The sequence below is a fragment of the Kitasatospora sp. NPDC088742 genome (assembly GCF_055584905.1).
The window spans coordinates 1-46,170 of the sequence record NZ_JBVJLD010000063.1 but is presented as its reverse complement, the minus strand read 5'-3'; the positions used below and the strand labels follow the sequence as shown (position 1 = coordinate 46,170).

Annotated in this window: 29 protein-coding genes and 6 pseudogenes; 24 read left to right on the top strand and 11 right to left on the bottom strand. The window is 69.6% G+C overall.

Features of this window, described 5'->3' with window-relative positions; translation table 11 throughout:
• The 7 genes and pseudogenes from ACZ6ZR_RS34320 to ACZ6ZR_RS34290 form a co-directional block, all read left to right on the top strand.
• A pseudogene (locus ACZ6ZR_RS34320) lies at positions 1–624 on the top strand (DNA-binding protein); the annotation flags it as partial.
• 330 nt (positions 625–954) lie between these two features.
• Positions 955–1,044 carry a K(+)-transporting ATPase subunit F gene (kdpF, locus tag ACZ6ZR_RS34315; RefSeq protein ID WP_097237446.1) on the top strand — a complete coding sequence of 30 codons (90 nt, stop codon included), beginning with the start codon at positions 955–957 and terminating at the stop codon, positions 1,042–1,044.
• A 2-nt stretch (positions 1,045–1,046) separates the two neighbouring features.
• Positions 1,047–2,708: a potassium-transporting ATPase subunit KdpA gene (gene kdpA, locus ACZ6ZR_RS34310; RefSeq protein ID WP_465649195.1), complete on the top strand. Its 1,662-nt coding sequence runs from the start codon at positions 1,047–1,049 to the stop codon at positions 2,706–2,708.
• The gene (kdpB, locus tag ACZ6ZR_RS34305) at positions 2,708–4,819 is read left to right on the top strand and encodes a potassium-transporting ATPase subunit KdpB (protein WP_465649193.1); all 2,112 of its coding nucleotides are present in this window, start codon (positions 2,708–2,710) and stop codon (positions 4,817–4,819) included. The genes kdpA and kdpB overlap by 1 nt, the downstream gene beginning before the upstream one ends.
• A 19-nt stretch (positions 4,820–4,838) precedes the next feature.
• Positions 4,839–5,468, top strand: coding sequence for a potassium-transporting ATPase subunit KdpC (gene kdpC, locus ACZ6ZR_RS34300; protein ID WP_465649191.1), 630 nt, complete (start codon positions 4,839–4,841; stop codon positions 5,466–5,468).
• 171 nt (positions 5,469–5,639) lie between these two features.
• Positions 5,640–8,192 (top strand): ATP-binding protein, encoded by a 2,553-nt coding sequence (locus tag ACZ6ZR_RS34295; RefSeq protein ID WP_465649189.1) that lies wholly within the window; start codon positions 5,640–5,642, stop codon positions 8,190–8,192.
• Positions 8,189–8,863 (top strand): response regulator, encoded by a 675-nt coding sequence (locus ACZ6ZR_RS34290; RefSeq protein WP_465649187.1) that lies wholly within the window; start codon positions 8,189–8,191, stop codon positions 8,861–8,863. Before ACZ6ZR_RS34295 ends, ACZ6ZR_RS34290 begins: the two co-directional genes overlap by 4 nt.
• 17 nt (positions 8,864–8,880) lie before the next feature.
• Here ACZ6ZR_RS34290 and ACZ6ZR_RS34285 read toward each other — a convergent pair whose 3' ends face one another.
• A complete protein-coding gene (locus tag ACZ6ZR_RS34285; RefSeq protein WP_465649185.1) occupies positions 8,881–10,833 on the bottom strand; it encodes a potassium channel family protein in 1,953 nt (650 codons plus the stop codon).
• Positions 10,834–11,018: 185 nt separating this feature from the next.
• On the opposite strand from ACZ6ZR_RS34285, the gene ACZ6ZR_RS34280 reads away from it, so the two are divergent.
• The 6 genes from ACZ6ZR_RS34280 to ACZ6ZR_RS34255 all read left to right on the top strand — a co-directional run bounded on the left by ACZ6ZR_RS34280 (position 11,019) and on the right by ACZ6ZR_RS34255 (position 15,262).
• Positions 11,019–11,315 carry a WXG100 family type VII secretion target gene (locus ACZ6ZR_RS34280; RefSeq protein WP_465649183.1) on the top strand — a complete coding sequence of 99 codons (297 nt, stop codon included), beginning with the start codon at positions 11,019–11,021 and terminating at the stop codon, positions 11,313–11,315.
• A complete protein-coding gene (locus ACZ6ZR_RS34275; protein WP_465649181.1) occupies positions 11,315–12,547 on the top strand; it encodes a hypothetical protein in 1,233 nt (410 codons plus the stop codon). Before ACZ6ZR_RS34280 ends, ACZ6ZR_RS34275 begins: the two co-directional genes overlap by 1 nt.
• Positions 12,548–12,550: 3 nt before the next feature.
• Entirely contained in the window at positions 12,551–13,189 is a 639-nt protein-coding gene (locus ACZ6ZR_RS34270; RefSeq protein ID WP_465649179.1) for a hypothetical protein, read from the top strand.
• Positions 13,186–13,869 carry a hypothetical protein gene (locus ACZ6ZR_RS34265; protein ID WP_465649178.1) on the top strand — a complete coding sequence of 228 codons (684 nt, stop codon included), beginning with the start codon at positions 13,186–13,188 and terminating at the stop codon, positions 13,867–13,869. The genes ACZ6ZR_RS34270 and ACZ6ZR_RS34265 overlap by 4 nt, the downstream gene beginning before the upstream one ends.
• Positions 13,870–14,099: 230 nt before the next feature.
• Positions 14,100–14,363, top strand: coding sequence for a hypothetical protein (locus ACZ6ZR_RS34260; protein ID WP_465649176.1), 264 nt, complete (start codon positions 14,100–14,102; stop codon positions 14,361–14,363).
• Complete coding sequence (locus ACZ6ZR_RS34255) at positions 14,360–15,262, top strand: hypothetical protein (protein ID WP_465649174.1); 903 nt, start codon at positions 14,360–14,362, stop codon at positions 15,260–15,262. The genes ACZ6ZR_RS34260 and ACZ6ZR_RS34255 overlap by 4 nt, the downstream gene beginning before the upstream one ends.
• Here the strand turns inward: ACZ6ZR_RS34255 and ACZ6ZR_RS34250 are convergent.
• Positions 15,205–16,521, bottom strand: a complete 1,317-nt coding sequence (locus tag ACZ6ZR_RS34250) for an XRE family transcriptional regulator (RefSeq protein ID WP_465649172.1) — start codon at positions 16,519–16,521, stop codon at positions 15,205–15,207. The two genes, ACZ6ZR_RS34255 and ACZ6ZR_RS34250, sit on opposite strands and share 58 nt — an antisense overlap.
• Before the next feature lie 170 nt (positions 16,522–16,691).
• Here ACZ6ZR_RS34250 and ACZ6ZR_RS34245 point away from each other — a divergent pair, with 170 nt between their 5' ends.
• From ACZ6ZR_RS34245 to ACZ6ZR_RS34220, 6 genes and pseudogenes are all read left to right on the top strand, one after another.
• Positions 16,692–18,581: a nucleotidyltransferase family protein gene (locus ACZ6ZR_RS34245; protein WP_465649171.1), complete on the top strand. Its 1,890-nt coding sequence runs from the start codon at positions 16,692–16,694 to the stop codon at positions 18,579–18,581.
• Positions 18,582–18,612: 31 nt separating this feature from the next.
• On the top strand, positions 18,613–19,683 hold the full coding sequence (locus tag ACZ6ZR_RS34240; protein ID WP_465649169.1) for a hypothetical protein: 1,071 nt from the start codon (positions 18,613–18,615) through the stop codon (positions 19,681–19,683).
• Entirely contained in the window at positions 19,680–20,471 is a 792-nt protein-coding gene (locus tag ACZ6ZR_RS34235; protein WP_465649167.1) for an SDR family NAD(P)-dependent oxidoreductase, read from the top strand. Before ACZ6ZR_RS34240 ends, ACZ6ZR_RS34235 begins: the two co-directional genes overlap by 4 nt.
• A gap of 29 nt (positions 20,472–20,500) precedes the next feature.
• Positions 20,501–20,938 carry an NUDIX domain-containing protein gene (locus ACZ6ZR_RS34230; RefSeq protein WP_465649165.1) on the top strand — a complete coding sequence of 146 codons (438 nt, stop codon included), beginning with the start codon at positions 20,501–20,503 and terminating at the stop codon, positions 20,936–20,938.
• 25 nt (positions 20,939–20,963) lie between these two features.
• On the top strand, positions 20,964–21,257 hold the full coding sequence (locus ACZ6ZR_RS34225) for a DUF6087 family protein (protein ID WP_465649163.1): 294 nt from the start codon (positions 20,964–20,966) through the stop codon (positions 21,255–21,257).
• Positions 21,258–21,390: 133 nt separating this feature from the next.
• A pseudogene (locus ACZ6ZR_RS34220) lies at positions 21,391–22,344 on the top strand (IS30 family transposase); the annotation flags it as partial.
• Between the two features lie 26 nt (positions 22,345–22,370).
• On the opposite strand, the pseudogene ACZ6ZR_RS34215 reads toward ACZ6ZR_RS34220, so the two are convergent.
• The 3 genes and pseudogenes from ACZ6ZR_RS34215 to ACZ6ZR_RS34205 form a co-directional block, all read right to left on the bottom strand.
• Positions 22,371–22,511 (bottom strand): annotated as a pseudogene (locus tag ACZ6ZR_RS34215) (IS5 family transposase); the annotation flags it as partial.
• Positions 22,512–22,622: 111 nt separating this feature from the next.
• Positions 22,623–24,404, bottom strand: coding sequence for a reverse transcriptase/maturase family protein (locus ACZ6ZR_RS34210; protein ID WP_465649161.1), 1,782 nt, complete (start codon positions 24,402–24,404; stop codon positions 22,623–22,625).
• Positions 24,405–24,940: 536 nt separating this feature from the next.
• A pseudogene (locus tag ACZ6ZR_RS34205) lies at positions 24,941–25,636 on the bottom strand (IS5 family transposase); the annotation flags it as partial.
• Between the two features lie 464 nt (positions 25,637–26,100).
• On the opposite strand from ACZ6ZR_RS34205, the pseudogene ACZ6ZR_RS34200 reads away from it, so the two are divergent.
• Both ACZ6ZR_RS34200 and ACZ6ZR_RS34195 read left to right on the top strand, forming a co-directional pair.
• Positions 26,101–26,924 (top strand): annotated as a pseudogene (locus ACZ6ZR_RS34200) (IS5 family transposase).
• Positions 26,925–27,351: 427 nt separating this feature from the next.
• Positions 27,352–28,017 carry a collagen-like triple helix repeat-containing protein gene (locus tag ACZ6ZR_RS34195; RefSeq protein ID WP_465649159.1) on the top strand — a complete coding sequence of 222 codons (666 nt, stop codon included), beginning with the start codon at positions 27,352–27,354 and terminating at the stop codon, positions 28,015–28,017.
• A 162-nt stretch (positions 28,018–28,179) separates the two neighbouring features.
• Here ACZ6ZR_RS34195 and ACZ6ZR_RS34190 read toward each other — a convergent pair whose 3' ends face one another.
• Both ACZ6ZR_RS34190 and ACZ6ZR_RS34185 read right to left on the bottom strand, forming a co-directional pair.
• On the bottom strand, positions 28,180–28,458 hold the full coding sequence (locus ACZ6ZR_RS34190; RefSeq protein ID WP_465649157.1) for a hypothetical protein: 279 nt from the start codon (positions 28,456–28,458) through the stop codon (positions 28,180–28,182).
• Positions 28,459–28,529: 71 nt separating this feature from the next.
• A pseudogene (locus tag ACZ6ZR_RS34185) lies at positions 28,530–29,785 on the bottom strand (IS3 family transposase).
• 343 nt (positions 29,786–30,128) lie between these two features.
• Between ACZ6ZR_RS34185 and ACZ6ZR_RS34180 the strand changes: the two are divergent.
• Positions 30,129–30,542 carry an SsgA family sporulation/cell division regulator gene (locus tag ACZ6ZR_RS34180; RefSeq protein WP_465649155.1) on the top strand — a complete coding sequence of 138 codons (414 nt, stop codon included), beginning with the start codon at positions 30,129–30,131 and terminating at the stop codon, positions 30,540–30,542.
• Between the two features lie 50 nt (positions 30,543–30,592).
• On the opposite strand, the gene ACZ6ZR_RS34175 is transcribed toward ACZ6ZR_RS34180, so the two are convergent.
• From ACZ6ZR_RS34175 to ACZ6ZR_RS34165, 3 genes are all read right to left on the bottom strand, one after another.
• A complete protein-coding gene (locus ACZ6ZR_RS34175) occupies positions 30,593–30,778 on the bottom strand; it encodes a hypothetical protein (protein WP_465649153.1) in 186 nt (61 codons plus the stop codon).
• A 221-nt stretch (positions 30,779–30,999) separates the two neighbouring features.
• The gene (locus ACZ6ZR_RS34170) at positions 31,000–31,635 is read right to left on the bottom strand and encodes a class F sortase (RefSeq protein ID WP_465649152.1); all 636 of its coding nucleotides are present in this window, start codon (positions 31,633–31,635) and stop codon (positions 31,000–31,002) included.
• A 28-nt stretch (positions 31,636–31,663) separates the two neighbouring features.
• The gene (locus ACZ6ZR_RS34165; RefSeq protein ID WP_465649150.1) at positions 31,664–32,077 is read right to left on the bottom strand and encodes a hypothetical protein; all 414 of its coding nucleotides are present in this window, start codon (positions 32,075–32,077) and stop codon (positions 31,664–31,666) included.
• A 954-nt stretch (positions 32,078–33,031) separates the two neighbouring features.
• Here ACZ6ZR_RS34165 and ACZ6ZR_RS34160 point away from each other — a divergent pair.
• Positions 33,032–34,807, top strand: coding sequence for a hypothetical protein (locus tag ACZ6ZR_RS34160; RefSeq protein WP_465649148.1), 1,776 nt, complete (start codon positions 33,032–33,034; stop codon positions 34,805–34,807).
• An 87-nt stretch (positions 34,808–34,894) separates the two neighbouring features.
• On the opposite strand, the gene ACZ6ZR_RS34155 is transcribed toward ACZ6ZR_RS34160, so the two are convergent.
• On the bottom strand, positions 34,895–35,098 hold the full coding sequence (locus tag ACZ6ZR_RS34155) for a hypothetical protein (RefSeq protein ID WP_465649146.1): 204 nt from the start codon (positions 35,096–35,098) through the stop codon (positions 34,895–34,897).
• Positions 35,099–35,481: 383 nt separating this feature from the next.
• Here ACZ6ZR_RS34155 and ACZ6ZR_RS34150 point away from each other — a divergent pair.
• Positions 35,482–46,170: isopeptide-forming domain-containing fimbrial protein (locus ACZ6ZR_RS34150; RefSeq protein ID WP_465649144.1), on the top strand; the 10,689-nt coding region annotated here is incomplete at its 3' end.

The following is a 46,170-nucleotide window of genomic DNA, read 5'->3' as shown; positions in this document are numbered from 1 at the left end:
GTGCTCGCGGCCGTCGCGCTCTGGGTGATGATGCGGGGCATCCGCCGGCACTACGACCGGGTCTCCGCGGAGCTCTCGGTGACGGACCCTCAGGACGAGTCGGTCCGCCCCGCCCGGGTGCACGGGATCGTGCTGGTCTCCAAGCTGCACAAGCCCACCCTGCGCGCCCTCGGCTACGCCGAGGCCTTCCGGCCGGACGAGCTGGAGGCCGTCACGGTGGCGGTCGAGCCGGACTCCACCGCCGAGCTGCGCGAGCAGTGGGACGCGGCCGGGCTGGACGTCCCGCTGAAGCAACTGGCCTCGCCCTACCGGGAGATCACCAAGCCGGTGACCGCCTACGTCCGCTCCGTGCGGCAGGCCCACCCCGGGGACGCCGTCGCGGTGTTCATCCCCGAGTACGTGGTCGGCCACTGGTGGGAGACCCTGCTGCACAACCAGTCCGCCCTCTGGCTCAAGAGCCGGCTGCTCTTCACCCCCGGCGTGATGGTCATCTCCGTCCCCTGGCAGCTCAACTCCTCGGCCAGGGCCGACCGTCCGGCCCGCCGGGCCCCGGGCGCCGTCCGCCGCGGCGAGCCGAAGCTGCCCGCCCGGACCCTGGAAGTCCCGGCGCCGGAAAAGATCTGACGCATCGTCGGGCCCCGGGACAGGCAGTGCCGTCCCGGGGCCCGACACGTTCCGGCCAAGCTCCGGTCTCAGGTGTATGAAGCCGACATCAAGGCCGCGTCAAAGTTGCCGATTCACCCGTATGGAGGGCGTCAGGGCGTCTTAACACGCGCTGACCGGCTGGTTTGCTGTGCACGCCGGTCTGCCACCGGCGCCGTGCGAGGCCCGTTGAGGGCCTGCGGCCAAGTCCTGAACCACTCTGGTGGAGCCAATGTCCGATCTGCTCTTCGTCGGGATCACGGTCGCCGTGTTCGCCGTCATCGCCCTGATCGCACGGGGGGTGGAGAAGCTGTGAGCGCCGAGAACATCGCAGGTCTCATCGTCGCCGTCGCGCTCGTCGGCTACCTCGTCGTGGCGTTGATCTACCCGGAGAAGTTCTGACCATGAGCTCCACTCTCGCGGGCTGGTTGCAGGCCCTCGCTCTCGTCGGCGCGCTGGCCCTGTGCTACCGCCCTCTTGGCGACTACATCGCCAAGCTCCTCACCACCGCGAAGCACCTGAGAGTCGAACGCGGTATCTACAAGGTGATCGGTGTCGACCCGGAGGCGGACCAGCGCTGGCCCGTCTACCTGCGCTCGGTGCTGGCCTTCTCGGCCGTCTCGGTGCTCTTCCTCTACGCGCTGATCCGGCTCCAGACCCACCTGCTGCTGAGCCTCGGGGTCCCCGAGATGGAGGCGCACCAGGCCTGGAACACCGCGATCTCCTTCGTCACCAACACCAACTGGCAGTCCTACAGCGGCGAGGCCGCGATGGGCCACCTGGTGCAGATGGCCGGCCTGGCGGTGCAGAACTTCGTCTCGGCCGCCGTCGGCATCGCGGTCGTCGCCACCCTGATCCGGGGCTTCACCCGCAACCGGACCGACCGGGTCGGCAACTTCTGGGTGGACCTCGTCCGGATCACCCTGCGTCTGCTGCTGCCGCTGGCCTTCGTGTTCGCGCTGGTCCTGGTGGCCAGTGGCGTGGTGCAGAACTTCCACGGCTTCCACGAGGTGGCCACCCTCGCGGGTGACCCGCAGTCGATTCCGGGCGGTCCGGTGGCCTCGCAGGAGGTCATCAAGGAGCTGGGCACCAACGGCGGCGGGTTCTTCAACGCCAACTCCGCCCACCCGTTCGAGAATCCGAACGGCTTCAGCAACCTGCTGGAGATCTTCCTGCTGCTGGTGATCCCCTTCGCGCTGCCGCGCACCTTCGGGAAGATGGTCGGCGACCACCGCCAGGGCTACGCGATCGTCGCGGTGATGGGCCTGTTCTGGATCGCCTCGGCCGCGCTGATCACCTTCTTCGAGTTCCAGCACGCCGGCACCGCCTCGCAGGCCGCCGGCGCCGGGATGGAGGGCAAGGAGCAGCGCTTCGGGATCGCCGCGTCGAGTCTGTTCGCCGCCTCCACCACGCTCACCTCCACGGGTGCGGTGAACTCCTTCCACGACTCGTACTCGCCGTTCGGCGGCGGTCTGACCGTCTTCAACATGATGCTCGGTGAGATCGCGCCCGGCGGTACCGGCTCCGGCCTGTACGGGATGCTGATCCTCGCGGTGGTGGCGGTCTTCGTGGCCGGGCTGATGGTCGGCCGCACCCCCGAGTACCTGGGCAAGAAGCTCGGCGGGCGGGAGATGAAGTTCGCCTCCCTCTACATCCTCACCACCCCGACCCTGGTACTGGTCGGCACCGGCGTCGCGATGGCGCTCCCGGACCAGCGGGCCGGGATGCTCAACTCGGGTGCGCACGGCTTCTCCGAGGTGCTCTACGCCTTCACCTCCGCCTCCAACAACAACGGGTCCGCGTTCGCCGGGATCACCGTCAACACCGCCTGGTACGACACCGCGCTCGGCCTGTGCATGGTCCTCGGACGGTTCCTGCCGATGGTCTTCGTGCTGGCGCTGGCCGGCGCCCTCGCGCAGCAGCAGCCCGTCCCCGCCACCCCGGGCACCCTGCCCACCCACCAGCCGCTGTTCGTGGGCCTGCTGTCGGGCGTCGTCCTGATCGTCGTCGGCCTCACCTACTTCCCGGCCCTCGCCCTCGGGCCGATCGCGGAAGGTCTCCACTGATGTCGTCCACCCTTACCCCGACTCCCGTCCCTGCCGGGCAGCCGCAGGCTCCGCACAGAGTCTCCAGCGGTCTGCTGGACCCGAAGCTGATCGCGGCCTCGCTGCCGGACGCGGTGAAGAAGCTCGACCCGCGCGTGATGATCAAGAACCCGGTGATGTTCGTGGTCGAGGTCGGCTCGGTGGTCACCACCGTCGCCGCGATCGCCGACCCGTCCGTGTTCGCCTGGGCCATCACCGTCTGGCTCTGGCTCACCACGATCTTCGCCAACCTGGCCGAGGCCGTCGCCGAGGGCCGCGGCAAGGCCCAGGCCGACACCCTGCGCCGCACCAAGACCGAGACCATGGCCCGACGCCTCGTCAACTGGCCCAAGAGCCGGACCGAGGAAGAAGTCCCCGGTACCGCGCTCCAGCTGGGCGACCACGTGGTGGTCGAGGCCGGCCAGGTGATCCCCGGTGACGGCGACGTGGTCGAGGGCGTCGCCTCCGTGGACGAGTCGGCCATCACCGGCGAGTCCGCCCCCGTCATCCGCGAGTCCGGCGGTGACCGCTCCGCCGTCACCGGCGGCACCAAGGTGCTCTCCGACCGGATCGTCGTCAAGATCGCCTCGGAGCCCGGCAAGTCCTTCATCGACCGGATGATCGCCCTGGTCGAGGGCGCCGCCCGGCAGAAGACGCCGAACGAGATTGCCCTCAACATCCTGCTGGCCTCGCTGACCATCGTCTTCCTGATCGCGGTGGTCACCCTCCAGCCGATGGCCACCTACGCGGGCGCCCCCCAGTCGATGATCGTGCTGGTGGCCCTGGTGGTCGCCCTCATCCCGACCACCATCGGCGCGCTGCTCTCGGCGATCGGCATCGCCGGCATGGACCGCCTGGTCCAGCGCAACGTGCTGGCCATGTCCGGCCGGGCCGTCGAGGCCGCCGGCGACGTCAACACCCTGCTGCTCGACAAGACCGGCACCATCACCCTCGGCAACCGCCAGGCCGCCGAGTTCCTCTCCGCCACCGGCGTCTCCACCGACGAGCTGGCCGACGCCGCCCAGCTCTCCTCGCTGGCCGACGAGACCCCCGAGGGCCGCTCCATCGTCGTCCTCGCCAAGACCGACTACGGCCTGCGGGCCCGCGCCCAGGGCGAGTTGACCCACGCCACCTGGGTCCCGTTCACCGCCCAGACCCGGATGTCCGGCGTCGACCTCGACGAGGCCGACGGCGTCCACTCGGTGCGCAAGGGCGCCTCCGGCTCGGTCGCCCAGTGGGTGACCGACAACGGCGGCACCGTCGGCACCGACGTCACCGACCTCGTCCAGCAGATCTCCGCCGCCGGCGGAACCCCGCTCCTGGTGGCCTCGAAGACCGGTACCGCCCCCGCCCGCGCCCTCGGTGTCATCCACCTCAAGGACGTGGTCAAGGAGGGCATGCGCGAGCGCTTCGACGAGCTGCGCCGGATGGGCATCAAGACCATCATGATCACCGGTGACAACCCGCTGACCGCCAAGGCGATCGCGGAGGAGGCGGGCGTGGACGACTTCCTCGCCGAGGCCACCCCCGAGGACAAGATGGCGCTCATCAAGAAGGAGCAGGCGGGCGGCAAGCTGGTCGCGATGACCGGCGACGGCACCAACGACGCCCCTGCCCTGGCCCAGGCGGACGTCGGCGTGGCGATGAACACCGGCACCATGGCGGCCAAGGAGGCCGGCAACATGGTGGACCTGGACTCCAACCCCACCAAGCTGATCGAGATCGTCGAGATCGGCAAGCAACTCCTGATCACCCGCGGCTCGTTGACCACCTTCTCGATCGCCAACGACGTGGCCAAGTACTTCGCGATCATCCCCGCGATGTTCGCCACCGTCTACCCGGGCCTGGACAAGCTGAACATCATGCAGCTGCACAGCCCGCAGTCCGCGATCACCTCGGCGATCGTCTTCAACGCCCTGGTCATCATCGGACTCATCCCGCTCGCCCTGCGCGGCGTCAAGTACCGGCCGTCCGACGCCAGTTCGCTGCTGCGCCGGAACATCGGGATCTACGGCCTGGGTGGTCTGGTGGTGCCGTTCGTCGGCATCAAGCTGATCGACCTGATCGTCCAGTTCATCCCCGGCCTGAGCTGAAACGGAGGAAGAAGCAATCATGTCCAAGCCCCTGCCCGCCTCCGTGCGCAACCACTGGACCGCGCTGCGGATGCTCCTGGTGATGACCGTGATCCTCGGCATCGCCTACCCGCTGGCCGTCACCGGCGTCAGCCAACTCGCCTTCGCCGACAAGGCCAACGGATCGATCGTCAAGTCCGAGGGCAAGGAGGTCGGTTCCAGCCTGCTCGGCCAGAACTTCAACCTCCCGAAGAAGAACCCGGACGACGCGGACGAGGCGGCCCAGCCGGACCCGAAGTGGTTCCAGCCCCGCCCCGCCGCCTACCCCTACGACCCGAAGAGCTCCGGCGCCTCCAACCTCGGCCCCAACAGCGACGTGCTGCTCAAGGCCGTCGAGGACCGCCGCGCTGCGGTCGCCGCCTTCGACGGCGTCGACCCGGCGAGCGTCCCGGTGGACGCGCTGACCACCTCCGGCTCCAGCCTCGACCCGCACATCTCGGCCGCCTACGCCGAGCAGCAGGTCAACCGGGTCGCCAAGGCCCGCAACCTGGCGCCCGACACGCTCCGCAAGCTCATCGAGAAGAACACCGACGGCCGGACCCTCGGCTTCCTCGGCCAGGACGGCGTCAACATCGTCCTGCTCAACAAGGCACTCAGCGAGCAGAAGTGACGCCACATCCGCTCACGGAGTGAACAGGCCGGTCCGGGCCCGGGGTGCCTCCCCGAGCCCGGACCGGCCACCCGCATTTCCCGCCCAGCCGCCGACACGCTCAGCCACCCAGCAGAGCCGGCACCGGGCACCACCACGTACCGGCCGCCCTCGTAGGAAAGAGCAGCGCCCATGCCCCGCGACCTCACCCCCGGCTCCGCGCACCGACGCGGCCGGCTGAGGGTCTACCTCGGTTCCGCCCCCGGCGTCGGCAAGACGTACCGGATGCTGGACGAGGCCCGCAGACGCCAGGAACGCGGCGCGGACGTGGTGGTGGGCTACATCGAGTGCCATGGCCGCCGCCACACCGAGAATATGCTCCAGGGGCTGGACATCATCCCCCGCACTCAACGGACGTACCGCGGGACCGAGTTCACCGAGATGGACCTCGACGCCATCCTGGAGCGCCGCCCCGAGGTCGCCCTCGTCGACGAGCTCGCCCACACCAACATCCCCGGCGGCGCCCACACCAAGCGCTGGGAGGACATCGAAGACCTCCTGGCTGCCGGGATCGATGTCATCACCACCGTCAACGTCCAGCACCTGGAGTCGTTGAACGACGTGGTGCAGAAGATCACCGGCATCCCGCAGCGCGAGACCGTCCCCGACGAGGTCGTGCGCCGGGCCGACCAGATCGAACTGGTCGACATGGCCCCGCAGGCCCTGCGCCGCCGGATGGCCCACGGCAACGTCTACAAGGCCGAGAAGGTGGACGCCGCGCTCACCAACTACTTCCGGGTCGGCAACCTCACCGCCCTGCGCGAACTCGCCCTGCTCTGGGTGGCCGGACGCGTCGACGAGGGCCTGCGCGACTACCGCGCCGAGCACCGGATCGACCGGGTCTGGGAGACCCGCGAGCGGGTGGTGGTCGCGCTGACCGGCGGCCCCGAGGGCGAGACTCTGATCCGCCGCGCCGCCCGGATCGCCGACCGCACGGCCGGAGGCGAGCTGCTCGCCGTCCACATCACCCGCAGCGACGGCCTCGCGGGCGCCTCGCCGGGCCAACTCGCCCAGCAGCGCCAGCTGGTGGAGACCCTCGGCGGCAGCTACCACGTGGTGGTCGGCGACGACATCCCGACGGCTCTGCTGTCCTTCGCCCGCGCCCACGACGCCACCCAACTGGTGCTCGGCACCAGCCGGCGCGGCCGGATCAACCGCTTCCTCACCGGCCCCGGCATCGGCGAGACCACCGTGGACGACTCCGAGGACATCGACGTCCACATGGTCACCCACGAGTTCACCGGCCGCGGCCGGCTGCCCGCCCTCGGCCGCCGCCACTCCCAGCGCCGCACCATCGCCGGCTACGCCACCGGGCTGATCCTCCCGGTGCTGCTCACCCTGCTGCTCTCGCACACCACCCTGAACCTGACCACCGACGCCCTGATCTTCCAACTCGGCGTCGTCGCGGTCGCGTTGCTCGGCGGAGCTTCCTCCGCGCTGCTCGCCTCGGTGGTGGCCTCGCTGCTGCTCAACTACTACTTCATCCCGCCCGTCCACACCTTCACCATCACCGAACCCAACAACGTCCTCGCCCTGATGGTCTTCGCCACCGTCGCCCTCACCGTCTCCACCGTGGTCGACCGCGCCGCCCGCCTCACCACCCGCGCCGCCCGGGCCACCGCCGAGGCCGAGACCCTCTCCACCCTGGCCGGCAGCGTCCTGCGCGGCGCCGACGCGCTGCCCGCCCTGCTGGAGAAGTGCCGCACCGCCTTCGGCATGGACGCCGTGGCCCTGCTCGACCGGACAGACGGCACCGTCCTGGCCCGCAGCGACTCGGACACCGCAACCGCCGAACACCCTGAAACCACCGAGCTCCCGGTCAGTGCCGATGCCCTCATGGTGCTGACGGGCCGTCGGCTGCCGGCCGCCGACCAGCGGGTGCTGACCGCCTTCGCCGCCCACGTCGGTGCGGCCCTGGAGCGCGACCGCCTCGCCACCGTGGCCGCCGAGGTCGAGCCGATCAAGGCCGCCGACAAGATGCGCACCGCCCTGCTCGCCGCCGTCAGCCACGACCTGCGCACCCCGCTGGCCGCCGCCCTCGCCTCGGTCGGCTCGCTGCGCAGCCCCGACGTCGAGTTCTCCGACGAGGACCAGGCCGAACTGCTCGCCACCGCCGACGAATCCCTGGTCAAGCTCACCCGCCTGGTCGACAACCTCCTCGACATGAGCCGCCTCCAGGCCGGCGCCCTCACCCTCCACCTCGCCCCCACCCACCTGGACGAGGTCCTCCCGCGCGCCGTCGACTCGCTCGCCGACCCGGACGCCCCGATCCAGCCCTGGGGTCTCTCCGAGGTACCGCCGGTGCTCGCCGACCCGCCGCTGCTGGAGCGCGTGCTGGCCAACGTCATCACCAACGCCCTGCGCCACAACGCCCCCGGCGCCCCCGTCCTGGTCACCGCCTCCACTCACGCCGGCAAGGTCGAACTGCGCGTTATCGACCGGGGCCCCGGCATCCTGCCCGAGGACCGCGACCGGGTCTTCCTCCCGTTCCAACGCCTGGGCGACACCGACAACACCACCGGCACCGGCCTCGGCCTCGCCCTCTCCCGCGGCCTCGCCGAGGCGATGGACGGCACCCTGGAGGTCGAGGACACCCCCGGCGGCGGCACCACCATGCTGCTCACCCTCCCCGCGGCCGGTCCCACCGAGGACCTCGTCATCGAGCCGAAGGGGACGGCACCGTGAGCCAGATCCTCGTGGTGGACGACGAACCCCAGATCCTGCGCGCCCTGAAGATCAACCTCCATGCCCGCCAGTACTCCGTCGTCACCGCCGTCACCGGTGCCGAAGCCCTTGACCTGGCCGGGCGCCGGATGCCCGAGGCCGTGCTGCTCGACCTCGGCCTGCCCGACCTCGACGGCATCGACATCATCCGGGGCCTGCGGGCCGACAGTGCGGTCCCGATCATCGTGATCTCCGGCCGCGCCGACTCCACCGAGAAGGTCCGCGCCCTCGACGCCGGCGCCGACGACTACCTCACCAAGCCCTTCGTCATGGACGAACTCCTCGCCCGCCTGCGGGCGGTGATGCGCCGGCCGGTCACCGAAAAGCTGCCGCCCAGGGCCGTCATCGGCGCCCACCGGGTCGACCTCGCGGCGGGTGTCGTCACCGGCCCCGACGGGCCGGTCCGCCTCACCCCGACCGAATGGAAGATCCTCACCCTCCTGCTGATCCGGCCCGGCCGTCTCGTCACCGGCCGCGAGATCCTGCTCGAGGTCTGGGGCCCCGACCAGCAGCACCGCTCCAACTACCTACGGGTCTACTTCTCCGGCCTGCGCCAGAAACTCGAACCCGACCCCACCCGCCCCCGCCACCTGATCACCGAACCGGGCATCGGCTACCGCTACGAACCCTGAACGGCCGGGCCGCCCCGTCAGCGCTCGCGGTCGTTCGCCCGGCGCTGGTCGTGGGCGAGCAGGACGTCGAACCCGGCCCTGGTGGTGGCCAGCACCACTCGGTCCTCGGGACGCAGGACGTAGGCGGGGTGGAGGTGCCAGTCCAGCTCGGACCGGAAGATCCGCAGGGTGCTGTACGAGGTGTTGGAGGAACCGTGGGCCAGGCTTGACCGGCGCTCGGCGGGAGCGGTGGTGTCGCGGGCGATGACCCGCCAGTGGCCGGCGCGGAAGGCGGCGGCGACGGTGCGGCCGACCAGTTCGGGGTGCTCGTGGACGTCGACGGCGGTGAAGAGCAGGACACCGCGCTCCACCGGCATCACACCGAGCACATGACGTCCCATCATGGCCGCGGCGAAGGCCGAGGCGGACAGTGAGGACACGCTGCGGCTGCGGGTGAGCGCGTTCGGGTAGGAGTCGCGCAGCGCCCGGTACACCGTGGCCGCGAACTCGTCGTCGAACAGGCGCATCACGACCCGGAGGTCCGGCTTGGCCTCGCGAGCCGCCAGGACGGCCTCCAGGTTGGTGCTCTCGTGGCTGGTGAGCGTCAGCATGGCCCGGCTCCGGTGGACGGCGGCGTTCTCCAGCACGCCGGGCTCGGTGACGTCGGCGATCAGCAGCGGAACCTTGAGGCTGGTGGCGAGCGCGACACCGCGCGCCTGCGGGTCCCGGTCGATGCACACCACCTTGACCTTCCGGCTGTGCAGCTCGCCGAGCACGCGCGTCCCGACCTTGCCCAGGCCGACCAGGACGACGTGGTCCGAGAACTCGCGTGGCGGACGCACCGTCGCGGACGCCGCGCGGAACGCCCCCATGGCGTCGAGCACGGCGGCCAGGAGCACGGGCAGGAACAGGATGCCGGCCAGGCCGGCGGCCAGTTGCATGAGCTGGCGCCCGGCCGGTGCCTCGACCGCCGGGTCCCCCATGGTGAACACGTCGAGCAGGGTCAGGTAGACCGAGTGCAGGACGGGTCCGCCCTGGACCCGCCAGCTGATCCCCGCGATGACCGCGACGAGCAGGAGCATCACGCCCAGGGACATCCGCACCTTGGGGGAGAAGAGGATGCCCAGCGGCAGCCGCTCCTGGAGGTCGGCCAGCACCGAGCGGAACTGGCTGCGGCTCGGTGCGCCGGGCTGCGCGGGGGTGGTCGGGGTGTTCTCGGTGATCGCTTCCAGCACGACCGTGCCGCGCACGGCGCGGGACCGGTCCACCGTCCGGTCGTCGGGCAGCAGTTGGGTCCCGCCCTCGCCCTGGTCCTCCGCGCTGTCCTCGCTCTGGGGGTCGTCGGCGGTCTCGCCGGACATCACGGCCAGCACGCAGAGGTCGGTGCTGCGTGCCGGGGTGCCGGCCGGGCGGTAGGCGGGGTGCAGCAGCAGGCCGTCGGCCGCTATCGCGTTGCTCGATCCGTCGAAGGCGGCGGCGACCAGCTCGGGCGCGGCGGTGCCCACATCGGAGAGCACGGTGGTGGACACCCCCAGGGCCGCGGCGGCCATCCCGGGCGAACCCGCCTCGGCGGCCCGGTCGAGGAGGGTCTCGACATGCCGGCCGAGCTGCCGGTTGAACATCCGGATCACCAGCCGGATGCCGGGGTTCAGCCGTCGGGCGCTCAGCGCGGCGTGGATGTTGCTCTGGTCCTCCCCGTAGGCGAGGGCGAGCGCGGTGGCATGTTCGATCCCCGCGTGGACCAGGGTCGCCTCGTCCGGTCGGCGGGCCTCGACCAGACGGATCGTCGCCCGCGGATCACGTGCCAGCGAGGCGAGTTGGGGTCCGTGCCCCTGCTCCAGCGAGGGCACCACCACCGTGACGCGCTCGCCGCACCGGACGGCGAGTTCGTAGGCGAGGCGGTGGACGAGGCCGTCGTCGCCGCACACCACCATGTGGCGGACGGGCTCACCTGATGACGGGTCGAAATGGCGGAAGGAGTTGGAAGACACGCTGGAGAACGCGGCCGGTGATCCCGGCAGTTCCATGACGGAGCGTCAGGGAAACGTCAAAGCAGACGATCCGGGGTGCCGGTCCTGACGGAGCGTTGACATCAGGGAACCGTCAAAGGCGGGCCGGAGCAGCGGATCCGGTGGTTCCCTCGGAACGATCACCGAGCGGGAACACAGGGGGGAACATGGCAGAGGGGTTCCGGGTCGAGGCCGACGAACTCGATCAGGTCGCCAAGGAACTGCGGGAGGCCACCGGGAACATGGCGGGAGCGATGCACGCACTGGACCAGGCCTCGCCGCAGGTCACCGGCGACCAGTGGCTCGACGGCGCCTGCGCCAAGTTCGCCGACGACTGGGGGTACGGCCTCAAGCAGCTCAACCAGACGCTGCACGCGATCGGCGAGGGGCTGACCACCACGGCCGCCAACTACCGGCAGACGGACGGCGCCATCCGTAGTGCGCTGACCGGGCAGGCGGCCTGATGTCGGGGGGCGGATTCCCGCTCTGGGGCCCGTCCGCGGACCGCGAGGGCTTCGACGCGCTCGGGTTCGACCCCGCGCCGGGCAGCCTGCCCGGCATCCAGACCCTGGTCCAGGACCTCCAGCGGGCCGCGAAGGAACTCCAGGACGCGCAGGAGAGCGTCCGACGGGCCTCCGACAACGGCCAGGCCTGGCAGGGCAAGGCGGCCGATGCCTTCTCTGCCCGGATCGCCAAGCTGCCCGGTCAGCTCGACACCGCGCACGCCTCGTTCGACTCCGCCTACCGCGCCTTGGCCGGCTGGCAGGACCAGCTGGGCGCCATGCAGCGGCAGGCCGACCAGCAGGAGGCGCAGGCCGAGGCCGCCAAGCGCGAGCGCGACCAGGCGGCCGACGATCCCGCACTGGACTGGGGAGGCCGGTGGTTCGCCGACGAGGGGCAGGCCGAGGAGGCCACCGCCCGGATGCGCACCGCCCAGGCCCGCCTGGCAACCGCCGACGGCGAACTGCGGGCCATCGTCGACCAGGCGAAAGCACTCCGCGACGAACACGACAAGCTGGCCAAGGAGACCGCCGCCCTGGTCGCCCGCGCGGGCGACCAGGCACCGGACGGACCGGGCTGGTTCGCCAGCCTGCTGGACGGCGTCAAGGAGTTCGCCGCCCTCCACATCAAACTCGCCGAGGACACGATGGCCTGGGTGCGCCAGCACGCCAACGCCATCAAGGCCGTCGGCGACGCGCTGAGCAACGCCAGCAGCATGATGGGCATCGCCTCGCTCGCCCTGCTCGGCGCGGCCGCCGTCACGGTCGAGATCCCGCCGCTGGCCGCCGTGCTCGGCGCGGCGGGCGCGGCCACCGGGGTCGCCTCCACCGCCCTGTCGGTCGGTGCCCTCGGCGCCCACGGCGTCGCCAAGCTCGGTGGTGCGGACGTACCCATGACCGCCTTCGGATTCGACGTCGCGGGCGCCCTCCCCGTCGTCGGTGCGCTCGGCAAGGCCGGCAAGGTGGGTGCCAAGCTGGCCGGCTTCGGCAAGACCGCCGACGCCGTCAGCGGCACCGGCAGCTCCCTCTCCGGCCTCGGGTGGCTCGACGACGCCACCGGCATCAAGCAGTTCATCCCCCGCGACGGCACCCAGTGGGGTGAACTCCTGATCCCTGGCGGCCCGTTGCTCGTCGGTCTGCAGAACGCCTGGGACGACGGCTCGGAGCAGGACGCCAAGGCCAAGGCGGCCCACTGAACCATGGACCTCAACGCCCTCGCCCGCGCACTCGACGGCCGACCCGCCGTCGCCGTCCGCACTGTCGACCGCGGGCCCGAACTCGCCCGCACCATCTGGGTCGCCGGCCTCTACGGCTACCGCCTCGACCACTACGACGCGGGCAAGCTCCCCTCCCGTACCGGCCCACAGCTGCACCTCGTCCTCGACCTGGACCCCGCCGCCGGACACCGTGCCGCCTTCATGCGCCACCCCGACCTACGCCTGCCCCACCCGCCCGTCGCGTGGTCCCTCAACCACGACGGCCAGTGGCCGCTGCTCTGGACCCCACCCGGCTGGCCACCCGGCCACGGGCCGGTCCTGCCGCCGCTCGGTTCACTGCCCGAACCGCACATCCCCGCCTGGCGCAACCGGCTCAGCCCGCTCAACCTCGTGCTGCTCGCCGCCTTCGTCGCGGGCATCCGGCTGCTCGGAGCGCTCGGCGTCACCAAGAGCGGCCACGCCATCCCGCCCGCCTGGTGGGACGCCGCCTTCACCCTGCCCGCCATCGCCACCCTGCTGACCGGCGCGATCATCGCCCGCAGGGTGCGGGACCGCGCCCGCCGCAGCCCGGCCGCGGCGTGGAACCCATCCGACCGACCGACCCCCGAGGACGACAAGTGACGACCGGCACCGTGGAGTTCGACGTACCTGCGGGCTTCACCGAGTTCCAGCCCGCCGAGGACCTCGAAGCGGCCTACGAGAGCATCCTCGACCACCTCGGTCCCGCCGCCGAGCACCTCAGCGCAGACCGGCGCCGCACCCTCACCGAGCTGTACGCCAACGCCTCGGCCGCCCTCAGCGAGCTCGGCACCCTCTGGTCCGGCAGCTGCACCGGAACCCTGGACGGCCGTCCCTCCACCGCAACCCTCACCGTCCTCGAACTCGCCACCGGCGACGACACCCCACAGGAGACCGCGGCAGCCGGACTCCTCGAACTCCTCACCCCCGCAACCGGATCCGCCGACCCCCGCCAGGTCAGTCGCCTCGACACCCCGGCCGGCCCCGTCGTCCTCACCCTGGAACCCGCCCCCGCCTGGACCCTCGCACCCGGCGAGGAGATCCCGGTGCTCTCCGCCAAGGCCTACCTGCCTATGCCCCCCGAACACCAAGGCCTCCTGCTCGTCGAACTCACCACCCCGGACCTCACCGCCTGGCCCACCCTGTACGCACCGCTCTTCGTCCGCACGGTCCGCAGCATCCGCGTCCCCGACGGCGAGAACGAACCCGGCCCGGCTGCCCCCGACCGTCCGGCCGCCCACCCGGGCACACCTGACGACCCGTTCGGAACACAGCTGCGCTGACCCCCTGCGCACCCTGCTGACCGACCGGCACACCCGCCGCAGTGCTCGGCATCCCCCGGCGATTCCTGGCAGATGAATGCCCTGGCCGACCGCTGGCTCCTCGGCCGCGTTCCCCCGGCCGGTCAGTCCTGGCTGGAGCAGCCGTGATGCCAGTCTCGCTGGCCAGGACGCCGACTGGCTGCCCGGACGCATCCGGCGCCCGCCGATCGGAGCCGTTCGGGCCCTCTTCGTTGCTATGGCACCCCCGCCTCGGCACCGTTCGCGCCGTCGCCCTCGAAGTCCTCGCCGAGCGCCGTGCCGCGCTGCTCGCAGACCCCCTGCGGCTGGTTGTCGACGGCGTCGTGACCATGGACCGCAGCGCCAACCTCACCGGCCTGGAACGCCAACTCGTGGAACTCCACAGCGTGTTGGGGCCCGACGAGACCGCGCCCGGAGGCGACGCCGCGCCCCAGTTCGAGGCGAGCGTCCTGACCCCGGCCCGCTGCACCCGATGACCGACTTGCCGCGCGCCGACGCCGACCGGGCCGCCGACGACCTCGCCGCCAGCTGGCAGCACCTCATCGGCGCGCAGGCCGTCGTGCTCGCCGCCCTCGCCGCAGGCCGCCGCACCGCCCAACTCGCTTCTGCTCTAGCCAAGTTCGCCGAAGCGGTCCGCATCTTCCACCACGCCGTGGACACGGTGATCGCCGACTTCGCGCACCGGGAGGTCGCCCGCCTCTACGAGGAATCCGCCCGCGCCGCCTCCGCCGGCATCGGCCACGCGTTCGGGTGGACGCCCGCCCACCAGAGCACCCTGCGGGCCCTCACCGCCGACACCTACAGCGACCTCCACCGGCGAGCCCAGGAGGCGGTCCGCACCTCCGGGGCGTTCTATCGAGCCGCCCGAGCCGCAGCCCGCCACGACCTGCCGCTCCTCGCGGTTGACCGCGCCACCGCACCGACCGGCGCTCGAGGGCTCGCCGACCGGCTCGCCTCCACCTACCGACTCGACCACGTCGTCTACCGCAACGGCACCCGCATGCCCATCCGGGCCTGGGCCGAAGCGCCATCCAAACCCGGGCCGCCGTCGCCACCAACACCGGGACCCTCGCCGCCGCCCGCGAACACGGCATCCAGCACGTCGAAGTCTCCGACGGCTACGACTGCGGCTGGACCAGCCACCCCGACCCCGACAAGGCCACCCGCACCCTGCGCACCATCGAGGACACAGCCGAGTGGCCGATCTCCCACCCCCGGTGCAACCGCGGATTCCTACTCCGCCCCGACAATCAAGACGCCCTCGACCCGCACCCCGAACCACGGCGACAGCCGCCCCCGGCCGCCGAGCACCCGCAGCTACGCAGCTGACCGGACGGCTTCGAGGAAGACGTCGACGCCCTCAGCGTGCGGGTGACGGCCGAAGGCCGGTGCGAGGCCGCTGATCTGACGGATGCAGCGGGTGGAGCCGGTGTGCTGGGCGAGCAGGAGTGCCTGGTGGGCGGTGGCGGCGCTCTGGTCGATCTCGCCTTGGCGCAGCAGGCTCTCGGCTTCGTAGGTGAGGAAGACGGCCCGGGTCTTGTCGCGGGCGCCGGGGAGGAGGGTGACGCCTTCGGTGATCTGGTGGTGGGCGGGGCCGGGGTCGCCGAGGTCGATGAGGCAGCGGCCGGAGTCGACGGCGAGGTCGGCGGGGCTCATCCAGGAGCACCAAGCCGGAGGGGCGCTGGCGGCCTTGTTGAGGTCGTGCTCGGCTGCGTCGAGGGCGCGTCGGCACGAACGGGCTTCGCCGGTCATGGCGAGGGCGCGGGCCCGGCGCAGGTGGAGCAGGCTGCGGGCGGTGGAGTCCTGGGTGCGGGCCAAGGCGCGGTCCAAGACCTCGACGGCGGGCGCGCCGTTGCCCAGCCACATCGACTGGTAGGCGAGGTCGGAGAGGACGCCCGCACCGCGGTCGGTGTCCCCGGCGTGGTGGGCGGCGTGGAGGGCGGCAGTCCAGTACTGCGCGGCGGAGCGGTGGTGCTCGTGGTCGAAGGCGTGCCAGCCGATGGTCTGGGCGAGGGAGGAGGCGAGCAACTGGAGCCGGATTCCGGTGGGTTGGCTGTAGGAAGCGCCTTCAAGCAGGCCGACGACGGTGTCGTAGTAGGAGTTCAGCAGGGGAGCGGTGTGCTGCCGGTCGGCGGTGGCCAGCGAGGTGAGCTGGTGGACGCTGCTCTCCAGCCAGCTCGCGAACTCCGGGTCGACGGTCCGCCCGTCGGCCGCGGTGGCCGCCAGGGCGGGGTCGAGGGTGGCCCACTGGCGGGAGAGGGTGATCAGGGCGGCGGGCGCGAGGCCGAGCAGGGTGCGTCGGTTGAGCATGGCGGTGCGTTGGGCCTCTCTGAGGGCGGCGACCGTGGCCCCTGTGCCCAGGGGGAGAGGCGCTTCGCTGCCGGGCAGCCAGTACGGCCAGCCCAGCGCGGTGACGAGTTCGGGGTCGACCCCGAGGGCCACGGCCATGAGCAGCTGTGACCACTCACTCGGCGGGCGGGCATCGGGCCGCTCCCACGTGTGGACCTGCTGCTTGGTGGTGCCGGCCATCCGGTCGTAGCGGCGTGCGGCAGCTCTCATCGCCATCGCCAGGTCGGTCATCGACATGCCCCGCAGGGCACGGGCGACGGCGATCGGGTGCTGAACCTTCTCCACGTCCACGACCCCATCTCAGCACCCGGGAAGGTGTGTGCGGGCCGAAACCGGCGGGTTCCATGACGCCTCCATGACGGTTGAACCCTGCTGTGCGGCACGGCTGTTCGGTTGTACTCGCACCTCCGGGCCGAGACGGCCCCAGGCATTCGAGGTACGTGCGGAGGTTCGACGTGAGCACCACGATGGTCGCGCTCAGCGGCGCGGACAATACGGGCAAGACCAAGCAGTTGGGAGTGCTGGCGCGCAGGCTCGGCCCGGCCGCCCAGCTGGCCGGGCCGCTGGACGCGCACGACGGCCGCTGGGAGAAGATCAAGCAGCACGGGATGGGCCCCTGGTGGTGGCAGGACGGCTCGTTGGAGGAGGTCGCCGACGTCCTCGCCTCCTCCTACCTCGCCCGCTCCCGCCACGCCGCCGCCCTGGGCGGGGTGAGCCTGCTGGACCGGGGACTGCCGATGCTGGAGGCCTCCCTCGCCGCGACCGTGGCCGTCCGCCAGGACCTGGCCCCCGAGCAGTCGGCCGAGCAGGCGCGGCAGTTGCTCGGCCCGTTCGCGGCCGACCTGGCGGCGGCCGAGGCCGGAGAACGCGGCATCCTGCTGCTCCACCACGAGGACCCGCAGGTCGGCGTCCGCCTGAGCCTGTCCCACGAGGCGAGCGTCACCGACACCTACGCCGCCTACCAGCGCCACCTTCACCACCAGATCCACCGCCTCGCCGCCGACGGCCGCTTCGCCGAGGTCGTCGTCGTCAACGGCCGCCCGGTGGCCGCCATCCAGGACGAGCTGCGCCGCCTCCTGCACCCGCACGTCCCCACCGTGCCCGCCAGCTGCGTCGCCGGGGTGCAGTTCGTCGGACTCGGCGGTCTCTCCGAGGGCGGCAAGTCGACGATGGGGAAGTACCTGCGCACCCGCCACGGCTACGACCGCCTCAAGATCGGCTACCTGCTCGCCGAAGCCGCCGCCCACGCCGGCATCACCGACCCGTACGCACTGCCGCCGGTGCTTCGCGCCGAACTCCTCCTCGACGCCCTCGACCGCTACACCGCCGCCCACCACTACCTCGACCGCGTCACCATCGAGTCCCTGCACGACTACGAGGTCACCGCCGAACTGCGGCGACTCCTCGGCGCTCAGCTGACCGTCACCTACGTCGACACCACCGCCGAGCTGCGCCGCCTGCGCGGTACCGCCGGGCCCGAAGACGTGGACATCCGCGACGAGGTGAAGACCGCGCGGGGCGGCGCGCGGATCCGGGAGATCGCCGACCTCGTGATCTCCAACAACGGCACCCGGCTGGCGCTGGAGCGGCAGTTGGACCGGCTCGCCCTCGACGCCCGCTGGCCGGCGGCCGTCCCGGCCACCGCCCCGGTGAACACCCTCGGCCTGCCCATCGCCCTGGAGACCTTCCTCACCACGCTGCTGGAGCGCACCACCGGCGGCGAGCGGCCACTGATCGACCTCCTCGCAGTGACCGGCTCCGGCGCGCGCGGCAAGTACCAGCACGGCTGGTCCGACCTCGACGTCTTCGTCATCGCCGACCCCGGCCGGACCGGCGAGCTGCGCGAGGCGCTGACGAATGTGCAGGCAGCTCTCGACACGGTGAAGCTCGGCATCACCGTCGTCAGCCCGGCCGAGTGCCGGGCGGGCGCGGTCACCTCCCGCCTGCTGCACGTCCTCACCCTGCTGGGCTCAGGCACCCTCCTGCCGCAGTGGGTGCGCCCCGGACTGACGCTCCCCGCGCCCCGGCTCGCCGACGACGTCGCCGCCAGCCTCACCGCCGGCATCGACTCGGCCGTGGAGATCCGCCGCCAACTCCTGAAGACCGAGCCGGACTTGCGTGCCCTCTACAAGGTCGCCGGGCTGCTCGCCAAGGTACTGCTGCGGTTCGAGGACACCGAGCACGCCGAGGACCGGGAAGCCCTCGCCGCCTTCCTGGACCGCACCGGCACCTCGCCCGGCCTGCTCCAAGCCGCCCGGACCGACCTGGGTTCCGCCCGCGAGCTGGCCGCCCTCGTGCTCGGCCAGTGGACGGCGACCATGCCCACCGCCGAGGCAGCGGCGTGAGCGCCCCGGCCAGCCGCTGTTCCACAAGCGGATGCCCCGACAGGCCGCAGCAGCAGAGGAGTTCGGCTGGCGCCAGCTCGCCGGCCGCCTCCAGATCCCGGAGTTCCACGGCCGCACCCCAGCCGACGGCGAGCACGACCAGCTCACCTACGAGGACGTTTTCGCCTCCGGCCGCTCCGGCCACCTCCTGGGCGACCTGATCGCCCTCGCCGACGAGGACCCGGCCGCCGTCGGCGCGGTCACCGACCTGGTCGACGCCGTCTGTGACGACCTGATCGCCGCGGTCTCCTCCAGCGGGCGCACCGCCGCCCTCGCCGAGTGCGTCCCCGGCCTGTACGCCGACCGCATCCGCCCCGGCGGCCGAATCGAGAGCTGGTGGCTCGACCCCCGCCTCACCCTCAGCCCCGGCACCAACACCCTCCCACCGGTCCGTGACCTCACCGCCTGGACCATCACCGCCAACGGCACCCGCCTGCCGCTGGATGTGCCCGCAGCGATCCGCGCCACCCGCGCTGCCCTCGCCCCCGCCAGCCGCTGGACCACAGCCCTCACCCAGGGCGACCCCACCGAACCCAACATCACCACCACCGCGACCGGCAGCGGCGCGGTGTGGCTCGACTTCGAGTACGCCGGCCGCAACACCCTCCCCGGCGACATCGCCACCCTCCTCTGGTACCTGCACGCCCTCGGCGGCTGGCTCGTCCCCCACCACCAACGCACCACCTACATCCGCACGTTGCGCCTCCACCTACCCCCGGCCGCGCACCCCACCGTCGAACACGCCGAAGTCTCCACTCGGCACCGCCACCTCGAACTCCACTACACCTGGTCCACCGGCCCCGGTCGGTCCGCCGCCCTCCACCGTCCCCTCGCCCGGCTGCGCACCGACCTCGGCTCGGCCGCCGGCCTGCCGCCTGGCCGCGAACTGGAGGCACTGACGCCCTTCCTCACCGCCCGGGTCCTCGGCGTCATCCCACCGAGCCTGCTCGGCGACACCGAACTCCTCCTGCTACTGGCCAAGCTCGCCGAACTCCAAGCCGCCGCGGCCCAGTTCACCCGTACCGATCCACTGTCCGCCCTCACGCCCGTGGAGCGACCGTGACCCTCACCCTGCCCGAACTCCCGCTCGCCCACCGCCCGCTCCAGGGCCGCACCGCCCTAGTGACCGGCGCGGCCACCGGCATCGGCGCGGCCACCGCCCGAGCCCTCGCCGCCGCCGGGGCCACCGTCGTCATCGCCCACCACGCCCAGATCGATCAGGCCCGCACCGTCCTGGAGGCTGTGCGCCGTGCGGGAGCCGACGGCATCGAGGTCAGCGCCGACCTCACCGACCCGGCCGCCGTCACCCTGCTGGTCAGCCAGGCCGCCTCGGAGGTCGGCCCGGTCGACATCCTCGTCAACAACGCCGGCGCCTACCCCAGGATCGCCTGGCAGGACACCGACGAGGACACCTGGGCCCGCATCCTCGACATCAACCTCAGCGCGCACGTCCGCACCTGCCGGGCCGTCACCCCCAAGATGGTCGACGGCCAGTGGGGCCGGATCATCAACATCTCCTCCGTCAACGCCCGCATCGGCCGCCCCGGCCTGACCGCCTACAGCACCGCCAAGGCCGGACTGCTCGGCCTGACACCCTCGCTGGCCAGGGAACTTGGACCGCACGGCATCACGGTGAACACTGTCGTACCGGGAGCGATCCAGGTCGACGCCGAGAACGACCTCCCGGCGCATCACCGTGCCCGCCCGCAGGACCAGGTCGCCCGCCAGTGCGTCCCCCGCCGGGGCCAGCCGGAGGACGTCGCCGCCGCCATCGCCTTCCTCGCCAGCCCGGCCGCATCCTTCATCAGCGGCCAGTCGTTGCACATCGACGGCGGTTGGCTTCCCAACTGACCGCCCCACCAGCCACGATGGAGACCACCATGAAGCAGCGCGTCCGCGCCGTCCTCCTCACCCCGACCGGCACCACCCTGGTGATGAAGCGCGTCCGCCCCGGTGCCGACCCGTACTGGGTCCTGATCGGCGGCGGCGTCGAGGACACCGACACCACCCTCGAAGCCGGGCTCCTCCGTGAGATCCGCGAGGAGATCGCCGGCACCGGCGAGATCGTCCGCCTCTTCGCCGAGCTGACGAACGACAAGGACGAGACGGAGTTCTTCTACCTCGTCGGCATCACCGCGTGGAACTTCGCCGCACGCACCGGCCCGGAGTTCGACCGCGACGACCGCGGCGAGTACCACCTCGAAGAGGTCCCGCTCACCACCGAGGCCATCAAGGCGCTCAACCTGATGCCGCCCCAGATCAAGCAGCTCTTGGCCGACGTGATCGAGGCCGGCGATCTGCTCGCCGCCACCGCGTGACCGTCTACCGGGAGAAGCATCAGCAGTGCAGGACGAAGAACCCCTCGACCGCTGGGCCGCTCGGCGGGAGGCCAAGCGCCGCCCGATCGGGGACCTGAAGTCGATCCCCCTCCATGGAGGAAGCGGCGGTGCCCACGTCGACCGCAGTGCACCCCGTCTGCTCCTGGGCTGGGACGGCTACCAGTGGCTCCCCGAAGCAGTAGCCCCCGACTATCCGTCAGCTCAGCGGATTCTGAACGGCATCGAGGGCGACGGCGTCATGCGCGGTGGCGCGGCACCGGCGCAGAGGAAGCCTGGCCGACACCGCCGCACCTCCTAGGCAGTCCAGCCACTTGGTGGTCGAGGCCCCGTAGGCGATGAACTAGCCTCGCGTCAGCCGCGCCTGGCCTGAGCGGCGGCCCCGGACTCTTGGGCTCCAGGAGTCGTTGCAACATCCCAGTTCAAGGGGTGCGATGGACTTCGAGATCCGCAAGGAGAAGGCGTTCCCGGGCCAGCGAAGGCTGACCCGGGAGCAGGCGGCATACTCCCAGCTCATGCAGCAGGGGTACAGCAACACCGAGGCGTGCCGAATCGTCGGCATCAACCGCAGGACGGGCAACAGATGGCGTAGCGGCCGCAGCAGCGAACGGGGCCGGAGGGCGGTACCACCGATCGACTCGGTGGTACCGCCCTCCGGCCCGTCGCGGTACCTGACCGAGGACGAGCGCGTTCACATCGCCGACCGGCTGCGGGAGAAAGCGACGATCCGGCAGATCGCCGCTGAGCTCGGCCGCAGCCCGTCCACCATCAGCCGCGAGGTCCGGCGCAACCGCGCTGTGCTGAACGACTGCGGCTCCTGGTACTACCGGCCGCACGCCGCCCAGCGCCGCGCCGACGCCCGCCGGCCCCGTCCCAAGCGACGCAAGATCACCTCTAACCCGGAGCTGCTTGAAGCCGTCCAGGCGATGCTCGACCGGTGGTGGAGCCCTGAGCAGATATACCACTCCCTACGGGCGCAGTTTCCCGGCCAGCCGGAGATGCACGTGGTCCCGGAGACCGTCTACCAGGCGCTCTACTCCCGGGACCACGGCCAGTTGCGTCGTGAGGCGGCCCGCATCCTGCGCTCGGGGCGGGTCCGCCGCAAGCGCCGCCGACAGCACGGGAGCCGCCAACCGCGCTTCAGCACACCGATGGTGATGATCAGCGAGAGGCCGGTCGAAGCCCACGATCGGGCGGTGCCCGGCCACTGGGAGGGCGACTTGATCATCGGCAAGGACAAGAAGTCGGCGATCGGGACCCTGGTTGAGCGCACCACCCGGTACGTCATGCTCTTGCACCTGCCGGAGGACCGCAGCGCCCAGGCCGTTCGTGACGCCTTGGTGGACACCGTCGGCTCCCTCCCGGCACGGCTGAGGAGATCCCTTACTGGGCGTTTCGTCCCTGACATTTGGGGTCAGGTTCCGCGCCAGGTTGGGGTGCTTTCTCCGGTGAGCCGGCGGGTCATGAGGCTGATCATCGCGACGTGGATCACCGCTTCGGAGCGGGCCGGGAGTGCTTCGTAGTCGCGAGCGAGGCGGCGGTGGTTCATGAGCCAGGCGGTTGGGTCGGCCGCGCGGCGAGGTGCCTGCCCGTGACAGGTCCTTTTCCGCGCGGCCTCCCGCCGAACCGGACATGACAGTTTCCTGGTCATCCGGCTCTCCAGTGATCACGACGTGAGTGATCTGGCCGTTCGTTCCTTGTGGATGCGGTCATGGCAGGCGGTGCAGGCCACGAGGGTCTTGCGCCGCCGGTCGAGCATGACGCGCGCCCAGTCGGACGGTGGCCATCCGGCACGAGCGAGATCGGCCAGGGCACGGACGTGGTGCACCTGGACATCACCGGTGGCCCCGCAGATCTCGCACGTGTCCGCCAGAAGCCTGGTGATCAGCTCCTTCTGCGGGTAGTCCACCCAGACAGGCCGACGATCAGTGATCTTCGCCGATCGCTGCTGCTGGAGAGGGATTCCACCGAACCGCGCCACCAGTGGCTTCCTGTTCGTCCGCTCGATCCGGGCCTCGAAGCAGACTCGGGGCCCGTTTGGTGTGTCGATCCTGGCCTTGTGCTTGGCGGCCATCTTCGACACGGTCGAACGGTGCTTGCCCGCAAGGGTCTTGAGCATGGAGGTCTCCATGACCCATTGCAGCCGGTGCAGCCGGAAGACGTCTCCGGCAAGCAGGTAGTACTGGACGATGCCCCGGTAGACGGCCCCGAACGTGGCGACGATCGCGTGATCACCACTGTTGATCAGGGCTGTTCGCTTCGCGGGTTTGCCGCGGGCGAGGTAGGGCTCGCATTTGGCCTTGATCACGTCCCGGGGGACTCGAAGGGCGATCTGGCCGTTGACCCTGCGGTAGCGGCCGGTCTTCTTCGTGTCGTTGTGCTGGGTCGTGATCTCGTAACCGAGAAACCGTGCCGCCCGGGTGCGGGCGTGGGTGATCAGCGTCTTCTCCTGGGAGAGTTCCAGCTTGAGTTCGTCACGCAGGAACTCCGCCAGACGGCGTTTGATCTGCTCGGCTTCGGCCTTCGGTCCGGTGAATCCAAGGAGATGGTCATCCGCGTAGCGAACATAACGCAGCCGCCGATATTCCGGATCGTTCGGATCCGCGCTCGGCAGGCCGGTCATCCGCTGACGCAATGTCCGGGCCTGGGGCCGATCACCGCGCCGGCGGGCTTTCGCCAGCAGATTCTGCAACTCCAGATATGCCGGGTTTCTGGCCCGGCGCTCTCCATAGGTGTACTCCGGGATCAGAACTTTCTCGACGAACTCGTCCAACTTGTGCAGGTAGATGTTGGACAGGATCGGGGAAGCCACTCCGCCTTGCGGTGCTCCGGAGAGCGTGGCGCCCCATTTCCAGTCCTCCAGGTATCCGGCGCTGAGCATGTTGCGCACCAGCCGCAGGAACCGCTGGTCATGGGTCTTCTCGCCGAGGATCGACAGCAGGACCTGGTGGTCCAGGCTGCCGAAGCAGTCGGCGATGTCCCCTTCGACGAACCAGGAAGTCCCGGTCCAGGTGTGGGCCACCTCCCGCAACGCGGTGTGGCAGCCCCGACGGGGACGGAATCCATGGGATCGATCGGAGAACGTCGGCTCGTAGTACGCCTCCAACAGCAGGCGGACCACCTCCCCGACGAGCTTGTCCGACCAGGTCGGCAGGCCCAGAGGACGCGTACTCCCGTTCTTCTTCGGGATGTGCACGCGCCTGACCGGCCGGAAGCGGTAGCGCTCGTGGCGCATCGCCTCGATGATCCGGTCGATCTTCCGCTGGGACATGCCGTCCACGGTCTCCGGCGTGACCCCGGGCGTCATCGCGCCATGATTGGCGTAGATGCGACCGTAGGCCAGCAGATACAACTGCGGGTTGAACAACTGTCGATACAGTTCGTCGCACGGCAGGCCACGCCTGCCGCGCTCACGCAGGACACCCAGCACCGTTGCGGCGCTCTGCATTTCGCATACCTCCCCATGTCCGGGTGTCCGAATCACCTGGCCCCCTTCGCCCAATGTGGACGGATTTCCCGTCCTCCCTGGCCGGGCGTGACTCCGGCGACTACTACGGGGCCTCCGTCGCCCTAGGACTCGCGTCCCGTAGGCGATCCCACGTTCGTCCCTGTCTGTACGTTCTAGCGCGACTTAGGCGTCCCACTCATCTCCTTGAATGTCCTCGCTGGACATCGCCCCGAACCCCGGAAGTTGCACCAGTTGACACAATCGAAACCGGTGCAGGGTCGGCGTCGGTTTCAGCTGTCTTTCCGACGGATGGGGACTTGCATCTTCTGGAGATTGGGCTTCAAACAATCCAGTCTTCGCCATATCGCGCGGGCCGCCCGGCACACCGCCCCAGACAACTGGGCCCAGTCACCGGTTTTCTGACATGCTCTTGTCCCCTTCGCCTTTCGGATCCAGGTGAGTCATTCGGCCCAGGAACCTCCTTCCGAGTTCCTCCCGGCTGAACCGGGGATACAAACAGAGCGCCTCGTGGCGCACAGGGTGCGCTCGACGACCCAGCGGCGGGGCTGGACGACGAATCCCTTGATGGCGGGGTCGCGGCGGACGATCTCGACGTCGATGCCCAGGGTCGCGCCGTGTTCGATGACGGCGTTCTTGTAGCCCATGTCGGCCCAGGCTTTGCGGAGAGTGGGGTGCTCGGTGGCGACCGCGGTCAGCAACTGTCGGCCGGCGGTGCCGTCCTGAACGCTCGCGGCGGTGACCAGGACCACGAGCAGGAGGCCGATCGTGTCGGTGACGATGCTCCGCTTGCGGCCTACGATCTTCTTCCCGACGTCGACGCCCTGCGTGGTGGCGGGGACGTTGTTGGAGGTCTTGACGCTCTGGGAGTCGATGATGCAGGCCGTCGGCTCGGCCTCCCGGCCCTCGGAGGTGCGGACCAAGCACCGCAGGAGTCCGTTGAGTTGTTCGAAGAGGCCGTCTTTCTGCCAGCGGGCGAAGTAGGCGTACGTCGTCTCCCAAGGTGGGTAGTCGTGCGGAAGGTATCGCCAGGGGATGCCAGTGCGATCGACGTAGAGGATCGCGTCGAGCAGGTCGCGCAGATCATGCTCGGGCGGGCGGCCGAACGCGAGGGCACGCGCGGTGCGGGCTTGGCGCCAGGCGGCCAGGGTGGGTTCAACCAGCGCCCAGCGGGCGTCGGACAGGTCGCTCGGGTACGGTCGACGATCCGTCATGATGACGGCATACTGCGGAACTTCGCTTCTGCCCAGGGGTGGCGGGATCCGAGGTATGAATACGGTGTAACCGTACGTCTTGGAATGAGACAGGAGCAGGTGCGCAGTTCTGGCGGCGTCTCATTTGCAGGCGGCACCCCTGTCACCACCGCCTCTGCCGTCACCCGAGACTGCCCGGCGAGCAGCCAGAGAATCGCCACCAACCAGCACCTTCGGCGACGAAACACCCAGTGACTGGGTGTTTCGCTGCTGGATGAGGTGGTTGCTCCCCCTTCAGGGGCCTGCCTGGGGTGTTGCCTGTGGTAGCTCAGGGGCCGGTGTGATGGAAGTGGAGCGGGTGCACAGAATCCGCCCGGATAGCCTTCTTCGTCCTGTCTCATCCCAGGACGCCGGGCTGCACTGGTTTTGCCTGCCAGCGGCCGCAGCCTCTGGGCGGGGGCCAAGTTCCGCAGTATGCCGTCATCATGACGGAACGTCGGCCGTATCCGAGTGACCTGTCCGATGCCTGCTGGGCACTTGTCGAGCCCGCCAGGCCCGCACCGAACGCGCCCTGGCGTTCGGTCGCCCACCCGAGCACGACCTGCGCGATCTGCTGGACGCGATCCTCTACGTCGACCGCACCGGCATCCCCTGGCGCTACCTCCCGCACGACTACCCGCCCCACCAGACCGTCTACGCCTACTTCGCCCGCTGGCAGAAAGACGGCCTGTTCGAGCAGCTCAACGGCCTGCTGCGGCGCCTGGTCCGCGCCGCGGAGGGCCGCACCCCGGAGCCGACGGCCTGCATCCTCGACTCGCAGAGTGTGAAGACCTCCACGAACGTCCCCGCCGCCGGCCAGGGCGTCGACGCCGCGAAGAAGATCGTGGGAAGGAAACGCAGCATCGTCACCGACACCATCGGCCTGCTTCTGGCGGTGCTGGTCACCGCCGCGAGCGTCCAGGACGGCACAGCCGGACGGCACCTGCTGACCCGGGTCACGGCCGAGCACCCCACGGTCCGCAAGGCCTGGGCCGACATGGGCTACAAGAACGCCGTCATCGAGCACGGCGCCGCCCTGGGCATCGACGTCGAGATCGTCCGCCGCGACCCCACGACCAGGGGATTCGTCGTCCAGCCCCGCCGCTGGGTCGTCGAGAGAACACTCGGCTGGCTCATGAGCCACCGCCGCCTGGCCCGCGACTACGAAGCACTGCCGGCCCGCTCCGAAGCCATGGTCCACATCGCCATGATCAGCCTCATGACCCGCCGACTCACCGGCGAGGCCACCCCCACCTGGCGCGGAACATGAACCTCAGGACCAGGGATGAAACGCCCAGTGAGGGGCCCGACCGGTTTCGCGGACACCGTCAGCCACGCGTGCTGGGCGACCAACTCGCGTATGGCGTGGGAGACATGGGTGTTCAGGCGGTAAAACTCACCTTGACGCTCCGAAGTCAGTAATCATGCACGAGGTCGTCGTCAGGCTCGGCACCACCGTCGCGAAAGAGAAATTACTGTGTGCCGATCCGACGATTTCCCCCGATTAGACCCTGGCGGCGTGTTTGCTACTTCTGTGCCATGCCCGAGCACCATTCTTATCCTGGTCGAAGCGGCACCATTGAGATGGGATACGAGAAGTGTTCAGAGTGAATAGGTCGGCCTGGTCTGTTGTGGCGGCCGGGACGGTGGCTTCACTGTGCATTGCACCTGCGGCCCAGGCCGCCGTGGGCGGAGATGTGGTCTCGCGCATCGGCCAGATGGTCCGGGCGGAGCCGACCACGAACTCGAAGGTCCTCGGTTCGTACGCCTCGGGTGCCCGGGTGCAGCTGGCGTGCAAGGTGCACGGTGAGAACGTGGCCGGCAACAGCATCTGGTACCGACTGGCCAATCGTGACGGCTGGATGAGTGCGCGTTACGTGAAGAACTCCGCTCCGGTGGCATTCTGCGAGGCCGCTAGCCCGAAGCCGGCAACCCCCGTCAAGGGCGACCCCGGTGCCCAGGGTCCGAAGGGTGACCCCGGTGCCCAGGGCGCGAAGGGTGACCCCGGTGTGCCTGGAACGGTGGGGCCACAGGGCGACAAGGGCGAGAAGGGCGACAAGGGCGATCCGGGAACGGTCAAGGAGCCTACCGTTCAGCAGGTAAAGGGCACTCCGGTGATGCTGCCTGCCGAGAAGGACGCGAAGGTTACTGCGACGGCACAGTGCCCGGCGGGAACCAAGGTAGTGGGCGGGGGGTTCGAGCACGGCAATCGTACCGACCCGTCGAAGCCGGTCGACTTCTGGCTCTGGGAGAGTCGGGCTGATCTGTCGACGAACTCATGGCGTGTTTCCTTCCAGCAGAACAGTGCCACCGGCGGCGTTTTCCCGATCACCGCATATGCGGACTGCGCGTCCGTGGCCTGACGAGAACAGGCATCCTCCGATCGGAACAACTGTGATGCGGCGTGGGCGGGATGCACCCTAAACGTCCTCTCAGTTGGACAGCGGTGCGGCCCGGCAGGTGACGGCGATTTCACCGATTCACCTGCCGGGCCGCACCGGTGCTTCAGTGGCGGGACGCGGCGGTCATCCCTGAGACGGGCGGTTGGCCCAACGGCGCGTCACCGTGTCGTACAGGTAGGCGCAGGCCTCTGCCTCGGTGTCGAAGCTGGCCTCGACCCACTGCTCTCCACGTTCGTGCACGTCGATGTACCAGCGGTCGTCCAGCCCCTGGCCGAGGACGGGCACCGACCCCGGGATGTAGACGAAGGTCTTGAAGTCCCGGGTGTTGATGCCGTAGGCGGTGTCACTCACGCCGAACTCGCGCAGCGCTGCCTGGAGTTGGTACCTGTTCAGGGCTTGCATGACGTTCCGTCCTCGTAGACCAGGTACCCCGCGATGCAGAGCTCTGAACCGTTCCGGGTTCGGTAGAGAGCTCAGTTGGTGGCTATGACCTGTGGTTTTGTGGTTGTCAGGTAGTGGTTGGTCTCGTACTCGACGGGCGGGATGTGGCCTATTTCACCGTGGAGTCTGCGGTGGTTGTACCAGTCGGTCCACTCGGCGGTGGCCAGTTCGACCCTCGGACAGTGTCCGCCAGGGCCGTCGCGGCTTGATCAGTTCGGTCTTGTACAGTCCGATCGCCGACTCCATCAGGGCGTTGTCGTAAAGGCGTCGCCGACCGAGCCGATGCTCGCCGCGATGCCGGCGGCGTCCAGGTGCTCGGCGAGCCGGAACGACGTGTACTGCGAACCGGCATCGGAGTGATGTATCAACTTCCCTGGCTGGATGGGGTGTTGGTCACGGTCGCGCTGCCAGATCGCCATCTCCGGGGCGTCGAGGACGAAGACGGTCTCCTTGACCGTGGCGGCCGACCAGCCGACGACGCGCCGGGAGAAGGTGTCCACGACGAAGGCGACGTAGACGACGCCGGCCCAGGTCTTCACGTGGGTGAAGTCCGCGGCCCAGCACCGGTTCGGGGCCGCGGCGACGAACTGACGGTCCACCAGGTCCGGCGCGCGCCCGGCCTGCCCGCCGGGGATCGTGGTGATCACCCGCTTGCCGCGGACCGCGCCGGTGATGCCGATCTCGCGCATCAGGCGTTCGACGGTGCGGCGGGCCACCGTATGGCCGTGGCGGTTCAGCTCGCGCCAGACTTTGCGGGCGCCGTGGACGGCGAAGTTGTTTTCGTGGACCTCGGTGATCAGCTCCGTGAGTTCGGCATCCCGCACGGAACGCGGCGAGGGCTTCAACTCCCGCTGCTTGTAGGCGTAGTAGGTGGAGGGGGCGATGCCGCACTCGTGCGTGGTCAGCACGCGGCAGATCGGCTCGACACCGCCGAAGCGGTCCCGGTGCTCGTCGATGAACGCTACGAGCGCAGGTGTGGCCGGTCGAGCTCGGCCGCGAAGAAACTCGCCGCGGCCTTCAAAATCTCGTTGGCGCGCTTGAATTCGGCGATCTCCTTCTTCAACGCCTTCATCTGCGCGGACCCCTCCGTGGTCGTACCGGACCGCTGCCCGGAGTCGACCTGGTCGCGTCGCACCCAGTTGCGCAGGGTCTCGGCCGAGCCGATGCCCAGCTTCTCAGCGCCGGCCGTCAGCGCCGCGGACTCGTTCGGGTAGTCACCGAGGACCTCGGCGACCATGCGCACGGCACGACGGCGCAGCTCAAGCGGGTAGGAGGAGGGACGTGCCATGACTCGAATCCTTACACGAAATCGAGTCTCCGCCGAACCCGGAACGGTTCAGTGGCTGGTGGTCGCGGGCCGCCAAGACGTCGGTGCGCCGTGGCACTGCTCTGACTGGTGTTCACCCCTTCGTGTGCATCCGTGGATGCCGCCGCGTTGACCCGCTGTCCGCTTCGTGACCGCGAGGGGCTGCTGACGCGGATGCGATCGGTGGGGTCCGGAAGCGGCCGGTTGCCGTAACGGTCCGTCAGCTACTGCTCGGTTGCCCAGGCGTGAGGGCATAGATGTGGGGTACAAGTGACCGGCCTCGACACCAGCGGGGTTGCCGTCCCCATTTCGTGGAAGTGTGTCCGTGCGCCGAGAATTCGTAGTCCAACCGCTCACCGCGACCCTGGTGACGCCCGCTCTGCCCGATGTCGAGGCCCACCTCGAGTACCTGGTGTCGGACCCCTACGCGGTCCGGCTGGTGGTCGGGTCGAAGTGTGCTCTCAACGAAGCACCGGTGACGTGGGTGTTCGCCAGGCAGCTGTTGCTCGAGGGGTTGGACGCCGCCGCCGGCGAAGGGGACGTGCGGATCTGGCCCCAGAGCCCCGAACAGACGGCGGTGGAGCTCCGATCAGTGGAGGGCAGCGCAGTGGCCGCCATCCGGACGGCGGAGATCCGTGCCTTCCTCACCTCGAGCCTCCGGCGTGTTCCACCGGGCGCGGAAGGCCGGCTGATCGACTGGACATTGGTCATCGCCGAGCTGCTCAAGCGATCGAACTGACCTGTCCGTCCCCCGGCGCGGTGCCCAGCGGCTGGAGATCGCCTGCGTCGTCACGGGGACGGATGGCGCTCGGCTCGCGAGCACTGGGGATTCCGGCACGGTCCGGCCGCCCAGATGTACTGCTTGGACCCGTCCAGGTCGGGGGCGGCGTCGAGGTACACGGCCTCCACCCCGCTGCGGCAGCGCGGGCACTGAAGCTGCTTGGGCCGGCGGGCAGTAAACACGATCTTCACCATGAGGCGACGGTATTTCGTCCAAGCGCAACCCGCTTGCCCGGTTCCGACCGTGAGGCGCGCACTTGCTGGGACGGCCGGTTTGCGGACGGACATCCGCCGGCCGTCCCGAACCGTTTCCACCGGTAGGACCGGCGACAGCGGTGAGCCCCGCGTGTTCTTGCCGAATGCCCCGGCTCGAAAGAGGACCGGGGCATTCGGCTGCCGTCCATTCCGGTGCGGGCTCAATGAGTGTCCGTCAGATGGGCGAATAGGATGACGTTTCCGGTGTATTCACGTTCAGTTCGGTCGAATCGGCCACCGCAGGTGATGATGCGGAGTTCCGCCCTCGGGGTCGGTCCGTAGACCAGGTCGTTCGGAAATGCCTTCCGGGAGAAAGTGCGGACCTCGTCCACGGTGAACACCGCCGTTGCGCCGTCCAATCGGGTCACCTCGACGGTGGCTCCTGCCTTCACGGTGGACAGGGCCCAGAAGACCGCCGGACCGTCAATTGTGTCGACGTGCCCGGCCACCACGGCCGCGCCCCGGGCACCCGGGGCGGCGGAGTCCCTCAGCCAGCCGGCAGTGCCGGGCGTGGAGTAGGGCGGCAGTTCGGGTCGGCCCTTGTCATCGGAGCCGAGGGCGAGCAGTGGTGCCGCCACGCCGATGGAGGCGATGGTGAGCCGGATCGGTGTGGACGGAGCGAGTGGGGAGTGTCCGCCGGGGGAGGGGGAAACCTGCTGAGGGGGCGTCAGCTGGGCGGTCTGTTGCGGGACGGCCGCCGCCCGGGGAGCGGGCGGGGACGTGGGAGTGGGGTGGCCCGGGTCGAGGACGGCTCCGAGCAGGGCGGTGAGCAGCACGGTGCCGGAGATGGCGGCCACGACGGTCCGGATGCGGCGCGGGCACCGTTCAGGCACCGTTCACGGCTCGGCCGCGCCGGCGCCGTACGAGGCGCAGGACGGCGGCGCTGGTGGCTCCGCCGGTCAGGGCGATGGCTCCGTAACCCGCGAGGCCGGGTGTCTCCTCGCCGGGGCCGGCCTTCCAGCCGCCTCCGGTGGCGGGCGCTGCGGGTTCGGTGACGGTGATGGTGCCGTTGGCCCCCGGGCGACCGGCACAGGTCGCGGTGACGGGGTAGCTGCCCGGGGCGGTCCCGACGGGGACGGTGAGCTGGCCGCCGGAGGTGCCGGGCGGGAGCTGGACCGGGGCGGCGACTACGGGTGAGATGAGTGTCGCGGAGCCGTCGGGGCAGGTGATCCCTGCGTTGATCTGCACCGTGCCGCCGGGGTGGGTGACGGCTGGGTCCACGGTCAGCGGCACGGGCACGGTCGGAGCGGCGGTTGGTGTGGCATGGCCTCCGGGGTCTCCCGGATCTACCGGATCTACCGGATCCCCGGGGTCGCCCGGATCCGACGGAACGGCTGCCACCGGTGCCGGTGCGGCGGGTGCCGGGGCTGCGCCGGGGGTGGCGGCCTTTCCGGGGTCGCCGGGGTCCGCCTTCTTCGGCGCCTTGGCCTTCGGGGGCTCACCGCACCGGGCCGGGTGGGCCGCGCACCACCCGGGTGGCATGCCGTCCCGGGGTGCTGCGAATGCAGGACCGCCCGTGCCGAGAAATGCTGCGGTTACTGCGGCGCCCGCTAGTCCCATAGCGAGTCTCGCCATTAAGCCAGCTCCTTTCACGGCCGAAGCCGGGCCTGACGCGTGGTCATACCCGGCTCCTGCGCGAACATTTACCTCATGATTGTGAAGACCGGCCTTCCGCCAAACCCGACTCCCCCGACCGCCCGGCCGTCGACACCCGCCTGGAGTTGCCGTCCAACCCGCTCGGCTCAGTCCCTCCGCCGAATGCCACTCCTGACTGGACGAGCGGGCCCTTCGGGGCATTCGGAGCCCACCGGACCCGACCAGGAGGACGTCTTTTCAGGGAGTGTGACGGTATGTCAAGCCGATCGAGGGATGGGGTGGTGACCTGCCGGACTGATGAATTGATTCCGATGGGATTCGACGGTCATTCCGCCGAGATGCTGAACGGCCCTGTCCGGTTGGCTGACAAGTCGGAGTGTCCGGCACGGAGGCTGCGGTGAACAGCCGTACAAGACCCCGCCGGTCACTCGGGAAATTCGCCGAAGGAAACGAATTGCACGTGACTCCTCCGGCGGCGCGGCGGGCGATGGCCGATCACCGCACCCACTACTTTGCGGGGACGTGACGCAGCGTCACATCACCCCTCGGCCGCTCGACGGAGTCGGCCATGACCCCAGATGGAGGCGGATTCCCGCCATGACCGCTCCACCGGTCCTCTTCCGCGCCCTGGCGCCCTCACTCGCGGCTCTGCTCGGCTCGGTCGTCGTCACCGCCCCCGGGGTCGCACACGCCGACACCCTGCCGGCGGGATGCACCCAGTCGACCACCGGCCCGACCACGACCTACACGTGCACCGAGGGGCTGACCAAGGACTGGTCCATCACTGGTGGCGACACCGTGGTCACCATCACCAACGCGTACACGCCAGGGAACCCCAACACCGACAAGGCCGGCATCTCGGCCGGTGTCACCCTGTCCTACACCGGAACCGGCTCGATCTCGATCAACGTGACGGGCCGTCCGGGCGCGGACGTCTTCACCAGCAGGACCGCTGACGGAGGTGACGGGAACGCTGGGGCCATCACCATCGGCGCATCGGCCACGTCCGCGGACATCGCTGTCACCGGGGGAGACGGGAGCTACAACCCCCGTCGCGGCGGCTCGGACCCAGGGAACGGTGGAGCCGGTGGCCGCGGCTGCACCATCACCGTCCCCGGCACGGTGACCACCGGCTCGGTCGGGCTCACCGGTGGCAAGGGTGCGGCCGTGGCCGGAGCCGGCGGAGCGGGCAGCAGTGCCTGTGTGGTCGATGCCCCGGGCCTGAAGGTCACCGCGGCCGGGGGAAGCGGTGCCGCCTGGGTGATCGGCGGCGCCGGTCGCGGTGGTGCCGGTGGCGCCGGGGCGGCCGACGGGAGCATCACCGCCGCCGAGCTCCTGGCCCAGGGCGGTACGGGAGGCAGCAGCAGCTACGATTCCCGCTCCCTCGACGGTGCGCGAGGCGGCGACGGCATCGCTTCCGCGACGGCGGTGACCGCTCCCGTTGTCACCGCCCGGGGCGGCGACGGCGGGAACGGGAGCTTCGGCTCCAACTTCGGTTCCTACCCCACCGGTGGCGTAGGCGGGCGCGGTGGTGACGGTGCCTCGGGCGGCAACGTCACGGCCACCCGGTACACCGCCACCGGTGGCAAGGGCGGTGCGGGCGGGCCCGGCGCTGACGCCGGCAACGGTTCCGCCAACGGCGGCTCCGGCGGGTCGGGCGGAGCAGGCGGCGACGGGGGCAACGGCAACGGCGCCGCCGTCACCGGGCCCGCAGCGGGGAAGGCCGTCGTAACGGCCAATGGTGGTGCGGGTGGTGCGGCCGGCAAGGGCGGGACCGGGGCCGCCGGCAACACCTCCGGCGGCGACGGAGCAGCCGGCCGGCCAGGTCAGGGCAACACCGCCGCGATCTCCGTCTCGGGCAGTGGAAACTCGGTCACCACCGACGTCAACGCCGGCAGCATCGACGCCGGTGCCGGTGGCGGCAACACCATCGCCGTCACCACCAACAACGGCCCCGTCAATGCCGGATCGGCGCTCGGCAACACCTGTCAGATCACCACGAACAACAAGTCCGACGCCACGGTCAACTGCACCGGCACACCCGGCCCGACACCGACACCGACCCCCACCCCGGCCCCCACTCCCGCGCCCGTCCCGGTACCCGAGCCCACGCCGACTCCCAGCCCGGCACCGACGGTGGCCCCGAGTCCGAGCGCGGAGGCCACGTCGGTACCGACACCGGTGAACTCTGCCCGGGCTTCCGTGACTTCCTGCGGCCGGGACTCGGGCGACGTCCGCTGCCAGGCAGTGCCGTCCCGTCAACTCGCCGACACCGGAGCCGGATCGACCACGAAGATCGCCGCAGTGCTGAGCCTGCTCTTCCTCGGGCTCGGCGTCCTCGCTCTGGTGGTGCGCCGAAGCAGCCGGTCGTAGCCGACGGAGCCGGGGCACCGGTCTCCAACCCCCGGCCCTTGCGGGCCACTTGATCGCAGCCGTGGGTGGCACCGAGATGAAGGACGGTCACCCCGTACGGCGGACCAGGCGGGCCCGCTCCGCCGTCGGCGGGTCCTGCAGTCTGGCCTCCGACCACACCACCAGGCCGAGCCCCACGGCGCAGGCCGCCCTCGCGAGGAGTCCGGGGGTGCCCTGGAGGCGGCGCAGTGGTTGGAGGTCTCCGGAGACGTACTCGGCAGTGAGCGCGGTGGGGCCGGGGCGGGGCGTCATGAGCGGGCCAACGATCGGCCCCGGCCCCGGCCCCCGCCCGGTCGGCGGGGACGCCCTGAACGGCCGAAACGATCCTGCACGGCCGGTCGCCCCAGAGCGCGCCCTCGAGCGCGGCCACGGTGGCGGCGGACCGTCCGTCAGATGTTGTGCCCCGTCCTCGGTCTGACGTGCCGTGAGGTTGGTCCGGCATGTCGATCTGCCCTCCGCCGCGGCCCGCCCGTGCGCTGAACGGGTTCATTCTCCCTGGTCGGCGCGGTACTCCGGAGTGTCCAGCCCCATCGGTGTCGTATGAGGCATTCATATACAAAAACCACCGTATGCCTTGGGCTGGACAGAACGGGAACTCGATGGTCGGCAGAGTAAGGCGTCTGATCGCAACGGCCGTGGCCTGTGTCCTGGTCATCTTCGTGTCGCCGTTCTCGTCCGGTGCCGCGGCGCCGGTGCGTCGCGCGGCGGCGGAGCCGCGTGCCGCGGCGGGCGCCTGTGCCGCGAAGACGCCGGGCTACAACCAGTGCCAGGTCTTCCGGAGCACCGGTTCCGCGCAGACGTTCACGCCGCCGGCCGCGGCGACGGCGGTGCGGTTCCACCTGTGGGGTGCCGGCGGTGGGAACGCGAACAACTCCACCGGTGTCGGGGGCGGCGGTGGCTACACCCAGGGCTCGGTCTCGGCGCCGCTGGCGGCGTCGTACTCGATCAACGTGCCTGCGGCGGGTGTCACGGCCAGCAACAACGCGGGGACCGGCGGTGGTGCGGCCTGGGTGAAGGACGCGTCCGGGAACCTGTTGCTGGTCGCGGGCGGCGGGGGCGGCGGCGGTCGGGGGACCACGTCGACGGCGGCGGGCAACGGCGGGCCCGGCGGTGGCGCGAACGGCGTGAACGGTGGCGACAGCGGAAATAGTGTCAAGGGTGGTGACGGTGCCACCGGTTCCACCGGAGGCGCGGCGGGGAGCACAGGTACCCGCGCGGGTAAGGCAGGGGCCGCCGGGCCGCTCGGGGCCGGCGGTGCGGGCGGAACGGACGGGAGCACCAGCACCAGCAACGCCGGAGGCGGCGGGGGTTCCGGCTATGCCGGCGGTGCGGGCGGTGACGGCGGCGCGATCGTGCTGTTGCTGGTGGCCGGTGCAGGCGGTGGCGGTGGTGGCGGCAGTGGTTTCGTGGACACCGCGAAGGTCGCGGACGGGACCACTGCTGCGGGGTCGGGCCAGAACGCTGGCGGGACGGACGACCCGTTCTACGACAGCGACAAGTACGGTGCCTCGAAGACGGCTGGCGCGGTCGTGGTCGAGTGGAAGATCCCCGAGGTGATCATCGAGTCGCCGGCGGACGGTGACGCCATCGGGACCGACACCGAGTTCAGCGGTACCGGGGCGCCCGGCGCCACCGTGACGCTCACGAGGGGCACCTCGACCACGGCCATCGGCACGGCGACCGTCGCGTCCGACGGCAGGTGGACGATCGTCGCCAACAGCCAGACCACGAGCACCACCAAGGTGGTCTACAAAGCCACCCAGACGCTGACCGCGGGTCAGACGCCCCTCACCGACAGCATCTCGGTCACGGTGGTCAGCACCGGCAGCATCAAGGGCAAGCCGGTGACGCTGATCCAGACCACGACGAACGGCGGGTGTCAGGCGTACTACAACGACACGAAGCAGTTCTACGGCTCCGACTGTGGCACGGGCATCAGTGTGGGGACGGCACTCTACGGCGGGTCGGCGTACGTACAGAACTCGAGCGGTGGATCCACCAAGAGTGTCGGCCAGACACCGACCACCGGTGACGGCACCTCGGCCGACCCGTTCACGATGACGACGGACTTCACGGCCGTCAACACGCTGCTCGTCTCCCAGAAGGAGACGTACGTCCTCGGTGAGAACGGGTTCCGGCTCGACATCACGGTCACGAACAACGGCACCGCGGCGCGGTCCGGCAACCTGTACCGGGGTGGTGACTGCTACCTGCAGGGCTCCGACAGGAGCTACGGCGCGGTGCTGCCCGCTGCACCGGGGATGGGCAACGGCATCGCGTGCGTGAAGAACGCCAACGGCACCGGGCAGGCGATGATGTTCGTGCCGCTCACCCCCGGCAGCTCCTACTCGGAGGGGAGCTACAGCACGGTCAAGAGCCATATCCAGACCGGCAAGGCGCTGCCGAACACCTGTGACTGCGCGAGCGACACCGACAGTGGCATGGCCATCTCGTGGCCGTACTCGCTGGCACCGGGCGAGTCGACGACCATCAGCTTCGTCACCTACTTCCGCCCGGCGGACGTGAAGCCGCTTGTGGCGGAGAAGACGGTGTCGCCGAGCAAGGCCAAGCCGGGCGACACCGTCACCTACACGGTGAAGCTGACCAACAAGGACAACTCCTACCCGGTGACCACGTTCGGCTTCACCGACACCCTGGACAGCCGTCTGGACTACGTCACCGACTCGACCAAGGGCACGGGCTTGGCCGAACCGGGGGTGAAGGGTTCCCAATTGAGCTGGGGCACGTTCACCACGCTGAACAAGGACGCGTCGTACACCTTCACCTTTCAGGCGAAGGTGAAGAGCACGGCGACACTGGGCACCGCCACCAACGACTTCACCGGTGACGGTATCGCCACCCTGTCGAAGGTGGCGCCGCTGCTGATCGGGCCGCCGGCGGCCCTGACGGTGACCAAGACCGTGGACAAGCCGGCGGTGCTGATCGGCGGTCAGGCGGTGTTCACCGTCACGGTGAAGAACGACGGCCCGAACGCGGCGGCCAACGTCGTGCTCACCGACCAGCTGCCGGCCGGTCTCACGTACGTGTCGGACGACTCGGGCGGTAAGTACGACAGGACCACCGGTAAGTGGACGGTCGGCGCCCTGGCCAAGGACGCCACCGCGACGCTGAAGATCACGGTGAAGGCTGGGCAGGAGGGTGACTTCCTCAACGCCGTGACGGCGCTGACCTCGGACACGACCAACGACAACCCGCTGTGCACGGACGCCTCGAACCCGTCCACCTGCCCGAGCGCCAAGGTCTCGGCGCGCTCCAGCGACCTGGTGATGACCGCGGCCACCTCCCCGAACCCGGTGGCGCCCGGCGGCACTTCCACGGCGACGCTGACCGTGACCAACAACGGGCCGTCGGCGACGGGGTCGGCGGCGACCGTGACCTTGACGCTGCCGCAGCGCACGACGCCCGGTGCGCCGCTCCCGTCCGGCTGCACCGCGGCGGCTGACGGCAAGTCGGTCACCTGCACCGTCCCGGCGGGCCTGGCCAAGGACGCCAAGGCCGTCTTCGCGGTCCCGCTGGTCGTCGACTCGAACGCCCCGGTCGCGACCGCGCTGACGGGCGGCTCGGCGGTGGTGGCCTCCGTGGACGACACGAACACGGCGAACAACACGGCGTCCGTACCGCTCTCCACGACGGCCAAGGCGTCCAACGACCTGGCGATCACGGTGACTTCGCCGGCCTCCCCCGTGACTCCGGGCACGGCGGGCACCGTGACCGGGACGGTGAAGAACAACGGTCCGTCGGACACCACGTCGGTGTCGACGGTGACGTTCACGCTGCCGGGCCGCACGACGGCCGCCGCGACGCAGCCCGCGGGGTGCACGGTGGCGGCGGACAAGAAGTCCGTGACCTGCAACATCCCGGCCGGGCTCAAGAACGGCGCCACGGCCTCGTTCCCCATCTCGGTGGTGGTCGACGCGGACGCGCCGCTCGGCACGGTGCTGTCGGGTGGCAGCGCTGCGGTGGTGAACGGCGAGGACCCGCTCGCGACCAACAACACGGCCGACTTCTCGGTGACGACCGCGGCGACGGGCTCGGCCGATGTGTCGATCACGAAGAAGGCCGTGGGCACCACGTCCGTCCCGCCCGGCGGGACTGTGGTGTACGACCTCGTCGTGACGAACGCCGGCCCGTCGCAGGCGGTGAACGCTGTGGTCACCGACACCCTCCCGGCCCCGTTGAAGTTCGTCTCCTCGGACTCCGGCTGCACGGCTTCGGGCCAGGTGGTGACCTGTCCTGCGGTCGCCACGCTGAACCCGGGTGCGACGAGGACCGTCAAGCTCACGGTGCAGTTGGACCCGGCGTACACGGGTGACGGTTCGGACATCAGGAACCAGGGCTCGGTGAAGTCGGACACCGTCGACCCGAACCCGTCGAACAACACCTCGGACGCGTCGACCGGTGGTCTGCCGGGTCCGGGGCCTGGGCCGAATCCGCCGGCTCCGGTGAAGGCCGACGTCGCGATCACGAAGAAGCCGGTCGGGACCGGCGCGGTCGCTCCGGGCGAGACGTTCGACTACACGGTCACGGTGACGAACAACGGTCCGTCGGATGCCAGTGGTGTGGTGGTGACGGATGCGCTGCCTGCGGTGTTGAAGTTCGTTTCGGCGAGCGACAGTTGTACGGCGTCCGGCCAGAACGTGACGTGCCCGAAGCTGGCGACGTTGGCGGCCAAGGGGTCGAAGACCTACACGGTCAAGGTGCAGCTCGACCCGGCGTACACGGGTGACGGTACGGATGTGCGGAACCAGGCGAAGGTCGCCACCGACAGCCCGGACCCCGACCCCTCCAACAACACCTCCGATGCCAAAACCGGTGGTCTGCCGGGTCCGGGCCCCGGTCCGAATCCGCCGGCCCCCGTCAAGGCTGACGTCGCGATCACCAAAAAGGCATCGGCAGCCACTCCGGTGGCCCCTGGTGAGACGTTCGACTACACGGTCACGGTGACGAACAACGGCCCTTCTCAGGCGTCCGGTCTCGTGGTGTCGGATGCTCTGCCGTCGATGTTGAAGTTCGTTTCGGCGAGCGATGGTTGCACGGCGTCCGGCCAGAACGTGACGTGCCCGAAGCTGGGCACCCTGGCCGCGAAGGCGTCGAAGACCTACACCGTCAAGGTGCAGCTGGATCCTGCCTATGCCGGTGACGGTACGGATGTGCGGAACCAGGCGAAGGTTGCCACGGACAGCCCCGACCCTGACCTGAGCAACAACACGTCGGACGCCAACACGGGTGGTCTGCCGGGTCCGGGTCCTGGTCCGAATCCGCCGGCGCCGGTGAAGGCTGATGTCGCGATCGCGAAGAAGGCCACGGGCACCGCACCGGTCGCGGCGGGTGAGACTTTCGACTACACGGTCACGGTGACGAACAACGGCCCGTCGGACGCCAGTGGACTGACCGTCACGGACGCGCTGCCGTCGATGTTGAAGTTCGTTTCGGCGAGCGATGGTTGCACCGCGTCCGGCCAGGACGTCACCTGCCCCAAGCTGGCGACGTTGGCAGCGAAGGCGTCGAAGACCTACACCGTCAAGGTGCAGCTCGACCCGGCTTATGCCGGTGATGGCAAGGATGTGCGGAACCAGGCGAAGGTCGCGACTGACAGTCCGGACCCGGACCTGAGCAACAACACGTCGGACGCCAACACGGGTGGTCTGCCGGGCCCGGGTCCTGGTCCGAATCCGCCGGCGCCGGTGAAGGCCGATGTGGCGATTGCCAAGAAGGCGACCAGCGCGACGTTGGTGGCTGCGGGTGAGACGTTCGACTACACGATCACGGTGACGAACAACGGCCCTTCTCAGGCGTCCGGTCTCGTGGTGTCGGATGCTCTGCCGTCGATGTTGAAGTTCGTTTCGGCGAGCGATGGTTGCACCGCGTCCGGCCAGGATGTGACGTGCCCGAAGCTGGGCACCCTGGCCGCGACTGCGTCGAAGACCTACACCGTCAAGGTGCAGCTCGACCCGGCCTATGTCGGGGACGGCAAAGATGTGAAGAACCAGGCGAAGGTTGCCACCGATACGGCCGACCCTGACCTGAGCAACAACACCTCGGACGCCAACACGGGTGGTCTGCCTGGTCCTGGTCCTGGTCCGAATCCGCCGGCTCCCGTGAAGGCCGATGTCGCGATCACGAAGAAGGCCTCGGCCACTACTCCGGTGGCTGCGGGTGAGACGTTCGACTACACGGTCACGGTGACGAACAACGGCCCGTCGGATGCGGCCGGTCTGACCGTCACGGATGTACTGCCGTCGATGCTGAAGTTCGTTTCGGCGAGCGACAGTTGCACCGCGTCCGGCCAGGACGTCACCTGCCCCAAGCTGGCGACGTTGGCAGCGAAGGCGTCGAAGACCTACACCGTCACGGTGCAGCTCGACCCGGCGTACGCGGGTGACGGTAAGGACGTGCGGAACCAGGCGAAGGTCGCGACTGACAGTCCGGACCCGGACCTGAGCAACAACACGTCGGACGCCAACACGGGTGGTCTGCCGGGGCCGGGTCCTGGTCCGAATCCGCCGGCTCCCGTGAAGGCCGATGTGGCGATCGCCAAGAAGGCCACCAGCGCGACGTTGGTGGCTGCGGGTGAGACGTTCGACTACACCATCACGGTGACCAACAACGGCCCCTCCCAGGCGTCCGGCCTCGTGGTGTCGGATGCGTTGCCGTCGATGCTGAAGTTCGTTTCGGCGAGCGACAGTTGTTCGGTCTTCGGGCAGAGTGTGACGTGCCCCAAGCTCGCCACGTTGGCGGCGAAGGCGTCGAAGACGTACACGATCACCGTGCAGCTCGATCCTGCCTATGCCGGTGACGGCAAGGACGTGCGCAACCAGGCGAAGGTCGCCACCGACAGCGCCGACCCCGATCAGGGCAACAACACCTCCGACGCCAACACGGGCGGTCTGCCGGGCCCGGGCCCCGGTCCGAATCCGCCGGCTCCGGTGAAGGCGGATGTCGCGATCACCAAGAAGCCCGGATCCGTCGCCCCCATCGCTCCTGGTGAGACGTTCGACTACTCGATCACCGTCACCAACAATGGGCCGTCGGACGCCAGTGGTCTGGTGGTCACGGATGCCCTGCCGGCCGCACTGATGTTCGTTGCGGCGAGTGATGGTTGTACGGCGAACGGGCAGAGTGTGACGTGCCCGAAGCTGGCGGTCCTGGTGGCCAAGGCGTCGAAGACGTACACGATCACCGTGCAGCTCGACCCGGCGTACACCGGGGACGGCAGTGACGTGCGTAATCAGGCGAAGGTAGCGACCGACAGTGCGGACCCGGACCTGACCAACAACACCTCAGACGGGGCAACTGGGACCCTTCCGGGTCCTGGTCCGAATCCGCCGGCTCCGGTGAAGGCCGATGTGGCGATCGCCAAGAAGGCGACCAGCGCGACGTTGGTGGCTGCGGGTGAGACGTTCGACTACATGATCACGGTGACCAACAACGGCCCCTCCCAGGCGTCCGGTCTCGTGGTGTCGGATGCGTTGCCGTCGATGCTGAAGTTCGTTTCGGCGAGTGACGGTTGTGCGGTGTCCGGGCAGGACGTGACGTGCCCGAAGCTGGGGCTCCTGGCCGCGAAGGCGTCGAAGACGTACACGGTCAAGGTGCAGCTTGACCCGGCGTACGCGGGTGATGGTACGGATGTGCGGAACCAGGCGAAGGTCGCGACCGACAGTCCGGACCCCGACCCCTCCAACAACACCTCGGATGCCTCGACCGGCGGTCTGCCGGGTCCGGGTCCTGGTCCGAACCCGCCTGCCCCGGTGAAGGCCGATGTCGCGATCACCAAGAAAGCCACGAGTACGACGTTGGTGGCGGCGGGTGAGACGTTTGACTACAGCATCACCGTCGTCAACAACGGTCCGTCGGATGCGTCCGGTCTGGTGGTGTCGGATGCGTTGCCGTCGATGTTGAAGTTCGTTTCGGCGAGCGATGGTTGCACCGCGTCCGGCCAGGACGTGACCTGTCCGAAGCTGGCGACGTTGGCCGCGAAGGCGTCCAAGTCCTACACGATCACGGTGCAGCTCGACCCGGCGTACGCGGGTGACGGCAAGGACGTGCGCAACCAGGCGAAGGTGGCCACTGATTCCGCTGATCCTGATCTGGTCAACAACACGTCGGACGCGAGCACGGGTGGTCTGCCGGGGCCGGGTCCTGGTCCGAATCCGCCGGCGCCGGTGAAGGCGGATGTGGCGATCGCGAAGAAGGCCGCGAGCACGACGTTGGTGGCTGCGGGTGAGACGTTCGACTACACCATCACCGTCGTCAACAACGGTCCGTCGGATGCGTCCGGTCTGGTGGTGTCGGATGCGTTGCCGTCGATGTTGAAGTTCGTTTCGGCGAGCGACAGTTGTACGGCAGCAGGTCAGGACGTGACCTGTCCGAAGCTCGCGATGTTGGCGGCGAAGGCGTCCAAGTCCTACACGATCACGGTGCAGCTCGACCCGGCGTACGCGGGTGACGGCAAGGACGTGCGCAACCAGGCGAAGGTCGCGACCGACAGTCCGGACCCTGACCTGAGCAACAACACGTCGGACGCGAGCACGGGTGGTCTGCCGGGTCCGGGGCCTGGGCCGAATCCGCCGGCTCCGGTGAAGGCGGATGTGGCGATCGCCAAGAAGGCGACCAGCGCGACGTTGGTGGCTGCGGGTGAGACGTTCGACTACACGATCACGGTGACCAACAACGGGCCCTCCGAGGCGTTCGGTCTCGTGGTGACGGATGCTCTGCCGTCGATGCTGAAGTTCGTTTCGGCGAGCGATGGTTGCACGGCCGCCGGACAGGATGTGACGTGCCCCAAGCTCGCCACGCTGGCGGCGAAGGCGTCCAAGTCCTACACGATCACCGTGCAACTCGACCCGGCCTACTCCGGTGACGGCGCGGACGTGAAGAACCAGGCGAAGGTCGCGACCGACAGCGCCGACCCGGACCCGAGCAACAACACCTCCGACGCCAACACCGGTGGACTCCCCGGCCCGGGCCCTGGCCCGAACCCGCCGGCTCCGGTGAAGGCCGATGCCGCGATTGCCAAGAAGTCGGCATCCGCTACTCCCGTCGCCCCTGGTGAGACGTTCGACTACACGATCACGGTCACCAACAACGGGCCGTCCGACGCCAAGGGCCTGGTGGTGACGGATGCGTTGCCGTCGATGCTGAAGTTCGTTTCGGCGAGCGACAGTTGCACGGCCGCCGGGCAGGACGTGACGTGCCCGAAGCTGGCGACATTGGCGGCGAAGGCGTCGAAGACGTACACCGTCAAGGTGCAGCTCGACCCGGCGTACGCGGGTGACGGTAAGGACGTGCGGAATCAAGCGAGGGTCGCGACTGACAGTCCGGACCCGGACCTGAGCAACAACACGTCGGACGCCAACACGGGTGGTCTGCCGGGGCCGGGTCCTGGTCCGAATCCGCCGGCTCCGGTGAAGGCCGATGTGGCGATCGCCAAGAAGGCCACGAGCACGACGTTGGTGGCACCGGGTGAGACCTTCACCTATGAGATCGCGGTGACGAACAACGGGCCGTCCGACGCGAGCGGCTTGGTCGTGTCGGATGCGTTGCCGTCGATGCTGAAGTTCGTTTCGGCGAGTGATGGTTGCACGGCCGCCGGGCAGGACGTGACGTGCCCGAAGCTGGCGAAGTTGGCCGCGAAGGCGTCGAAGACCTACACCGTCAAGGTGCAGCTCGACCCGGCGTACGCGGGTGACGGTAAGGACGTGCGGAACCAGGCGAAGGTTGCGACTGACAGTCCGGACCCTGACCTGAGCAACAACACGTCGGACGCCAACACGGGTGGTCTGCCGGGCCCGGGTCCTGGTCCGAATCCGCCGGCTCCGGTGAAGGCCGATGTCGCGATCGCGAAGAAGGCGGCGGGCGCCGCACCGGTGGCTGCGGGTGAGACGTTCGACTACACCATCACCGTCGTCAACAACGGTCCGTCGGATGCGAGCGGTCTGGTGGTGTCGGATGCTCTGCCGTCGATGCTGAAGTTCATCGCGGCGAGCGACAGTTGCACAGCGGCCGGGCAGGATGTGACGTGCCCGAAGCTGGCGAAGTTGGCCGCGAAGGCCTCCAAGTCCTACACGATCACGGTGCAGCTCGACCCGGCGTACGCGGGTGACGGCAAGGACGTGCGCAACCAGGCGAAGTTGGCCACTGATTCCGCTGATCCTGATCTGGCCAACAACACCTCGGACGCCAACACGGGCGGTCTGCCGGGCCCGGGTCCCGGTCCGAACCCGCCTGGTCCGGTGAAGGCGGACGCCGCGATCACGAAGAAGGCCACGGGTGCCACGTTGGTGGCTCCGGGTGAGACCTTCACCTATGAGATCGCGGTGACGAACAACGGTCCGTCGGACGCGAGCGGCCTGGTGGTGACGGATGCTCTGCCGGCTGTGCTGAGGTTCGTTTCGGCCACTGATGGTTGTACGGCGAACGGGCAGGAAGTGACGTGCCCGAAGCTGGCGACATTGGCGGCGAAGGCGTCCAAGTCCTACACGATCACGGTGCAACTCGACCCGGCCTACTCCGGTGACGGTAGCGACGTGCGCAACCAGGCGAAGGTCGCCACCGACACCGCGGACCCGGATCAGGCCAACAACACGTCGGACGCCAACACGGGCGGTCTGCCGGGCCCGGGGCCTGGTCCGAATCCGCCGGCTCCGGTGAAGGCGGATGTGGCGATCGCCAAGAAGGCGACCAGCGCGACGCAGGTGGCTGCGGGTGAGACGTTCGACTACACGATCACGGTGACCAACAACGGGCCCTCGGACGCGAGCGGTCTGGTGGTGTCGGATGCGTTGCCGTCGATGCTGAAGTTCGTTTCGGCGAGCGACAGTTGCACGGCCGCCGGGCAGGACGTGACGTGCCCGAAGCTGGCGGTCCTGGCGGCGAAGGTGTCGAAGACGTACACGATCACTGTCCAGCTTGACCCTGCCTATGCGGGTGACGGTAAGGACGTGCGGAATCAGGCGAAGGTTGCGACTGACAGTCCGGACCCGGATCAAGCCAACAACACGTCGGACGCGAGCACGGGTGGGCTTCCGGGTCCGGGGCCTGGTCCGAATCCGCCGGCTCCGGTGAAGGCGGATGTGGCGATCGCCAAGAAGGCCTCGGCCACTACTCAGGTGGCGGCGGGTGAGTCGTTCGACTACACGGTCACGGTGACGAACAACGGTCCGTCGGATGCGAGCGGTCTGGTGGTGTCGGATGCGTTGCCGTCGATGTTGAAGTTCGTTTCGGCGAGCGACAGTTGTACGGCAGCAGGTCAGGACGTGACCTGTCCGAAGCTCGCGACGTTGGCGGCGAAGGCGTCCAAGTCC

What these genes read in the sequence shown, in the direction of transcription:
- kdpA (WP_465649195.1), top strand. Translation starts at nt 1,047, where the DNA reads ATGAGCTCCACTCTCGCGGGCTGGTTGCAGGCCCTCGCTCTCGTCGGC.
- kdpB (WP_465649193.1), top strand. Translation starts at nt 2,708, where the DNA reads ATGTCGTCCACCCTTACCCCGACTCCCGTCCCTGCCGGGCAGCCGCAG.
- kdpC (WP_465649191.1), top strand. Translation starts at nt 4,839, where the DNA reads ATGTCCAAGCCCCTGCCCGCCTCCGTGCGCAACCACTGGACCGCGCTG.
- ACZ6ZR_RS34295 (WP_465649189.1), top strand. Translation starts at nt 5,640, where the DNA reads ATGCCCCGCGACCTCACCCCCGGCTCCGCGCACCGACGCGGCCGGCTG.
- ACZ6ZR_RS34280 (WP_465649183.1), top strand. Translation starts at nt 11,019, where the DNA reads ATGGCAGAGGGGTTCCGGGTCGAGGCCGACGAACTCGATCAGGTCGCC.
- ACZ6ZR_RS34275 (WP_465649181.1), top strand. Translation starts at nt 11,315, where the DNA reads ATGTCGGGGGGCGGATTCCCGCTCTGGGGCCCGTCCGCGGACCGCGAG.
- ACZ6ZR_RS34270 (WP_465649179.1), top strand. Translation starts at nt 12,551, where the DNA reads ATGGACCTCAACGCCCTCGCCCGCGCACTCGACGGCCGACCCGCCGTC.
- ACZ6ZR_RS34255 (WP_465649174.1), top strand. Translation starts at nt 14,360, where the DNA reads ATGACCGACTTGCCGCGCGCCGACGCCGACCGGGCCGCCGACGACCTC.
- ACZ6ZR_RS34240 (WP_465649169.1), top strand. Translation starts at nt 18,613, where the DNA reads ATGCCCCGACAGGCCGCAGCAGCAGAGGAGTTCGGCTGGCGCCAGCTC.
- ACZ6ZR_RS34230 (WP_465649165.1), top strand. Translation starts at nt 20,501, where the DNA reads ATGAAGCAGCGCGTCCGCGCCGTCCTCCTCACCCCGACCGGCACCACC.
- ACZ6ZR_RS34210 (WP_465649161.1), bottom strand. Translation starts at nt 24,404, where the DNA reads ATGCAGAGCGCCGCAACGGTGCTGGGTGTCCTGCGTGAGCGCGGCAGG.
- ACZ6ZR_RS34190 (WP_465649157.1), bottom strand. Translation starts at nt 28,458, where the DNA reads ATGCAAGCCCTGAACAGGTACCAACTCCAGGCAGCGCTGCGCGAGTTC.
- ACZ6ZR_RS34175 (WP_465649153.1), bottom strand. Translation starts at nt 30,778, where the DNA reads ATGGTGAAGATCGTGTTTACTGCCCGCCGGCCCAAGCAGCTTCAGTGC.
- ACZ6ZR_RS34160 (WP_465649148.1), top strand. Translation starts at nt 33,032, where the DNA reads ATGACCGCTCCACCGGTCCTCTTCCGCGCCCTGGCGCCCTCACTCGCG.
- ACZ6ZR_RS34155 (WP_465649146.1), bottom strand. Translation starts at nt 35,098, where the DNA reads ATGACGCCCCGCCCCGGCCCCACCGCGCTCACTGCCGAGTACGTCTCC.